A 57,671-nucleotide genomic window follows, 5' to 3' on the forward strand; every position below is an offset into this window, starting at 1 on the left:
CAGCTCCGCAACGCGCGACGCGAGCCCCGCTCGATGTCGTGGGCGTCGTCGAGGCGCTCGGCCTGCTCGGTGAGTCGTCGCAGCTGCGCCTGAGCCTGCTCGGCCCACGCCTCGTCCAGGGTGCGACCCCCGCACACTGGACAGGGCTGGCCCGGGTGGCTGTGGTGATGGCGCAGGGCATCGCTCAACAGCTTGGCGAGCGCCCGAGCTTCCTCCACCGGCGTGCCGGCCAGGTCGTCGATCTGTTGCAGCGCCCCACGGAGTCGCTCCAGCTCGCGTACCAGGGCGTCTCGTTCGGGCAGGTCGAGTACGTCGAGCTGGCGCAGCGGCACGAGGGTCGTGTCACTGGTCGGCTCGTCAGCGGTGGCCAACGCCGCAAGCTCGTCGAGGTCCGCAGCCTTGCCGCTGAGCGCCTGCTCGGCGCAACGGGCGCGCGGGTCGGGGTGGGCGGCGAGCGCGGTCCGCAGCTGTGGCAGCTGGGTGCCGGCCAGCTTGCGCAGGTCGTCCATCTCCTTACGCGCGGTCTTGAGCATGGTCTCGATCTCGACGAGGCGACCGAGGCCGAGGATGCGGTGCAGCGAGTCGTGCATCTCGCTGGGACGGCCGCTGAGCAGCCCACCGAGTTCGGCGTAGGAGAGGAACGGGCGGTACAGCTCCAACGGCTGCGCCCATCCGAGGTCGGCAACCGACTGCCGGGGCTTACCGGCGATCTGCAGGAACGTCTTGCCATCGTTGAGCCCTGCCTCGGGCTCCCAGTCGCGTTCGACGGTGGCGCCGTTGCGGTGGCCTTCGACCCCGAGTCGTACGTGGATGCGAGGGCTTTCGGTGGCGTGCAGGTTGCGCCAGCCCTCCTGCCAGACTGAGCTGCGGCCGGCCCACCGCTTGTTCTCACCGGTCATGGCGAACTCGGCGGCCTCGGCGAAGCTGGACTTACCCGAGCCGTTGCGACCGGTCACGATGGTCAGTCCCGGTCCGGGTACGAGGTTGAGCGTGGCGGTGGGTCCGATGCCGCGGAACCCGGTCACCTCGATGCTGGCGAGGTAGGTCCCGATCGGTTCCGGGGTTTCGGTGTCGGGCGACGGGGGTGCCGGTCGGCGCGGTGTCGCGCCGCCGAGCACCGAGGCGAGCTCGTCGCCGCCGAGCAGGGCGGCGATGACGAGGTCCTTGGCGGTCTCGGTCAGGTCGGAGTGGTCGAGGTGGTCGAGGATGAGCTGATCAACGGTGTCGGCTTGGGGGTCGGTGCTCATGTGGTGCCTCCTCTCATGGGAGGGGGGCGAGTGGCCGCGCCGGAAGGCGGGGCAGCTCGCTGCGTCGGCATGAGGAATCTGACCGGCCGGAAGGGCTGGGCCGGACATGAGGGTGGTGCGCCCGGGCGTCGACACCCGGACAGGAAGCATCGGCGGCAGCCGAGGCAAACCTCGACCCGCTCACTGAAAGCGACACTAACACACTCGGAACTGAAAGCGGTGTCAAACCGTTTACACGCCCCACAGGTCGTGTAGAGTGATCCACGAGCAGGACGATGCATGAAATGACAGGACACCGATGCCCAGACATGCCCAGGTGACCGCCGCCGAGATCTCCCGGCTGGCCGGGGTCACGCGCGCCACCGTCAGCAACTGGCGTCGGCGTCACCCAGACTTCCCGGCCCCAACCGGCGGCACGGACACCAGCCCTGCCTACGACCTGGCCGCAGTCCAGGGCTGGCTTGCCGCGCGAGGTCAACTCCCGGCCACTTCACCCGCCGACGACCTGCGTACCGCCATCCGCGCCACTCAGGCTGGCACCGGCGCGCCGACCAGACTGCTACCGCTGGTCCTGGCCGCAGCCCAGATGACCGACAGCGACCTGAAGCAACTCGTCGACCTTCCCGACAGCCAACTGCCCGAGCGGGCGTTGCAGGCGATCCGGCCACACGTCGCCGGGATCCCCGGGATTGCCGACCTGACGTACGACGCGGCGGACGCGGCGCTACTGCGAGCGCTGCTGCACTGCGTCGCGGACGAGGGAGCATTGCGGGCCGCGGACGTTCTCGCGGAAGGCGACCTCGACGCAACCAGCGCTGGCGGCATGTACGACACTCCCGCGCCGGTGGCCGCGCTGATGGCCGACCTACTCGCGGAGCCGGGCGAGCCGTACCCGACAGCCGTCTTCGACCCCGCCTGCGGTGCCGGTGGCCTTCTTCTCGCGGCCGCAGCCCGCGGGGCAGGGAAGCTGTACGGCCAGGACATCGTCCCCGTGCAGGCCGCGCAGGCCGCCGTACGCCTCGCCCTTCAGGCTGGGGAGACCACCGCTGAGGTGAGCGTGCGCGCTGGCGACAGCATCCGTGCCGACGCGTTCCCGGCCCTGACCGCCGATGCCGTGCTCTGCGCCCCGCCCTACGGCGACCGCGAGTGGGGTCACGATGAGTTGGCGTACGACGCACGGTGGGAGTTCGGCCTGCCGGCGAAGAGCGAGTCGGAGCTCGCCTGGCTCCAGCACTGCTTCGCACACCTGGCAGAGGGTGGACGCGCTGTTCTCCTCATGCCGCCAGCCACCGCCGAGCGCGGCTCGGGCCGCCGGATCAGAGCCGAGATCCTTCGCACCGGCGTGCTTCGGGCCGTCATCGCCCTACCGCCCGGGGTCGCGCAACCCCTACACGTCGGCCTTCACCTGTGGGTGATCGAACGCGCACAGCCGCAGGCCACGTTGCCGCTGAACATCCTCATGGTGGACACCGCCACGCCCGATGTCTCCCGGCCCGACCAGCCGCCAAGCAAACGCCAATCGTTGGACTGGCCCGCGCTGCGCGACGACGTACTCAAAGCGTGGAATGACTACGATCGGCATCCAGACAACTTCGATCCCGTTCCGGGCGTCGCTCAAGCCGTTCCCATCATCGACCTGCTCGACGAGACGGTCGACCTCACGCCCGCCCGTCACGTCCGGACCACCCCAGTGCCGGCGATGCCAGAGGAGCTCGCCGCGATCGGCCACGAACTGCGTGCCAGGCTACGGCGGGCAGCCACGGGGTTGATCACTTTGAGCGGCGGCGAGGCCTGGCCGCCCGTCGGCGCCGCTCCCCTGTCTTGGCGCACCGCCAGCATCGCCGACCTCCTACGCGGCGACGCGCTAGAGCTCCTGCGGGTGCCGGCGACGATTCGCAGCTCAACACCCGTCGCAACAGACCCGTCCGCGCCGCCCACCCTGACCGCCCGAGACGTGATGTCACACAGCCCCGCTTCCGGACCCGCCGAGGACGGCACCTCGGGCACCGAGATCGAGATCCGAGATGGTGACGTCATCCTTCCGGAACTGCTGCAGAACGGCGCTGGCATCGCCCGGGTCGCCGACGCCCGCGACGCCGGCCTCCACCTTGGTCGGCACCTTCATCTCCTGCGACCTGATCCCGCCCGTCTCGACCCGTGGTTCCTGGCCGGCTTCCTGGCCGCCGAGGAGAATTTCAGCGCCGCATCGTCCGGCAGCACCGTGATCCGCCTCGACCCGCGCCGCCTGCGAGTGCCGCTGCTGCCCCTCGCCGAGCAGCGGCGCTACGGCAAGGCATTCCGCCAACTGAACGCCCTGCGTACGGCGGCCGACATCGCCAGCCGCCTCGCCGACGAGACGGCCGGCACCCTTGCGGCGGGACTCGTCGGCGGCGCACTGCAACCACCCGGCGCCGAGCAGACGCCATCCTGAACCTGACCCGACTCCCCCGCCCACCCCAGCACCGGCTTTTCGGAAGGACCCCGTTGAACAGCAGCAAGCACACCGAACTGGCAAACCACGCCTGGTCGGTAGCCGATCTCCTCCGCGGCGACTACAAGCGGCACGACTACGGCAAGGTGATCCTGCCGTTCACCATGCTGCGCCGGCTGGAGTGCGTCTTGGAGCCGACCCGGGAGAAGGTGCTGGAGACGAATGAGAAGTTTGGCGGCCAGGATGTCGATGTGGCCCGCTTCCTGCGCCGCGCTTCCGGCCACCGCTTCTACAACACCAGCCGCTACACGCTGAAGTCGATCGCTGGCGACCCAGGCCAGGCGGAGAAGCACCTGCTCCAATACATCGGGGCGTTTTCCAACAACGCGCAGGAGGTGCTGCACCGCTTCGAGTTCCCGCAGCAGATCCGCCGACTCGATGCCGCGAACCTGCTCTACCGGGTGGTCGGCCGTTTCGCGGACCTGGACCTGCGGCCGGTCGAGCGGGACGAGCACGGCCAGGTGGTCACGGACGAGCGAGGGCAGCCCAAGGTCGTCGTCTCCAACCACCAGATGGGGTACGTCTTCGAAGAGCTGATCCGCCGCTTCGCAGAGGATTCCAACGAGACCGCAGGTGAGCACTTCACCCCGCGCGAGGTCATTGAGCTGATGGTGAACCTCTTGGTCGCCTCCGACGACGACGCCTTGAGCGTCCCGGGCGTGGTGCGGACAGTCTTGGATCCGGCGTGCGGTACCGGCGGCATGCTGAGCGCGGCCGAGGAGCACATCACCCAACTGAATCCGTCGGCGACCGTGCAGGTATTTGGGCAGGAGCTGAACGCGGAGTCCTGGGCGATCTGCCGCTCCGACATGATGATCAAGGACCAGGACCCGGAGAACATCAAGTTCGGCAACTCGTTCAGCGACGACGGCCACCGCGGCGGACACTTCGACTACCTGCTGGCCAACCCTCCGTTCGGGGTTGAGTGGAAGAAGGTCAAGGACGAGATCGAGAAGGAGCACGACGAACTCGGTGAAAGCGGCCGGTTCGGAGCCGGCCTGCCCCGGATCAACGACGGCTCGCTGCTCTTCCTCCAGCACATGATTTCGAAAATGAAATCGGTCACCGTCGATGGCAAGGGCGGCAGCCGGATCGCGATCGTCTTCAACGGCTCGCCGCTGTTCACCGGCGCGGCCGATTCTGGCGAGTCACGGATCCGCCAGTGGATCCTGGAGAACGACTGGTTGGAGGGGATCGTCGCCCTGCCGGACCAGCTCTTCTACAACACTGGCATCTCCACGTACTTCTGGATCCTGACGAACCGCAAGTCGCCCGACCATCGCGGAAAGGTGCTGCTGCTTGACGCCCGGGACTACTTCGCCAAAATGCGCAAGTCCCTTGGCGACAAGCGCAAGTACCTGACCGGCGAGCAGATCGGCGAGATTACCCGCCTCTACACCGAGGCGCTGCACGTCGCCGACGACCCCGAGCACCCGCTACACCAGAAGGTGAGGGTCTTCGCTAACGAGGACTTCGGCTACCGCCGAATCACCGTCGAACGGCCACTCAAGCTCCGCTTTAAGGTCGCCGAGGAAACCCTGACCCAGGTACGCGAGTCCAAACCGATCCAGAAGGCCCTCGACGTCGCCGCGTTCGAGACCGCGCTCAAGCCGCTGATGGGACGATCGTGGAGCACTAAGCGGTCGGCCTGGGACGCGATCCGCTCGGCAATGGCCGAGGCCGGCGTGCTTTGGCCGACCGGCGCCCCCTTTCAGAAGGCGCTGCGAGAGATCATCGCCGTCCGCGACCCGGAGGGGGAGGTGCAGATGGTTAAGGGCGAGCCCGAGGCCGACCCGGAGCTGCGCGACTACGAGAACGTGCCGCTACACGAGGACGTCGACGAGTACCTCCGCCGGGAGGTAATCCCCCACGTTCCCGACGCCTGGATCGACCACACCAAGACCAAGATCGGGTACGAAATCCCCTTCACCCGCCACTTCTACGTCTACAAGCCCCCGAGGCCCCTCGCCGAGATCGACGCCGAACTTAAGGCCCTCGAAGCCGAGATTCAGACCCTCCTCGGCGAGGTGACCGAATGACGAGAGCGAGCGGATTGGTGTGGGCCCCGCAGATCCCTAATCACTGGGACGTCGTACCACTGAACTATGTTGCAAAGATGGGCACGGGCCACACCCCCGACCGCAACAAATCGGATTACTGGCAGAATTGTTCCATCCCTTGGGTGACAACTCCCGATGTGACCAGGCGGCCGGATTCTCTCGCTCCACTTCTCGAGACCGAACAACACATTAGCGAGTTAGGGATGGCAAACAGCGCCGCCGTCCTTCACCCTGCCAATACCGTGATGCTATCCCGCACCGCTTCGATAGGATATAGCGTCCTTATCGGGCGCCCGATGGCGACGACACAAGCATTTGTCACTTGGACTGCAGGAGCAACGCTTGATGCCCGGTATCTTCTACTTGTTCTTCGAGCGATGGATCCAGAGTGGCGTAGGCTGGCATATGGCTCAACGCACCTCACGATCTACATGCCAGACCTGGAGACTATCCGCATCCCCCTCCCCCCCTTAGAAGAACAGCGACGCATCGCCGACTTCCTCGGCACCGAAACTGCCCGCATCGACCAACTTCTTGCACTCCGTTTCCAGCAGTCCGCGATTCTAAGTAGTCGTCTTTCGCAAATCATCGACGGCGCGACAGCGGCCAACGTTGATGCGTTGAATGCGATTGGGATCAGCGCGTCCGTGGAGAACTGGAGGATGAGCAAGCTGTCGCGCCTCTGCGAGATCGTCCCAGGCTACGCATTTCCTAGTTCTGGATTCCTAACCGACGGTACTGGCGTACGTCTCCTCCGAGGAATCAACGTTGCGCCCAGCGCGATCTCCTGGCGAGAAGTTGTTGGCTGGGATGTTGATTCATTCCCAGTACCGGACAGGTTCCACCTTCGCGCCGGCGACCTGGTAGTCGGCATGGATCGTCCATGGATTTCTGAAGGCGCCAGGGTTTCGCTCGTTTCCGAGATGGATCTTCCGGCGTTGCTGCTGCAGCGAGTAGCGTGTCTGCGCCCCAGGGGCCCTATTGTAATGCCGTACGCGTACTGGGCCCTCAGCTCCACACATTTTCGACTCTCCGTGGAGTCCGAAATGACGGGCGTCTCGGTGCCTCATCTCAGCGGAGAACAGATCGGCAGGTTCGCCTTCCATCTTCCGCCAAGCGGGCTGCAGCTTCGCATTTCTGATGCCCTTGCCTGCGAGGCAGAACAGACGAACCAACTGAAGGCCGCCATCTCCCGGCAAGTCGACCTCCTTGCCGAACGCCGTAGGGCGTTGATTACGGCGGCAGTGACCGGACAGATTGATGTGTCGACGGCGAGTGGGCGAGGAATTGAGGACTGAGTCGCGATGAGCCCCATCCATCACGAAACCGCGTTCGGTGACGCGATCATCGCCGATCTCCTCGTTAACGGCTGGGGGGAGGGGAATAGATCCGACTACCGCGCCGAGCTTGGCCTTGACACCAGCCAGCTCTTCACCTTCATCGGGGCGACTCAGGCGCATGACTGGGAGAACCTGGTCACCTACTACGGCGGGGACCGGGACGCGGCCCAGCGCGGGTTCGCCAAACGGCTCGACCAGGCGATCGCCACCGATGGGCTGCTCGACGTACTCCGCAAGGGGGTCAAGGACCATGGAGTGCGATTCCGGCTGGCGTACTTCAAGCCGTCCTTTGTGGAGTCGAAGGCGATCCTGGCCGACTACCGTAAGAACCGGCTCACCGTGGTCCGGGAGTTGGAGTACGCGACCAAGCAGGCTGACCGGGGCAACCGGCTCGACCTGACCCTCTTCCTCAACGGCATCCCCATCGCCACCGCCGAGCTTAAGAACCCGCTCACCGGCTCCGGGGTGGAGCACGCCAAGGAGCAGTACCGGACCGACCGCGACCCCACCGAGCTGATCTTCTCGCGCCGGGTGGTCGCGAACTTCGCAATCGACCCGGACCTGGTCTTCGTCACCACCCAACTGCGGGGGGCGCAGACCCGGTTCCTGCCATTCAACACCGGCAGCGAGGGACCAGGGCGTCCCGGCGGTAAAGGCAATCCGCCCGCCACGGAGTACGGGAAGTACGCCACCTCCTACCTGTGGGATGAGATCTGGCAGCGGGACAACTGGCTCGACCTCTTAGAGCGCTTCGTCCACCTGCATCAGGAAAAGGTCGCGGGCGGTCGTACTCGAAAGACCTTGGTTTTCCCGCGTTATCACCAGTGGCATGCGGTGAAGCGGCTGACCGCGCACGCGGCCCGGCACGGTGCCGGACACAACTACCTGCTGATGGCGTCAGCTGGCTCCGGTAAGTCGAACGCCATCGCCTGGCTCGCCCACCGGCTTTCGTCGCTGCACACCTTGAGCGACCCGGCGGCGCTCGACCCGGACGCGCTTACGGCCGGCGTCAAGCCGGGCAGCCCGGTCTTCGACAAGGTCATCATCATCACCGATCGGCGGAACCTAGACTCTCAGCTTCGGGACACCGTCGGTAGCTTCGAGCAGACCGCCGGGCTCGTCGTGAAGATTGACGAGAAGCGCGGCGCGAAGTCGGAGCAGCTTGCCAAGGCGCTCTCTCAGGAGACCGGCAAGATCGTAACGGTCACCCTGGCCACCTTCCCGGCCCTGAGGGATTACCTTCAGCGCAATCCGACCGAGATCCGCGGCAGCCGGTTTGCGATCATCGTGGACGAGGCGCACTCTTCGCAGGCGGGTGAGGCGGCCACCGACGTGCGGCGGGTGCTGCGCGACCTCGGTCTGGACGTCGAGTCCGATGACCCGGGCGCGACCAGCGCCGTCGGGCCGCGCACCACCGAGGAGAAGCTGGCGGCGAGCGTCCGTAAGCGGCAGCGCAGCTCGAACCTTTCCTACTTCGCCTTCACGGCCACGCCGAAGCACAAGACCCTGGAGCTCTTCGGCACGCTCGGCGAGGACGGCAAGTACCACCCGTTCCACGTCTATTCGATGCGGCAGGCGATCGAGGAGGGCTTCATCCTCGACCCGCTGCGCAACTACGTCACCTACGACACCTACTGGAAGCTGGTCAACGCGAACCCGGACGAGCGGGAGGTCGACTCGTCCAAGGCGAACAAGGAACTCGCCCGGTACGCGCTGACCCACGACTCCACCGTCGCCCAGCACGCGCAGATCATCGTCGAGCACTTTCGGGCGCACACCGCCGGTCGGCTCGGCGGTCGGGCCAAGGCGATGGTCGTCACCGGCTCCCGGCTGAGCGCCGTGCAGATGTCCCGGGCCATCAAGCGGTACCTGGACGATCGCGACTACCCGGACCCGGGTGTCCTGGTGGCCTTCTCCGGCACCCTCACCTACGAGGGCGCGGAGGTCACCGAGTCGAAGGAGAACGGCGGCCTGCCGGAGACCGTCCTACCGAAGGCGTTCGCCTACACCCGGGCCGACGACAAGACCGCCCGTGCCGGCACCGCCGCGGGCCAGCGCGAGTACCGCATTCTGGTGGTCGCGGAGAAGTATCAGACCGGCTTCGACCAGCCGCTGCTGACCACGATGTACGTCAACAAGAAGCTTCATGGTGTCTCCGCGGTGCAGACGCTGTCCCGGCTCAATCGCACCGCCGACCGCAAGAGCCAGGGTGACCTGGCGGTGCTGGACTTCGTCAACGACGCCGAGGAGATCAAGGAGGCGTTCCGGCCGTACTTCGAAGAGGCCGAGACCCTCCCCTCGGACCCCAACCTGCTCTACACCGCGCAGAGCCGGGTGATGTCCGCGCAGCTGCTGGTCGAGGCGGAGATGCAGGAGTTCGTGGAGGCGTACCTGGCGGCTGAGGAGCAGGCCGCCGGCAACGCGGCGAAGTGGGAGAACCTGCACGCCGAGCTCTACCGGCACCTCCAGCCCGCCGTCGACCGCTTCGACGAGCTGCTGGGCGGCCAAGACGAAGCGGACTGGGAGGCCGCTGAGACGTTCCGCGGCGACCTCACCGACTACGTCCGCAAGTACGGCTTCCTCGCCCAGATCGTCCCGTACGCCGACTCGGAGCTGGAACGGCTCTACCTCTACGGCCGGCATCTGCTCAACCGGCTGGGTCGGCGGGGCGACGGGGGCGTCGATGTCGGCGAGGTCGACCTCAGTCACCTGCGGGTGGAGAAGACCGGCGAGCACGACGTCAGCCTCGACCCGGAGGGCGCCGCTGAGATGAAGGGGTTCGGCGACGGCTCCGGCGGGGCGAAGGAGCCGGAGAAGTCCCTGCTCTCCGAGCTGGTCGATCGGTTCAACGAGCGGTTCGGCACCAGCTTCACCGACGATGACGTGGTCAAGCCGTTGAACGAGGCGATGGCCGACCCGAAGGTCCGCCAGGCCGCGGTCGCCAACGACGAGGAGAACTTCGGCCACGTCTTCGGGCCGGTCTTCGAGGAAAAGATGATGGACCACTTCGAGACCGCCGCCGACCTCGGTCGCCGCTACTTCGGTCCGGAGCCCGACTTCCGCAGCTCGCTCAACCGCAGCGCCCGCAGCGCCGCCTGGCGACTGATCCGCCGGCAGGAGGGGGTCGTCGACGACGAGGCGGCCTGACCCACTGATGCCGTCGCGGCACCAACGTGACACGCCGCGGCGGCAACCCTGGACGATGATCGGTTCGACCGCAACACTGACCATTCTGGCTGGGACAGTCGCAGGGGTGGGGGCAACGTGCGGGCAGAGCCGATCGCCGGTCGATACGAGCGGGTCGAGGAAATCGGCTCCGGCGGCATGGGGCACGTCTGGCGCGGCTACGACAGCGTCCTCGACCGTGAGGTCGCCATCAAACTCATCCGCGTCGAGGCCGTGCAAACCCCGCAGCAGGCGGAAGAGTTCGCCAAGCGTTTCCGCCGCGAGGCCCGCGTCACCGCACGCATCCAACACCACGGCGTACCCCAGGTGTACGACGCGGTCCTCGACCGCTCCTACGACCGGCTCTACCTGGTGATGGAGTTTGTTCGCGGCACCGCCCTGCGGGCCTTCATCGACCCACAGCATCCGCTGCCGGTCACCTGGGCAGCCGCTATCGCCGCGCAGATCTGCACCGTCCTCTCCCACGCCCACGCCATCCCCGTCGTGCACCGCGACCTCAAACCCGACAACGTCCTGGTCACCGCTGATGGGGCTATCAAGCTCCTCGACTTCGGCATCGCCGCCATCCTGCGCACCGACGTCACCCGCCTCACCGCAACCGGCAGCGCCCTCGGCACCCACCACTACATGCCGCCCGAGCAGATCCAGAACGCACAGATCACGCCACAGAGCGACCTATACGCCCTGGGCTGCGTCCTGCACGAACTCCTCGCCGGGCAGCGGGTCTTCGCCGGCGGCAGCGACTTCGAACTGTGGCACCAGCACGTCACCGAGCCGCCACCACCTCTACGGACGCTCCGCCATGACGTACCTGCACCGATTGAGGAGCTGGTCCTCGATCTGCTGGCCAAGGCCCCCGAGGACCGGCCGGCGGACGCCTACGACGTCTACGAGCGGCTGCTGCCCTTCCTGCCCCTACCTGGATCGGCACTGCCCGCCTCCGAGCGCGCGAGCAGCACCATGCCCGACCCGACGCTGGTGTACCGCCGACCCAACGCGCCCCGTCGCCGACCCGCGCCCGCCGCCGTGGTCCCGGCCCCCCGCAGCGAGACGTCGACCGCCGATTCGGCGGCGATCCTTCAGACCGGGCTTCGAGACGCGATCAAGGCCGCCGTCTCACAATCTGACGAGCTGCTAAACGACGAGCGGTTCGCCCAGGCCGCCGAGGTACTCGAGGGCGTGATCAGTCCCGCCAGCGCGGCGCTCGGTGCTGAGAGTCCCCGCGTGCTGGGCCTGCGATCACGGCGAGCCGCCATCCTCATCATCGGCGGGGACTTCCGGCGCGCGCTGCCGGAGTTCGACGCCCTCGCCGCCGCGTACGCCCGCACCGCTGGCCCCACCAGCGAGGACGCGTTGGAATGCGTCCGGCAGGCAGCCCACTGCCGGGCTGAACTCGGCCAGGCCACAACAGCCCTGCGCCAGTTCCGGCAGGTGCTGACGCACGTACGCGCCGCCTCCGGCGACGTCTCCCCCACGGCTCTCGACCTGCGCCGCAACATCGGCATACTGCTGATCTCCGAAGACAAGTCCGCCGAGGCCGCGGACGAGCTGCAACCGCTGCACGACGACCTCTGCGTCGTCTACGGCCCAGACCATGAGCTGACCCGGGAAGTCGCCGACCTGCTTGCCCGGCTCCGACTCGCCGCCGACTGATAGATCCGCCACCGCCCCGCCACCGCCGTCGGCTCAGGTCTTTCGCGTGTTGTCCGGGGTTGCTCTCGACATCGGTGATCTCTATGCTTCCTGGGCGTCAAGAGTGGTCAGCGTCAAGCCTCCCGGCTTGCTGACCCGGCAACCGCGCCACCCGCGCACGGTGCCTCCGGGGGAAGACCAGGCCGACCGCAAGCTGCGGTACGGCAAGAGCGGGTGCCTCGGGCACCGGAGAGCGAGTTCACCGTGCCACTCGAAGAGCTGGACCTGACTGCTTTCGCGGTCTGCCTGACCTGCGGGCACCTCCGCGACGGTGCCCGGCGCAAGCAGCGGTGCCGCTGCCAGCCCCGTACGCCGGAGTGGGAGCAGCAGTGGCAGGGCCAGGACATTCCTGGTGACCTCGACCTGTGTGTGTTGTGCGTCCGGGACACGGTGACCACCCGAACCCGGTGGTCGTGGCTGGCCTGCGAAACCTGCCGACACGTCTCGCAGCTCGTCGGCGAATGGTACGGCCACCGCGCCGCACTGCCGCTGGGCCGGCACTCGCTCATGAACGGCGACGTGGTTCAGCCGCCGACGGCCACGAACACCGAGGTCGCTGCCTCGATGGTGGCCTCCATGCGGCGTTGCGACGAGCTACGTGAGTGGCAGCAGGTGGAGTTCGCCCGGCTCGCCGAGCCACTACGCCCAGTCGGCCCAAGCGTGCCGCTGGCCGAGTGGCAGCGGCAGTCGCCGCCGTCGCTTGGAGCAAGCGTCGACGCTTTCGACCGCTATGGCGTCCTGCCCGTACCCAACGACCTCAGCAGCCTCCGGCAGGCCCAGAACGAATTCCTGTCCACCGCTCGTTGATCGCCAGTCCAGCCGGCTGCTGTTGGTGGTAGGCGAGATCGCGAACAGCAGCCGCGCTGGTCATCGCCCATCGACGGCCCGGTGATGACGGGCAGCTCGAATGCCGCGGCGTTCGATAGCATCCGGCCATGATGGACAGTGGCGGGCAGCGACGTCGGCGCCTGGTGGTCGAAGCATGACCATCATCAGTGGTTGGCCGGCGCTGACCGTGGCATTGAACAACAGAGCCTCACCAGCGAGGTTGTTCATTCAGGAGCGGTTCGGCCGCTGGCATGACCTGCAGGCACGGTATCGGGAATCCGTGGGCTCCCTTGTCGTGCCTGGGAGCCAGGCGAACCCTGGCACCGTCGGCTCAGCCTTCGACTGGATGGTGCGCTTCATGCTGCATCCCAGGCCGGACCTGAGCTTGGCACTGCTCGGCGCGCGCACTCCCCCACTACGGCACGCGGTCCACGAACTGGCGCGCACGCTGAATTACTCCGAAAGCGGCGACGGCGTGGGGACCTTCCGGTTCACCGGGCCGGCCGCAGGCAGCGAAGCCGACCATCAACTCGCTGCCCGGGCCTGCTGGGCGCTGGCTCTCCTCACCGACCTGTACCGGGTCGGTCCCACACCCGGATCCCCGTTGATGGCCGTGGCCCCAAGGTCCATCACCGCCGAGAAGCTCCTTGAGCTCGCCCCACCCGCGGCCCTCGATGAGCTCCAGGCACTGCGCGCCTTCGCCGAGCAGAGCCTCCTGCCGTCCCTGTCGGCACGGCATGGCGCTTGGGCCCTCGGACCGACCTTCGCCGGATCATCGCTGATGAACGCCGACGCCGACCTGATCGCCGCAGGCCTGTTGCTTGAACTCAAGACGAGCCTCGGCAGCAAGCGCCGCGACGGGACGCGGCGGTCATCATTGGAAGCGCCGACCATCATGCAGCTGCTCGGCTACGTACTGCTGGACTTTCCTGACGAGTTCGCCATCGAAGCCGTCGGCGTCTACAACGCCCGCTACGCACACCTGACGACGTGGCGCCTACCGGAACTCCTGGCTGAGTTGGCGGGCCGGCCCGTCGACCTGGAGGAGGAACGTTTGGCCTTCCATCAGCTGCTCGCCAGGGGCGACCACGTTAGTCCTCGCGTCGGAGACCATCTATGTAGCCCTGGATGAGGGCGGACGCGTCGCGGAAGTTGAGGTCGAAGAACTCGCGGTCCTTGCGCACTCGGTAGGGCGCCAATCGAGCGTGCAGCTCGGCCTCCACCGACGGAGCATCCGCGACCACCCACAAAGCGCGCACGCCATACGGGATAACGACGCCGGTCGCCCGATTGATCTCCCTCACCCGCTCCTCGACGGTCCGCTCGGTGTAGCCAATCTTCAGCATCCGCGGCTGCTCCCGAGTCGACAGCACGTAGATGTAGCCAGCTCCTCGCGGTTCGCGCGGCTGTTCCCCGACGAGACCGGCCAAATGAACCTGCACGTCCGCGTCAATCAGTAGCGTGAGCTGCTTCGCAGCGGTGGCATCGTCGCCGTCTTTGATGGCGGTCCGTAGGCGATAGAGCGCATTAACAGCTCGTCGGCAACGCTTACGTCCGGGGCGGCCCAGTTGTTGCCAGACCGTGAACCAGTCCCACTGGTCCTGCTCGTGACAGCGCCAGTAGAGCCCCTTGACTTCCGACAGGGCCTCCAGCAGTGACGGGCTGGACTCAATCGGGCCGCTCTGCAGGTAGCTCAGCACCGCCGCTACCGACTGACGTCGTTTCTGCTGAACCTCGGGCTTGACGGGAGCCATCCCGAAGCCCCACTTCTGCGCGACCTGCACACGGTGGTCTTGAACTGGAGATGCCACGACCGCCTTCCCCTCCCGTAGCTTCATGCGCCGTCGGATGCGGCGATCCCGGCCACCTCAGCAGCGGCCGGAATGAGCGGGAAGAGTATCGAACACGACTCGCTGGCCGCCGAGCCGGAGCCCGGACGGAAGGCCGCCCGCGTGCGAAGGAACACACGCGACTACAGGCCGAGAGACCGGAGCGGGCAAGATGACCCTCTGCGTGGTCTCCGGCCCTACCCGCGAGAAGACTCGGCGATCGCCAACGTGCTGGCCCGCGTCCGGCTCGCCGGGGCCGGGGGTAGGTGACAATGGCATCCTGTCCCACCGCCATGGATCACCATGACGGATCGCTCGCGGCGATCGCCCGAGGAGGAGTCCGTGGAGCTGGCACCAGAATCTGATGCCGTCTCTGCAGCCAGCGCCGTTCGCGCGTCAATCGGCTTCGACCAGTTGCGCGTGGTCGGGGAAGCGCTGTACTGGCTGGAGTCTCGTCCGAGCTCCGGGAGCGGCCCGGCCCTTGTGAGATGGTCGGCCAACGACGGCGTGGCCGACGTAACTCCGTCGAGGTTCGCCGTGACCAGCAGTGTGCACGCCTACGGCGGTGGTACGTACGCCCCGAGCAGCGACGAGGTGTGGTGCGCCGGCGTGAACGGCCTCTACCGGGTGGCCGGAGGCAACGTCCGCCTGGTGGCGGAGGACTCGTCGTCGTTCGGTGACCTGACGATCGGCAACGGCGAGCTACTCGCTGTAGGGGAGACCGACGACGGTGACGCCCTGGTGGCGGTTTCGTTCGTCGGCGCCCCGGTGATGCGGGTGCTTGCGGAGACGTCGGGATTCTTCGGGGCTCCGCGACCCGGGCCGGGAATGCTGGCCTGGTTGCGGTGGAGTGAGCGGGACATGCCGTGGGACTCGAGCGAGCTGTGGGTGGCGCCCTATGGTGCCGACGGGTTGCTCGGCGATCCGGTGAAGCTCGCAGGCGGGCCGACGGAGTCCGTGGTGGAGCCGCGGTGGGGGCCGGACGCCGCCCTATACTTCGCGTCGGATCGCAGCGGCTGGTGGAACCTCTATCGCTGGGATGGAGAATCGGTGGAGCCGGTGGCTCCGGTGGCGGCCGAGTGCGCGGCCGAGCCGTGGGAGCTGGGCTACGTCTCTTACGACTTCCTGGCTGATGGCCGGATTGTGATGGTGGTGCAGGAGGGACCGCGCCACCGCCTGGCCGTCGTTGATCGTGCGGGAGCGGTCGCCCCGCTAAAGCTGCCCTACACGTCGATCAAGCCGTACCTCGCGGTGGGCGGCGCGTCGGTGGCCTTGGTGGGATCGTCACCGGAGGTGGCTCCGCAGGTGGCGCTGGTGCACCTGGGCGACGAGCCGCGTGTGGAGGTGTTGGCTCGGGCCGAGCATCCGGGGCTTGACGGGCTGGCGGTGTCGACGCCGGTGGAGCTGCGCATCCTGGTTGAGGGCAGCCGGGAGGTGGTGGCGCTGGTATATCCGCCAACCGGGGCAGCGCCGGACTGGTGTGCGCCCGTCATCGTACGGGCGCACCCGGGTCCGACGGCTTCCTGCCTGGTGCGGCTGGACTGGCAGGCGCAGTTCTTCACCAGCCGCGGGTTCGCTGTCGTCGACGTCGACTACACCGGAAGTACCGGGTACGGGCGGGTATTTCGGCAGGCTCTCTACGGCCGTTGGGGCATCGACGACGTGGTGGACTGCCGTGCTGCCGCCGAATTTCTGCTGACCGAGGGCCGGGCGGTCCCGGAGGCGGTGTTCATCCGTGGAGCCAGCGCAGGCGGGTATACCGCGTTACACGCGGTTGCACAGGACGGTCCGTTCATCGCGGCAACCGCCGTGTCAGCGATCGTCGATCCCGAGCGTTGGGCGGAAACCGTGCCTCGATTCCAGCGCGCACACGCGACCCAGCTGCGCGGTGGCGCCGGGCGAGTTCGTGCAGAGGACATCCGCCGACCCGTCCTGATGATCCACGGCACCGCCGACGACGTAGCGACCGCCGACGACGTGCGGGAACTCGCCGACGAGTTGCAGAATCGGGGCGCGCCGCATGAGCTGATGCTGCTCGACGGTGTTGGGCATTACGTCGCCACCTCGGCTCATGCTGCCCGGGCGTTGGAAGCAGAGCTTGCCCACTACCGCTCGGCGATGGCCGAAATGGCGTCCGGCTGACGGCTACACCACTGCGGACGGTAGCCGGTGCCGCACGTACTCGCCGAGTTCCTGCACTTCCGGCTCGCCCCGGTAGGGATCGAGGTCGACCTGGACGTCGACGATGCGTTGCACGCAGCGGTGGGACAGGGTCGCGGCGGCGTGGTCAACCGCAGTGCGCGCTGTGGCACAGGCTTCGTCGATCCGCCCGGCCGTTGCCAATGACGAGGCGAGGAGCGCGGTGTCGATCGCGAGCCGGCGCACGTGCGACGGACGAAGCCCGGCGAGGGCTGCGCCGAGGTGCCGTTGCGCCTGCCGGGGCTGGCCGAGGTCGTGGAAGCAGTGGGCGAGTTCGTCGGCCAGGTAGGCGGCGGTGAAGTAGCGAATCCACGGCGGCTCCTCGCCCGCCCGGCTACGGGCAAGCTGCCGTTCCGCGACGCCGAGGTGGGCGGCGCAGGCCGCCTCGCGCCCGAGGCGGGCCTGGGCGCGGGCGGCCACGGCGTGCAGCGCCGCCCGCACGGCCGGGGTGGCGTGGGTCTCGCTGCCCGTCAATGCCGCGAGCGCCATCCGTAGCGCGGGCTCGGGGTGGTTGCAATGCAGGGACAAATGAGCGATGTTGACCGCGAGCAGGTATCCGCCGTACACGCGGTCACCGGCGGACTGGGCCAGCCGGAGGGCGCGTAGATAACGGCGTTGGGCCAGACCGTAGGCGCCGGTGTCGACCGCCTGGTACCCGCACAGCTCAAAGAATCCCGCCGCGAGCCCTTGCAGGTGGACACGGACGGCCTCGTTCGCGGGCGAGGCCGCCAGCAGCTGGTTGAGTTCGCCCTCGATGTAGTGCTGCACCTGGGCGTGGACTCGGCCGGCCCCGAAGGTGTGGTCCAGCTCGCGAAACATCGCCAGCGAGGTCTCCGCAGCCTGGATATCTTCTTCCGACACCCACCCCGAACGGGCCGGAGCGTCGACCCTATGCGTCAGCGAGCCGACTTCAGCGGTCAGCCATTCCAATGCGGCGCGATCGAGGACGCCGGGCTGAAAAGGCACCCGCCTGACCAGCTCGGCGCGTTCGCCAACCTTCGGGTGGTCTGCGGTGCCGCCCGCAGAAGGGCTGGCCGTTCCTGGAATCGTTCGGGTCCTGCGACGCTCTTCCTCGATTAGCGGCCACATCCGCGTGAGAGCGCCGTCAGCCGAGAGTGCCGCGTCGCACGCCTCAGCGAACTTGCGGGATGGGAACCGGTCCGCTGTTTCCACCCGGCGCACCAGGTCCGCGCTGAAGCAGATCATCGCCCCGAGCTTCGCCTGCGAGCACTGGGCCGCTTCGCGCAGGCGACGGAGCTCGGCGCCGAAGAAGTGGCGCTGCGACGCGAACGCCTCCAACGCCCGCGGCGTCTGCCCCATGGCGCATCCCTTCGAGTGCGTCGCAGCTACTGCATCCAGGTGCAGAGGCGGCAGAGGTCGACGAACGCTGATGTTACTACGATTTGTCACCGGCAAGAGACGCGGCCATTGCCTAAAGAGGCTGGTCGTGGGCGTTGAGCGAAGAATCGCGCAGGAGCCGGATGCGGGGATTACGACAACACCCACCGGTCCTCGTGGCGGGGGCAGGACCGGCCGGTAGTGCTGAGGGCCACCCCGAGCCGGACAGGCTCGCCAGCGTGCCTTGGCTGACCGTGCTCGTGCCGCTGATGCCGCAGGTCACCGCGGCTCATGTCGCGCAGGCGATTGAAGCCGAGCGTGCTCACTGCCGCTCGGCGGTGGCCGCGGTCGCGACCGGCTGAGGACTCCGCCGCGTCTGTGCCCTTGGCGATCGCTCGTTCTAGCCTCTGAGCCACGCAGTCAAAGCCCGGTGGCCGCTGGTAAGCGGCCGAGTATTGGCACTGCGCGGAACGCCTCCGCGTACGCGGCGTTGATCCGCCTGCCGTGCAGCTTCCCGAGCGCCTCGGCCATCGGCCCGAAGTGATCGAGGATCGGCTGGGAGGTGTGGGACCGAAGGGCGTCGAGCTTGGTGGGCCATTGGTCACCGACGTCGACGATGATCGGCAGGTCGATTGGGCGGCCGTGCTGGTCGAGGTTGTTGTAGCCGTCGCAGTGGTAGACCCGCGTTGGGTGCCCGGTAGTGATGACGACGTCGGGCAGGGCGCTGAGGACCGCCTCGGCGCATCGGCGGTGTTCGGGGTGGATGTCGTTCGTCGGGTGGGTGATCAGTACGTCGGGGCGGACTTCCCTCAGCACGTTGGCGACGGTCGAGACAGAGAGTTGGTCCATGAGGTAGAGATCAGCCCCGAGCAGGCGTGCGCCGACTGTGGCCTCGGCGTCGCGGACTGCATCGTGGTGGGGTACGGCGATGACGGCCGTGCCTCCGTGGCGGACCTGGCGGGCGATGGTGCCGCCTGCCCACAGTTCGGCGTCGTCCGGGTGCGCCATGAGGGTGAGCAGGACGGAGCCGGGCGTCACCACAGGCCCAGTCCCTCAACGATCTCCGCCGGTGTGGGCAGGAGTTGACTCCGCTGGCCGGTGGGGATGACGGGAACGTCCAGCTCGTGGTTGAGGCGGATCATGTCCCGCCATTTGCGGGCCAGGCCGAGCTGTTCCCGAAGAAAGCGGCCCCGTCCGGTGTCCAGGCGGCCGGAGGTTGCCAGGTCGTCGAGGCTGAGGCCGTCGGCGAGGAGGGTGGCGGCGGTCTTGGCGCCGATGCCGTGGATGCCGTGGATGTTGTCGGCGGGGTCGCCGGTGAGCGCGCGAAAGTCTGCCCATTGGGCGGGTGTGACCTGGTGGCGGGCGAAGACGTCGGCGCGGCCGATATAGCGCTTGCCGGGGTGCATCTTGGTGTTGAGCACGCGGACGCGATCAGTGACGAGCTGGTAGTAGTCGCGGTCGCGGGACATGATCACGATCTCGCGGGGTGGCGGGGTGATGCGGACGAGTGTGGCGATGACATCGTCGGCTTCGGCGTGGTCGAGTTCGGCCCAGACGATGCCGTGCCGGTCGAGGCCGCGCTTGACGTCCGGGAGGAACTGGATCGGGGCCAGTGCGGCCGGATCGGTGGGCCGTTGGGCCTTGTAGGTGGGGTCGACCTCTTTGCGGTCGCTGCCGCCGTACTGTCCGTCAAACACGACGATGACCTCGGGTTGGTCGCTGAGGTCTTCGCGGATGGCGACGCGGAGCAGGGCGAAGAACGCGAATACCCCGGTGAGAAGGCGTGTCTTGTCACGGGAGCGGATTTCGGCGGGGAAGCCGAAGGTGGCGCCCCAGAGCAGGTTGTGTCCGTCGACGAGCAGGAGCGGACAGGGTTCGGGTGCGGATGGCAGGACAGAGCCGCCCATCAGCTCACCACCTTCAAGAGTTGGTTAGCGACAAGGGCGGGCCAATAGTCCCGCGAGCGGTAGTACGCGGCCCGTGATGCTGCGGCGTAGTTTATCGGGTCGGCCAGCAGGTGCTGGGCGGCGCGCCACAGGCTGTCGGGACGGGACCGGTACGGCACGATGGCGCCACCGTCGCCGATCAGGTGGGGCAGGTTCCCGACGTCGTAGGCAACGACCGGAGTGCTGGCGGCCATGGCTTCCAGCGCGACGAGGCCGAACGTTTCGGCCCGGGACGGGACGATGACGACGCTGGCGTCGGCGAGCCAGGGCGAGACCTCGTGCCAGTCGAGGCCGCCCAGCAGGGTCACGCCGGGCGTCTCTGCGACCAGGGCGCGGCACCTGCGGCGTACCTGTTCCTGGCTGCCAGCGGCCAGCTCGAATGGTGCGTCGGCGAGCGCGACTTCGATGGGCCGATCGAGGACGTTGATCGGTTCGAGCAGTTCAGCGACGCCCTTTTCCGGTCCTAGCCGGGCAAGGACGCGAACGGGACCGCTGGCCCGGAGATGCTCGCGGTCACGGCCAGGTCGGGGCTCGGGCACGGCGAGCAGGGTGTTCGGCACCACGCGCCAGCTGCTGCTGTCGTAGCCGCGGGCTGCCGCATCGGTCACCACGGTGGCTGAGGGCGCGATGACGGCATCAGGGCGACGGGCCAGCGCTGCTTGAAGATCTACGTCGTGGCCGATGACGTGTGCGGCGAGGACGGTGCGGATGCTGGGGTGGGTCGGCATGATCCGGCCGAGTCCCCACAGGGCGTCGACGTAGACGACGGCGCGTACCTGACGTCGCCGGAACAGCCGCTCGAGCTCCTCGCCGATGGCGGGGGCGGATGCGTCGGTCGCCGCGCGCAGGGTGGCGTCGTCGCACGGGAACTGTACGTCGAGGCTGCGCAGCCGCTCGATGGGTACGTTGCGGTAGGTCGGTGGCGCCGCCGGGTCGGCGGTCACGATGACGGATTCAGCGTTGATCTGCTGGAGGCCGACGGCGTGCGCGATGACGGCGCGTTCCATCCCGGCCGGGACATCGGGCCGCCAGGAGGCGAGGACGAACGCGATGGTCATGCGGTCCGTACCCGGCTCGGGATAGGCAGGTCCTCGATCGTTATCTCGGCGGCGAGTGTTGGTTCCCAGGGGAACCAGACCCAGTCGTCGACAGTCCAGATCCACAGGTCCGGGTCGAAGACACTCCCAGTGTTGCGGCACAACGCCACGGTGCGCAGGGCTACGTCCGGGCCGAGGTATGCGGTGAGTTCGGGCAGCAGCGTGGCGAAGGTGGCACCCGTACCGCAGATGTCATCAACGACGAGAACAGTGCCCCCCAGGCTGCCCGCGGCCGGTCGGGTGGTGAGAGGGGTGAGGTCGTAGGTGACGGTGCCGGTCGCTTCGGTGTAGGTGGCGTCGGTTGAGTTGTGCTTGGCGTCGACGTGGAAGCTCGGGACATGCAGGAGTTCGCTGATGCCCCGTGCTGGGGCGAGGCCGCCGTTGGCGATGCCGATTGTGGCGGTGATAGGCCAGTTCCGCTGCCGGACGGTGTCGGCCAGCACCTCGATCGCCCGGTCGTATGCGTCAAGCTGGATGCGGAGGATCCGTTGGTGGCGGAATGTGCGCGGGCGGGCAGGTGGTTGGTGCGCCGGCGAGATGTTCATGGGGTGCCTTCCCGAGCGCTGAGGGCGAGGTCGGTGGCGCTGCGAAGGGGGTGCAGGCCGCCGATGTTGAGGGCGGTGATGTCGTTGCGCCAGACTCGGCCGTCGGCGCGGATGACGGTGAAGTTGCCGGCGACGTCGCGGGTACGCAGCCGCATGTTGAGTCGCTCGGGGACGTCCAGTGCGGTGAACAGGGTCAGGGCTTCGTCGTCGCTGAGCAGTTCGTTGGGCAGAGCGGTGCCGGCGCCGATGGGCAGCATCTGCAGGGCGCTGAAACCGCAGGCCCCGAGTCTGGCGGCGAGGTCCACCATCTCTTGCAGGTAGCCGGCGGTGCGGCGCATGAGTACGGTCTGGATCTGTACGGGGATGCGCAGATCGACCGCGGTCTGGATGCCTTCGATGGCTCTGGCGAAGCTGAGCGGTCCTCGAATGGCGTCGTGGCGGGCCACGTCGGGGCCGTCGAGGCTGACCCGGATGGCGTCGGTGTGCCCAACCAGCTCGGCGGCGCGTCGCGCCAGGTGCCAGCCGTTGGTGGTGATGGAGACGGCACTGCGGCGCCCGCCCCGGACGATGTCCAGCAGCCTGGGCAGGTCTCGCAGTAGCAGCGGTTCGCCGCCGGAGATATCGACTCCGAGGACGTCGGCATCGGCGAGGACGTGGGCAACCCGGTGCCGTTCGGTGGTGTCCGCCTCTTTCACTGAGGTGTCGTCGAGGCACTGCGGGCAGTGCAGGTTGCATCGAACGATCGGCGACCAGCAGATGCTGTCGGGGGTAGACCGCCCGAGGTCACCGGGCGCAACGGGTGGCCAGCCGGTCACCGTGGCCTGGGCGAGGGTGACTCGGCCGCTCCCGATGGGGGTGGGAGCGCGGTGTGTCATCCCTGATGCGGGATCGTGGATGAGGTCGCCGTGGGCGGCGAAAGTTCGCATCATCGCAGGGTCTCTGCCGTCCGCAGCAGATTGCCGGCGCGCTCGGCCAGGTCCGCGGCGCGGCCGGTGGGCGCCGGCTGCGCGCAGAGCTGCCGGTAGAGGGCGATTCGGGGTGCGACACCGGCGAGCTTGGCCTTCCAGGCAGCAGCGGGATCGGGTGGATCGATGTGCCAACCTCGGGCTTGCCGCAGCGGGATGACGAAGCAGCCGTGGCCGATGAGGGCCGCACCGAAGTAGGTGTCTTCGGCGCCCCAGCCCTCGGCACCGAACGCGGGGTGAAAGCCGCCGACGTCCAGCACCACCCGGCGAGGCACCGCGACGAGGGCGGTCACGGCCATGCGGGGCAGGTCCCAGTCGTAGTAGGTGCGACCGTTGCCGAGGTCGATGAAATCGCGGGTGTCCTGTAGTGGCCTGCCGACGAACGGCGTCGGGTAGACCTGGCCGGTGTAGAACATCGGCACACCGGCCGGTGGGGTCCATCGCATTCGATGGTCCGCGTCGAGGTCAGGCTCACCGGGCGGCACGACCGGGTAGCCGTTGGCGTCGGCCAGGTAGGGGATGTTGTTCCGGAAGCCGACGAGGACGGTGTGATGCCGGGCGCGGGCGGCGACGTCTGCCAGCACGTGGTCCCGTAGGACCATGTCGGCGTCGAGGAACACGATCGTGTCGCCGGTGGCGAGGTGGACTCCGACGTTGCGGGCCGCTCCCGCGCCCGAGCGGGCGTGCAGGCGGACGGCCCGGTCGACGCGCGGGTGTTCGGCGAGCAGCTCGGTGGTGGCATCGGTGGACGCGTCGTCGACCGCGATCACCTCGACGGTCGCCGCAGTGTGCTGCTCAGCGAGCGCGTCGAGAACCGGTGCCAGACTATGGGCGGTGTCGCAGGCGGGAATGACGACGCTGAGCCGGGCGCCGGCTCCGAGCTGCGGCGGAGTCGGGGCGTGCCAGTCCAGGCCGGTGCGGTGGGTGAACGTCGCGGTGATGTGGCGGTAATCGTTGGCGGTGGCGGCTAGCGCCTCGCTGAGGGTGGTGGGCACGCTCACCACCCCCACGCGTCGAGGACCTTGGCGGCCTCGGGCCAGCCGGTGGCGTGGTCAGGGATCCAGTGGATACGCGGCCGGTGGGGATCGGCGAGGAGGTCGGCGAGGAGCACCAGGTAGGGCGGTTCGGCTATGACGAGGATGTCGTCGGGGATGCGGTCTGTGAGCAGGTCGGCTTGCAGCTGAGCCCTGACGCGCGGGCGCAGCGCGACGGCGCGGGCCGGGTCGAGGGGCCGGTCGTAGGTGTGCAGGTGGGTGTCGGCGGTGACGAGGCCGTGCTCGGCAGACAGGAATCGGACCCGGCTGCGCTGGTGCGGCAGGTGACCAAGCCGGGCACGCAGGTGCGGCACACAACCACCGTCGTAGAGGTCGAGGGCAGGCAGCGGCGTGGTCGTGGGCGTCTTCTCCGCCGAGCAGCCGACGATGACCAGCTCTGCCGGATCGGCGTGGGCGGTATGGGCGAGTCGCAGGCGTGGGAGGTTCATGGGGTGCGCACCGGCCTGACGGAGATGCCGGGGCTGCGGCGTTCGACGGGGGCGGCGTTGAGGAAGGTGGTGTGTGCATACAGCGGTGGGGAGGCGTACGAGCCGCCTCTGATTATCTTTCCCAGGCCCATGGCGGTGCTGGCGGTCCATTCCCAGACGTTGCCTGCCAGGTCCAGCACGCCCTGCGGCGTGGCGCCTGATGGGTACCGGCCGACCGGCTGGGCGGCACGTGGGGACTGTCCGGTCCCCGTGAGTAGGGCGCGGTCGGGGGTCCACGGTTCGTCGCCCCACGGGTAGAGGCGGCGACTCGGTCCGGCGGCGATCCATTCCCACTCCACCGATGTGGGCAGGCGCCCGCCTGCTTCGGCGGCGAGGCCGATGGCGTCGCCGTGGCTGATGCCGGTGATCGGCAGGTCGGTTTCACCGACGCCGCATTGGGCGGCGGTCAGTGGCGTCTCCGCGACGAGGAGGTCAGGCACGGGACGGGGTTTGCGGGCGTCGCCGTAGAGGCAGGTACCGGCAGGGACGTGTATCCAGCGGACGCTACGGGGGCGTACGAGCGGTCCGGTGTGCGTGATGGTCATCGGTCGGCTCCTTCTATCCGTCGATGAGGAAGAGGTCTTCGGTGTTGGCCTGGTGCGGTGCCCGGACGCGGCTCTTGCGCGGGTGCGGCTCCATCTGCCAGTTGGCGAGGGCGGCGGTGAGGGCGTCGATCGCGGCGACCGCACCGGCGTCGTCCGTCGCGAAGATCAGGTAGTTGTCCGCGAACCGCACGACCGGCCAGCCGGTGAGCATGGCGTCGACCTGGGACAGGCGCAGGTGAAACAGCACCGGCCACAGGCCGCTGCCTGGGACGAGCGGCGTCGGCAGCGCCTCGACGACGCGGCGGAACAGCCGCAGGAACGAGCCGTCGGCCACGTGGACGGCGAGCCAGTCCACGAGCTGGTCGGTGCTGCCGCCTGCCGAGGCACCGGCCACGTCGACATCGGCGACCCACTGCCGGCCCGCCGCCAGGTGTTGCTCGGCTTGGCGCAGGGCGGTGATCCGGTTGCGGCGCGGCCGGTATGCCGATACCCAGTCCGCCAGGACGTGGTGCTCGATGATCGGCTCGACTGCGCGGCGCATCGCCCGGTGCACGATGCGGTCCTCCACCGTTGGGATCACCGCCGGGAAGACCTTGCCCGTGTAGGAGGTGATCTCCACGTGCCGTAGCGGGCCCGGCTCCCACGTCCCTGTCCGCAGCCGGTCGGACAGCTCACCGAGGCGCGGTCGTAGCCCGCTGCGGTAGCCGGCCCAGGTGACGCCGTCAGCACCCGGTGCGCCGGCACGGCGCATGCACAGCCGAGCCGCCGCCACCAGGTGCGGCAGGTCCACCAGGTACGGCATGAGGGAGTGCGCCGGGGACTGCACAGGTGGGGCGGGTTGGGCTATCGTGGGGTTCGCTTGGACGGCAGGAACGATCCCGCCGCCGACGATCGCAGGGCCGCTCCCCCACACGCGCGGCCCGTCGCGGCGGGAACGACGGCCCCGTCCAAGCCCATCTGACCTGCGTGAGTCCGGTGATTCAGCGGCCACGGGTGTCCTCCCACAGCAACACGTGCAGGCGGCTGCTCAGGTGCCAGCCTCTGGCTAGGACCGCGTCCGCGAGGTCCCGCATTCCGGCTAGGACCGCATCACTGGTGGTGCCTTCGGGCATCACCCAGACGGGGTCCAGCCCGAACTGCTCCTGAAGTCGGGCGATCTCGTCCAACTCCGCTGTGTCGGCGGCCACGAACTTGAACACGGCCCGGCCCGAGCCGACCAGTGCCGACAGCGCGTCCGGGTTGATCCGCCGCCGACCGTCCCTCGGTCCGGCGAAGCCAGAAAGCTTCGGAGACACGTTGAACGCGCCTATCGATGCGACAAGTGCCGGCAGGGGAACGACCGTGCCGTTGGTTTCGACCTCTACCCGTCGCCCCGCAGCGGTGACCGCGTCCACCACGGGCAGCAGCCGGTCCTGCTGCAACAGCGGCTCGCCGCCGGTGATGACCAGCAGCCGTGTCTGCTGTGTCAACACCCACCGAATGATCTCCTCGGCCATGCGGTGGGTCGTGTGCGCGCGGAGATCGAAGCGGGAGGTATCCCACGTGTATGGGGTGTCGCAGCGTGGGCAGGAGAGGTTGCACCGCGACAGCCGTAGGAACAATGCCTGCTGGCCGGTGCTCGGTCCTTCGCCCTGCAGGGTCGGGCCGAATGTCTCCGCGACCAGCAACGGCCGCGTCGGCACCGCAGGCGAGCCGGCTGGAAATGGCGGCACGGCGGGCATGGACGGGGCTGTCATGGCAGGCCTGGCCCGTACTCGGCGAACGTGGACGCCGTTTCCGACACCCGGACCTTCTCCACACGAGCCGGTTCCGGTAGTCCCAGATGGTGGCGGCACCACTGGTAGAAGTAGGCGGCGAGGTGCTCGCTCGTCGGTGGTGCGTCCAGCACGGTGTTGAGGTCGCGGTGGTCGAAGTGGTCGCGGACATGCGCGCTGAACGGGCCGAGTTCGGCGAAGTCCACGACGAACCCGGGTCGGGTCAGCGCGCCGTCAGAGACGAGGTGCACCTCGACGGTGTAGCTGTGGCCATGGACGCGCGCGCACTGGTGCCCTTCGGGCAGGTCGGGCAGCGAGTGCGCGGCCTCGAACCGGAATTGCTTGCCGATGCGGAACACCTAGATCACCCCTGAGGTGTTGGCGTACTCGGTCGGGTCCGTCACGCCCGCCATCGCGAACGCCTCGCGCCGCTCGACGCACGTGCCGCAGGTCCCGCAATGCCGCTCGCCGCCCTTGTAGCAGGACCAGGTGTCGGCGAACCGCACGCCGATGGTGTCCCCGAGCCGGGCGATGTCGGCCTTCGAGCAGTCGATGAACGGCGCGACGACCCGAAAGCCAGCGGGCAGGAAGCCCTCGTTCGCGAGCCGGACAGTCGACTCGTACGCGGCAAGGAAGGCTGGTCGGCAGTCAGGGTAGATCGGGTGGTCACCGGCGTGGGCACCGAACGCGACCGCGTCCGCACCAGCGGAGACCGCGCGGGCGACGGCCACATCGAGCATGATCGCGTTGCGGTTCGGTACGACCGTGGCGCGCATCGAAGCATCGGTGTAGTGCCCGTCCGGCACATCGACCTGGGCGTCGGTGAGAGCCGAGCCCGTCAGCACACCGACGATGCCGGTCAGGTCGACCACCACGTGAGGCACGTGCAAGGCCTCGGCGGTCCGTGCCGCATAGTCCAACTCGCGGCGGTGCCGCTGCCCGTAGTCGCACGACAGCAGCGTCACCGTCGACCCGGCCTGCTGCAGGGCGTACGCCAACACGGTGCTGTCCATGCCACCGGAGACGATGACGACGACGTGCGCGGGCACCGGAGTGACCAGCGGCAACACGGCAGCGGTCACGGCCGCCACCCCCGCCCCGCCAGGCTGAGGAACTCCGACCGCACCGAGAGATCGCGTTCCAGCGCGCCGCGCCACGCCGAGGTCACCGTTGAGGCGCCGCGCGCCTTAGCTCCGCGCAGCGTCATGCACAGGTGCTCCGCCTCGACAATCACCCCCATTCCGCCGTTGTCTGGGACGACCTGTTGCAGTCCGTTGGCGATCTGTTGCGTCACGTTCTCCTGGACCTGCAACCCTCGCGTGGCGTGCTCAACCAACCGCGTCAGCTTCGACAGCCCCAACAACCGCGCGCCCGGGAGATATCCCACGGTCGCCGAGCCGACGAACGGCAGCAGGTGGTGGGCGCAGATCGCGGCGAACGCCACGTCCCGCACGATCACGAAGCCCTGATGCTTCGCGTCGTTGACGAAGTCCGTCGCCTCGAACGGCGCCGGCGTCAGGACCTCGCCGTACGACAGCACCATCCGTTCCGCGGTGCGCCGGAGGTGCTCGACCTGTGTGTCGACGCCGAGCGCGGCCAGCATCCGCTCAGCGGCGGCTACCGCCGCGGCGACGTCTGCCCTCGCCACCTGAACGGGCGCAGAGGGTCGTATTTCGATCACTGTCATGCCTACTCCTTTTTGAAGGTCCGAGCGCCCCAGCGCTGCGGAGTCCAGACGGGTTCACATTCGAGGCGTGCTGCGCCGGCTCGAAGCTGACGCTCTTTGAATCGAGGCAGGGATCACGGCGTCCTGCTCGGAGTTGGCAGGCACTCCGAGCGCCGAGGCAGATCCGTCAGTCGAAGATCCGGCCCAGGAGCGTGCCCTGGCCGGATTGCAGGATGTGCCCTGCCGTCAACGGCACCCAGAAGCACTCGAACTGGGTCGGCAGTTGGGTGCCGTCGTGGTCTTCCTGGCTCGACCAGCGCCTGGGCGTGGGCTCGAAGAGCTCCAGGAGGAAGATGTGTCGGTGCTGGATCTCGAACCGCAGCGGCCTGATGTCGTACTCGGACTCACCCAGCTTGCGGACGACCTTGAGGTCCGTGAGCCCGGTCTCCTCGCGGGCTTCGCGCAGCGCGGCATCCTCCGGAGCCTCACCGGGGCGGATAGTGCCGCCCGGCACCTGGAGGCCCACCTCTTCGTAGCTGTAATTCGTGTGCCGGAAGACGAGCAGCAGCCCATTCCGCACGATGTAGCAGAGCGCCTTGTGTGACACGACCTTTTCGGGCATGACGACCTTTCGCTCGACGTCGAACCTCGATATCGGTCCGCGCCCTACAGCGCTGATGCGGGGCACCATCTGCCCGCTCGAACGACGATCGATCTGTCGTCAGCGCCTCCCGTCGACCATTAGACAGCCATCGACGTCACCATTGATGTGACCCGGATGCGGACAACAGCACTTGTCCGCATGACGGCCTCGATCGGAGTGACGATGCCAGCCGTCGTCCGGTCAGTGATCCGGAAACGCAGCGCCCGGACCGCCAGCGTCAATTCCTGGTCATGCCTTGGGCCCCGGCAGGAGGCCGTAGTGATCGGCGAAGGAGCGGACAAGGTCCTCGAGTACGGCTTTGCCCTTGGCTGCGGTGGCGTGAGACGGCAGACCGATGACGCCGCTGGTGGTGTACCCACCCATGCCCCGCGTGAGGAGGTGACGTCGGTCGTCCGCTACGTGGTCGGCATGCTGGAAGCCATCACGCACGACCTCCGGCGCGACGTGCAGGAGGAGTGAAACCTCGAGCTCGCCAGCGTGCATGTCCTGGTGGGCGGTGCTGTGCAGGCCGGCGGCCAGTCGAGCATCGTCCCAGTCGGCCCGAGCGGGGAACAGAGTCATCCGAGGTTCGGCGACGTTGGCTTCCTGAACGACGTTGGCAAGTGCGTAGTTCCCGCCGTGTCCGTTGATCACGGCGAGCTGATCGATGCCCGATTCACGCAGGGAGGTGGCGATGTCGACGACTACGGCGGCGAGGGTGGTGGCGCTGATACTGACCGTTCCACGCCACGCCGCGTGCTCGTGGGAGCAGGAGATCGTCACGGGCGGTAGCAGGAAGAGGTCGTAGCGCTCAGCGACTGCCTTCGCAATCGCGCATGCCACGATGGTGTCCGTCAGCAACGGCAGGTGGGCGCCGTGCTGTTCGAAACTCCCGACTGGGAGGATCGCGACGGACGCCGCCCGCTCGGACTCGTCGGTGCTCGTTGCCGTGGTGATGAGGTCCACGGGCTAATGGTTACACGCTTCGAGAGTCGCCTGCCGATAGGCGAGCACGAAGGCCGCCGCCTCAGGAACGGCTGGCTGCTGTCGAAGGGCCACCGCCGTGGGGTTCAACCAGCGCAGGGCCCGCCCGGAGGAGGTACCAGCGGCCAAGGTCAGGGCGTTGGTGGCCTCGGTCGCGGCGCGTTCGACGTTGCCACTGTTGACGTAGGCGGTGGACAGGGCCGATCGCCATAGGGCCTCGTCGACACGCCACTGACTTGGCCAGTCCTGAAGAAGCTGCTCGTAGAGATCGGCTGCCGCCGCCGGCTGGCCAAGCAGTAGACGGCACTGCGCTTCGTGGGCAGTCACGTACACCGGGTTGCAGTGGACGCCAACATCGATCGGCAGTTCCGAGTCCCAGTCGGCGCTGCCGGCAACCCTGTGCGCCTCGTCGATGCTGGCAACGCAGGAGTTCTGGTCGCCGCCCATCGCGAAAGCCTGAGCCTGACGAACCAGCAGCAGAGCGCGAATGCGGCCCGGTAACCGGACCTCGTCCAGAGCCTGCTGCGCCAAGGCAGCGGCTTGACGCGGGTCGAATCGTTCGAGAGCGCGTTGGCTCTGCCTCATCAGGACGTAGCTTGCCAGCGCCGGCGCGTTGGCCTCGACGGCGTGCTGCTGGGCGCGTCGCAGCCATGCGTCCGCCTCGGCGGCATCGCTCTGCTCGTCGATCCAACTGAGGAACTCGGCCCACATCGCCTGGGCGATGAGCACGTTTCGACGGTCGGTTGAGCTGCTCCGTCGCTCGATGGTGGCTGCGGCACTGATCTGCGCATGGGCGGTGGACGCCATCCCCGCATATCCGGTGCGGTTTCCGGCTGTGGCGAGACTGGCGAGCTGCTCGTGCCACGAGCGGAGCAGGTCAGTCTCCTCGGAATGATTCATGACGACCGCGAGCTGGCCGTCCGCACCGCCGGCGAGGCGGTAGCCGACGCCGGTCAATCGACGCTCACGTTCAAGGTCCGACAGGAAGGCGACCAGCTCGCCACCCGTCTGCAGCGCGGCCTCGCACGACTCGACCAGGCGGGCGGACGGCCAACGTTCAGCCTTCTCCACCTTGCCGACGAGGTCCCCGCTGACGTGCACCAGCCTGCCCAGAGCGCGCTGGGACAGCCCGCGGCACTCGCGCCACTGTCGCAGCGCGGCGCCATACCCATGCAGCACTGATCGATGCGGGGTCAGTCGTCGCGGAACCTGCGCCACCGGTACTCCTGGATGCCGTTTGCCCGCCGCTGCCGCAGTCAGACGGGCCTCACCGTACGTGCTCGAACGCTACGCGGACAGTCGCATGCGGACAACACCGCCTGTCCGCATCAACGCTATCGACTCATCTGGCTCGGTACGCAATTCTCGTCGTTGAAATACCCCCGGCATGCCAGGCAAATCATCAGCAGCGGTTCTCGGGCCAACGAGTAGTTGTCATAGCTGACGGACCAGCTGCGAACCAGGACTCAAATACCTGAGGAGTCTAATGAGTCTCCAGAATGCCCTGTCGCGATATGGATATCGTCAGGAGCTGAGCCGCCAACTGCGGTTCAGGGATCTACTTGCCTACGGGCTGGTGTACATGGTGCCGATCGCGCCGATGGCGATCTTCGGCAGCGTCTACGCCGGCTCCGGCGGGATGGTGGCGCTCGCGTACGCGGTCGGTGTGGTGGCGTTGGTGTTCACGGCGTTCTCGTACGCGCAGATGGTGCGGGCGTTCCCGATGTCGGGCAGCGTCTATAACTACGCGGGCCGGGGCATCAGCCCACCGGTTGGGTTCCTGGCCGGCTGGGTGATCCTCCTCGACTACGTCCTCGTGCCGGGGCTGCTGTATCTGGTGGCGTCGGTGGCGATGCACGCCACGGTCCCGGCGGTCCCGGTGTGGCTGTGGCTGCTCGGGTTCGTCGCGGTCAACACGGTCGTCAACTCGGTGGGGATCCGCATGACCGCAGTCGTCACGCGGGTGATGTTGATCGGCGAGCTGATCGTCTTGGCGGTGTTCCTGGCCGTCGCAGTCTGGGCCCTCGCGACCGGCAAGGGTCGGTTCAGCTGGGCGGCGTTCTACAACGCCGACACCTTCACCTGGTCTCTGGTGGCGGGTGCGGTGTCGATCGCCGTGTTGTCCTTCCTGGGCTTCGACGGCATCTCGATGTTGGCTGAGGAGACCAAGGGCAGCTCCCGGCAGATCGGCCGCGCCATGGCCGCCGTCCTTATCCTGGCCGGGGTGCTGTTCGTCGCGCAGACGTGGCTCGCCGCGATGCTCGGCCCCGACCCCGGCACCCTTCTCGCGGAGGGCGATCCCAACGGGACTGCCTTCTACGACGCCGCTGCCGTGGCCGGCGGGGGCTGGCTGGCGACGGTGTGCGCGGTGGCCACGGCGATTGCGTGGGGGTTGCCGAACTCGATGGTCGCGCAGGTCGCCACGTCTCGGCTGCTGTACGCGATGGCCCGGGACCGGCAGCTGCCGTCGTTCCTGGCGAAGGTGTCGATCCGGCGCAACGTGCCGATCAACGCGACGCTGCTCACCGGCGCGGTGTCCCTGGCGCTGGGTTTGTACATGGCGACCCGTGCGGATGGGATCACCCTGCTGTCGTCGCTGATCAACTTCGGGGCGATGGTCGCGTTCCTGGTCCTGCACGTCTCCGTGGTGGTGCACCACCTCATCCGGGAGCGCAGCGGTAACTGGTGGGCGCACCTGGTCATGCCCGCCATCGGCTTCGCCATCTTGGTGTGGGTGGTCGTCAACGCCAACATCGCCGCCCAACGCCTCGGCCTGGCCTGGCTCGCCCTCGGTGTCATCGTCCTGGCTGGCCTGTACCTGTCCGGCCGCCGGCCGGCACTGTCGGGGTTGGCGCCCGCGCAGCCGCAGGCGCGTCACGTGGAGCGGGTGTGACCGGCATGGACAGGTTCACTTACCGGCCGGTCCGAGACGAATTGGCGTACACCTTCGGCGGTCGGATGCCGGTGGCGCATGTGCGCGGCGGTGACGTGTTCACCGTCGTGACGGAGGACTGCTTCGGTGGTCTCGTGAGGGGGCCGGCGGACCTGCCGTCGCAGGTGTGCCGCATGCCGTACCTCAATCCGGTGTCCGGGCCGTTCTTCGTCGAGGACGCCGAGCCCGGCGACACCCTGGCCGTCCACCTCGCCGCCATCACCCCGGCCCGGGACTGGGGTGTGTCGTCGACGTTTCCGCACTTCGGGGCGCTGACGTCCACCTCCCACACGGCCACTCTGCAGCCTCCATTGGAGGAGCGGGTGTGGGTGTACGGCATCGACCGGCAGGCCGGGACTGTCCGGTTCGAGGCCACCCGCAGCGACCACAGCGTGGACCTGCCGCTGGATCCGATGATCGGCACGATCGGTGTCGCCCCCGGCGGGTTCGAAGCCCGATCCACACTCGTGCCCGACACCCACGGCGGGAACCTCGACACCCCGCACCTGCGCGCCGGCACCACCCTCTACCTGAGGGTGAACGTCCACGGGGCGATGCTCGCCCTCGGCGACGGGCACGCCCGCCAGGGCGAGGGCGAGGCCTGCGGCGTCGGCGTGGAGATCGCCACGACCACCACTCTCGCCATCGACGTCATCAAAGGCGTCAGCACGCGGTGGCCTCGGTTGGAGACCGACCGGGACATCCTGACCATCGGGTGCGCGAGGCCCCTGGAGGACGCCTACCGCATCGCCCAGCACGACCTCGTCGGATGGGCCAGCGCCCTGACCGGCCTGGAAACCCTGGACGCCTACCAGCTTGTGTCGCAGGCGGGGCGGGCGCCGATCGGCAACGTGTGCGACCCCAACTACACCGTCCTCGCCGCCATCGACAAAGCCCTGCTCCCCGCCCCCGGGCCCGCCTATGGCGGGGCGCACGAGCGGTTGCGGCGGCTCGCCGCCGGGCTGCGGTAGGAGCCGGCTGATGACCGCGTCGATCCCGCGCCTGCCGCTGCGCGATGAGCTGTTCCTCCTCGGCCACGACGACGACACCGGACACCCCCACGTGCACCGGCCGACCCTCGCCCTCGGGCTGGCGGGCGCGGTCCTGATCGACCTGTACCTGGCCGGGCGGGTGACCCTCGACCCGAACGACGACACCCGCCCGGCCAGCCACCAACGGGTCCACCCGCACATCGACCGCCCGGTCGGGGACCTGATCGCCGACGCCGCGACTGCCACCATCCGCCACGCCCACCCACCGCTGCGCGGGTGGTTGCGGGGGTTCTCCGAAGATCTGTACGACCGCACCCGCGCTCGCCTGGTTGCCGGCGGGATCCTGCGCCAGCACACAAAGCGACGCCTCGGCGGCCTCATGCGCACCGACGCCTATCTCGCGACCGACACCAAATGGGCCGTCATCGCCCGTTCCCGACTGCGCTATCTCGCCGCCGGCCACGAACAACCCAACAACCACACCGCCGCCCTCGCCGGCCTCGTCGCTGACCTCGGCCTCACCCACCACCTCTACCTCGACGACGACATCACCACCCTGACCAGCCGCTTGAAAGCCATCGCCGCGCAGCACTACCAGCCAGTACGCGACATCACCGCCGCCGTGGACGCCGCTGTCGGTGACCTCGCCACCGCCGCCTACCGCTAGCCCCAAGTCACCTCACCTCAAGAAAGCTGACCGTGAACAACCTGCCCCACCTGCGAACCCCGACCGACAAGCCCCACCCGGTGGGCCGGCGAGCCCTGAAGGTCACTGCCGCCGTCTGCGCGCTTGGCCTGCTCGCTACCGCCACGGCCATCCCGATCTGGACGGGCACCGCTGAGCCGACCCAATCCGCACCCTCGCCTTCCAGCGGCGCCGCGTCTCTCCCAGCCGTGGCGCCGTGTCTGTCGCCCGCTGCCCTGACTGCGGCCCAGCTCAAGGCACGCGCACAGCAGAAACCTGACCCGTCGCCGACGCGTCTGCCGGCGTCGTCCCCGGCGCGGGAGGCTCTCACAGCGGTCACGGCGGGGCCGTCCGGCTGCGATGCCATCCCGGGCCGGTTCGCCTGCGTCCACCTGCTGCAATGGGCCACGGACACCACGATCGCGGGCAACAGCACCACCACGAGGATCGTGCTGTTCGAAGAGCATCGCTGGCGTGCCGACGACGCCTCGGGACGCGTCGTTCGCAGCCGCTACCCCGGCGGCAACCAGCCCACTGACGACAGCACCTACGACCCCGGCGAGCTGGACGGACCCATCGGTCCGATCGCTGCCGACCCGGCAGCGCTCACCGCGCACATCAACGCCAACCAGCCGCGGTTCCTCGGACCCACCGCCGTCATTCGCGGCCTCGCCAGCCTGCTCGGCTGGCGCACCCCCAACCAAGCCGCCCGCACCGCGATCCTCACCTTCCTGAACGACACCCCCGGCATCACTCACCACGCATCGGTGACCGACCGGGCGGGCCGAACCGGCATCGGCGTCAGCGCCACCTCCGACGACATCCGCTTCCTGCTGATCCTCAACCCCACCACCGGCGAACTACTCGCCTACGAAAGAGCAGCACTCACACCACCACCACCAGGCAGCGACCGCACCGGCCCCCTGGTCGACGACTACCACCTGTTTCCTCGTCCACACCCGCGCCAACAGCAGCAGCACCTCCTGACCCCGCAACCAAGAGCCTTCTAAGGAACCCCATGGACACTGTCCCGCGTATCCGCGCCGCCCGCTGGGCGGACAAAGACCACGTCGCCGCACTCATCGCCGACGCCCTCCATCCCAGCCCTCTCGCAACATGGCTGATCCCCGACCCGGGCCCGCGACGTCGAATCCTCACCGACGTCCTCGCCATCTGGGTCGAGCACGCCATGTTCTACGGCGACGTCCACCTCACCGACGACGCCACCGCCGCCACCGTCGGCTTCCACCGATACCGGCCCATCCCGCCACCAGGGAACTACCCCACCCGCCTCAGCGATGCCGCAGGCCCCCACAGCGATCGCTTCGACCTACTCGATCGGCTACTCGCCAAAGACCGACCCAGTGAGCCCCACTACCACCTCGCGTTCCTCGCCGTGCGGCCCAGCGCCAGGCGGTCCGGACGTGGCACGTCCCTGCTCAGCCACCATCGCCGCCGGCTCGACCATGTGAACCTAATGTCCTGGACGAGCACCACCCCCGATGCCCAGGGCCTGCATGTCCAGCATGGCTACACCTCAGGACCGGCGATTGAATTGCCCGAAGGTCCGGTCATCTGTTCCATGCGCCGCAGCCCTCTCCACGGCGGTATCCAGCCAACCAGGACCAGCGAGACCAGGGGCCGGCCAGCCATCGAAGCGTTGCCATGACCCGTGCGGGTCACGAAGGAGGAGAGTTGATTGCCGCCCTGGTGACGGCGACATGGCGAAACGGTCCCCATCGCGTGAGCCTTGAGACGGGCGGCCAAGACCAGGTTTGTCACCGGCATCCGCTCCAGAGCGGCCATGTGCCGGGCGGCCGCACACCCGCCCCCAGCGCCGCCGACGAGCCAGGATCTACCCTCGGACAGCGACGGACCGCTCAGCCTCGTGACGGGACCAGTGCCGACCGTCGCACCGTTATCGCTGTCACCGGCGCCGCACTAACCGCCACGGCCTGGACCGCGCTGCACCACCCTGTCTCGGATTCGATCGCCGACGCTGGGAAGGGCGATCCCATCAGCCCAGCCCTAATAGCCATGATCGACACCGTCGCCGCCCAATCCCACCAGCTCGACGACCATCAGGGTGGCGCCGCTCGCGACTTCGTCCCCGACCAGTTCTGCGCCGTCGCACCGCGCTTCCTACAAGGACGCTATCGGCCGCAGCCCTCGCACAGCTCGCCCAGACCACGACCCTCATGGCTTTCGACGCCTACACGACGGCCTCGCGCAACGCTGGTACCTCACCGCGCTAGGTACCTCGCACGCGGCCTCAGATCCAGGCCTCGCCGCCAGCGTCCTTGCCCTCATGTCGAACCAAGCCGCAGACCGCGGCACGCTCTCGACGGCCTGCAACTCGCCGCAGCGGCACCTCTCATCCGCTGACTCCAGCTGGACATTCTTGTTCTCGTCGAGCCGGGCGCCAGCGTCTCCCCTTGAACCGGACTCAGCCCTGCGGCCCCCCGGAATGGGGATCCCGGTTTAGATTCGCCTCGCCACGATCCCTTCCAGGTTCCCGCCTTCAGTTTGAAGCGCCGCATGGTCCTCCGGCTCAGCTCCTCCTCCAGGTTCTCGTCCACCACGACACCTGCCGTCACATCCTTCAAGGGGACGCAGTAGTGCAGATAGTTGGACCATTCCCACAGATAATTGGCACGGGTAGTGTCCAGCATGACCTGCCCCGCAAGCATCACCCGCGCCCGCCGAAGGTGCGGGCCCCGTGCGGTCGAGCGTTACGGTTGGTCGCGGACGGCACGTCGGTTGTCACTCCTAGCCTGCTGGTCGGCCTTTGCTGATGTCAGCGCGAGGGCCGGACCAGCGCGGTGGAGGTTTGCGTGGCGAACGATGATCCTGCGCCTCCTCTGGAGTATCGCGTGACTGTCGATCACGCCCAGGGAATCCAGGTCGGTGGCCAGAATCAGCACTACAACGTCTTCGGTGAATATTCCCGGTTCGAGCCCGACCAGGGCCGCGGTGCAAGGGCCGGCGGGCCATGGCGGGTCTGTCTAAGCTATACGCTGGAACTGCGCGCCGTTCCCGCAGGCGGTTCGTTCGTCGAGGCCGCCCGGAAGGCTATCCGTCAGGTCGGTCACGAGCTAATCGACCTGACGGAGGCGCCAAACCTCCAGCCGGATCAACTCCTGCAGGGCGTTGATGTCCTCGTATCCCTCGTCGGTTTCCACTACGGACCCGAAGTCGAGCGGACCTTCAACTTGGCAGGCGAGTCCGGACTGACCCGGCTCACCTTCCTCGTCGACGAGGATCTGGACGTGCCTGCGCCCCGATCGTTCTACGTCGATGCCGACAATACGCAGCGGCAACAAGCGTTCCGGGACAGACTGAGTGGGGACGTCGCGTACGCCAGCGTACGCAGCCCAGACGACCTCCGATACCGCCTCTACCAAGCACTCGTCGAGCTGGACTCGGTCACGACAGCACCGGCGAGGCCCGGGTCCACGATTCCGGCGCTCGACGTGCAACTTCGTCAACGGAAGTCGGAGTACGGGCCGGACAGCCGGCAGACCCTGAGCACGCGAAACGACCTCGCCAACGCGCATCGGTCGGCCGGCCGCCTGTCGGAAGCCATCGCGATCTACGAGGACACTCTCGCGGACAGCGAAAGGATCCTCGGCTCCGATCACCCCGACACCCTGCGCACCCGGAACAACCTCGCGGGCGCCTACCGAGCCAACGGCGACGCGAACCGAGCCAGAGCGGTCTACGAGCGGACGCTGAATGACCGCATACGCGTCCTCGGTCCGGAGCACCCGGACACCCTTCGCACTCAGAACGACATGGCCGGCGCGCTCGAATCCCTTGGTGAGTTCGACCGTGCAATTCAGATGTACCGAACAGTGATGAACGCCCGGACCGAGGTGCTCGGACCGAACCATCCGGACACCCTGCGCACCGCGAACGACCTCGCCGGAGCCTTGGTTGAGGTGGGCTTGTATGAAGAGGCCCTTCACCTCTATCGGCGTGTTCTCGCGGAGCGGTTGGCCACGCTGGGACCAGATTCCGCTGACACGCTGCGAACCCGCAGTGACCTCGCGACTGCTTACCTGTCAGTGGGTGAGATGAGTCAGGCCGCTGATCTCTTCGAGCAGGCGCTCGCCGGCAGCGTACGCGTTCTCGGTCCTGACCATCCGGATACGCTGAGGCGGCGAAACAGCCTGGCCGGTGCCTACCATAGCGCGGGGAACCTGAGTCGGGCGATACCGCTGTACGAGGAGGCACTGAACGACTCGATCCAGGTACTCGGAGCCGATCACCCGACAACGTTGATCGCACAGAGCGACCTGGCCGGCGCGTACGCCGACGCCGGCGATCTCCACCGGGCCATCGCGCTGTACCAGCAGACGCAAGCGACGAGCGCCACGGTCCTCGGCCGGGATCACCCAAACACCCTCGTCACCGAGAACAACCTGGCCCGCGCGTACGCCAAAGCCGGTGACTACACACGCGCACGAGACCTTCTCACGGAACTGCTGGAGCGAAGTCGCCGCGTTCTCGGCCCCACCCATCCCGACGTCTTTGTCATTCTCTTCAGCCTAGTCAGCGCGCTTGCCAGCACGGGCCGGGTCATACAAGCCCGCCGGCTCGTGGACGAGGCGTTCCGTGACAGTCGTAAAGTACTCGGGCCGGAGCACCCGACGACTCGACATTTGCAGAACCTGCGCGACCAGGTGGTTAGTTTGATGGGCGGGCGCCGCTCGCGGGGCAGGGCATAGACGTGGCCACTCCGAAGCCCCGACGTGAGCAGGCGCGGCCCGATGGTGTGTTCGCCGATTTCGAGGTCGAGGATTATCTTGAGAACCGGCCTCTCATCCAGGCTCTGGCCGTTAGTGAGGAGATCGCCCGAGTTACCATCGCCCGGTTGACCCACGAGCATTCCGTCACCCGCCGCGAGTTGGAGAAGACGCAGCGGATTTTGAGCGACTTCCGGATCAGTCACGAGCAAGACACCGGCGACCAGAGAACGTCGATCGCGCGGTTGGAGGAATCACTCGCGGCGAGCCGTCACCGTCTTGAGGAGCAGGGCCGCCAAACAACCGTCGCAATCATCGTCGCCTGGGCCGGAACAGTCCTGGTGGGCTTCGGCGTCAACCTGGTGACCGGCGGCGACCAAGAGCCCTTGGGGGTAGGACTGCTGGGTCTCGGTGCCCTGGTTGAGGGCGTCGCATTTTTTATCCCTCGCCGAGCGGAACGGCAGGCAGTCGGCACTTTAACTTGAGGGCAACTTCCATGCTCCAGCCCAGCCCGAGGGGAAAGGCCTCGCGCAGGGGGCGCTGGTGCACTGGCGCAGTACGGAAATAGCTGGAGCACCTCGGCCACGTCCTTGCTCTGCAATGGCTCGTCCTTACTCTCCGGGCTGCCGCCACCATCACGGATACACGCGGTGAGGGCCATGGCAAGCGCAAGGGCAGAGACCAGTTGGCGCCTCGGCTTCGAGATGTGCCGCACCGTCACGGCACCTTCCCATGGTCGACTGCGGCGGCGTCGTAGTCGCCGATGATCGCGGCCGCCTGCGAGTTGAGCATCTGGCTGCTCGGGGTCCAGTAGTCACTGTGATCCGAGGTGTCGACACCGAAGACGTTGGCACCGAAGTCCGGATTGCGGTGCCGGCCGTGGATACCGACGGGCCCCTTCGGCGAACCACCCGCCGACGATGGGTATGCCGATCAGACAACCCGCATTCTCCTCGGAACGAGCAAAGAGCGTGTCATCGCTGGCGGCGCCAACCCAGACGTGCCGGGGATCGACGTTAAACTCACTGGCGCTGTCGACGCGCATCCCGGGGCTACCAACGGCGATCAGGTCGTCGGCGGTGAGACCGTTACCGGTGCTGGCCGAGCTTCAGCAGGCCAAGCGGGTCGTGCCGATCGGTGACCTGATAGTCGTGCCGCCGAGGCAGGCGACGCTGGTGCCCGTGCCCGGAGAGGCACAGACCACTGTGACGGAAGCGGCTGGGCGCGTCCCCACCGGCATTAAGGCGTAACTCGCCCGATAGCCCGGACAGACTCGCGTCGGCCGGCCGGGCGCGCCGGCAGCTCGACTACAGCAGATCAGCGAACTCACTCCCCCGCCCCATCGGCTACCTGTGAGTGATCGACGGGTGACGTGAATGAGATCGTCATGTTTGACTGTGTGCATGCGGGCGGGGGATACGCGGCTGTCGATCGATTGTGGTGGCGCCAGTACCGTGGCTGTTCTGGCCTGGGTTGACGGTAGGGCGTCTGCGTTGTCGTTTGACGGGCTGCCGTATCTGCCCAGCGCCGTGTACGTGGGTCCCGATGGGGAGGTGCGGACGGGACAGCGGGCGTGGCAGGCCGCCGTGGAGCAGCCGAGCAGGTTGATTCCGAGCCCGCGTCGCGCCGTCGACGGCGACGTGACGGTCGATAGCAATGCCGTGGAGGGACTCGTGTTGGCGGCGGCGCCGCTGCGCACGGTCGTGGCCGAGGCTGAGCGGGTTGCTGGTGGGCCGGTGCGGGATGTGCGGCTGGTGGTGCCGGCGGGTTGGGGACCGCGGCGGCGGACGTGGATGAGGCAGGCCGCGCATCGGGCGGGTCTTGCGCAGCCGCGTCTCGTCGAGGCTCCGGTAGCCGTCGCCGAGTATCTGTTGACGACAGGTCTGCAGCTGCCGGTCGGGGCGTTCATCGTCGTCTGTGACGTCGGCGCGGGCGCGGAGGTTACGGTGCTCCGCCGCGGCCCAGCGGGGTTCGAGGTCCTCTCGACCCTCGCAGACCCTGCCGCCGGCGGCACCACCGTCGACCTGGCCTTGACTGCCGCCCTGACTAGCGGTCGGGACGCGCCCGCTGACGGCCTGGGCGACTGGGCGACAGCGCAGAGCATCCGCGCGGCGAAGGAAACCCTGGGAGCCCACCCTGCGGTCACGGTGCCGCTCGCCGGGCAGGCACCGGTCATCGCGACTAACGCCATGCTCGTTGAGGCCACCCTGCCCGTGGTACGACGCGTCGCGGAGTTGGTTGAGGAAACCATCGCCGCTGCCGAGCTATCCGCCAGCGACCTCGCGGGAATCTATTGCGTCGGCGGCAGCGCCCACCTGCCGCACCTGGACACGGTCGTCGCCGAGCGCACGGGCATCAATCCCACGGTTGTCCCCGAACCGCAGCTCGTCGCGGCCCGGGGCGCCGCGGACGCTGGCGCCGCGCATGCGGCGGCGGCGGTGGTGGTGGTGGAGGTGCCGGTACCGCCGGTGCGACGGGCCGTGGCGATCGCCGTGCCGGGCTTCGCGTCGCTGGCCCTGATCTGGCAGGTCCTCCTGACCGCCGAGCAACACAACCTGTTGAACGTCTACCGCTCCGTGCAGTTGAACTGGGGCGAGTTCACGATGGCCGCGGTGTTCGCCCTGCTGGCCTGCCTCGCCGCGGGGACCGTCCTCGGTTCCCTGATCGCCGCGCGCAGCCCCACCCCGGGTACCCGCACCGAGGGCGGGAAGGTCAGTATCGGCATCCTCGCCGCCGTCAGCCTCGGCGCGGCGATCGCCGGTCTCTACGCGGTCGTCACCAGCCAGTACTTCGGCGAACCCGTGGGCCCGTTCCTGAAATGGGCGTTGTGGCCGATCGTTCCGATCGTGGTGATGGCCGTGGCGATGGCGGTGGTCGCCGCCCGGCAATGGCGTGCCCCGCACGGCGGCTGGTCGGCGCTGCTGGCCGCACCGACCGGGTCGATCGTCACCGCCGCGCTCGGCATGGGGTTGATCCAGTACTCGCTGACGGCCGACAGGTGGCCCGACCGGCTGTTGTTCATCGACATCGCCGGGCGCGTCGGTGGGCTGCTCCTCGGCGTCGGGCTGGTCATGGCGCTGGTGGCGCCGCTGATGTTCCGCCTCATCCTCAGCGCCCCCGTCGCGGTCATCAGCGCCGCGATCGTCAGCAGGCAGGCCGCCGGCATTCTCGGCGTCAGCTACGCCGTGGCCGTAGCGATGTGGTGGGCAGCCCGACTGTGGACCCGCATCATCCGCCCCACCCCAGCCGACCCCACCACGCCAGCACCCGCAGCGCAGGCCGGCACGTCGGGTGGAGGTACGTGACGTGCGGTGGCCCCGCCAGCTGATGTCGCTGCTGGTCGTCCTCGCGCTCCTGGCCGGCCCGCCCGCGGTGCTGCTCTTCCTGATAGGCCCGCCTGTCAGCGGGTGGCCCAGGACGGAGCAAGTACGGGCGTGGGTGCAGCAACCGCTGACCGAGGAAACCCTCACCGCAGCGTTGACGATCGGCGCGTGGCTGCTGTGGCTGCTGCTCGCCTACACCGTCACCGTCCGGGCCGTGACCCGCCTGCAAGCCACCGCGGTATGGCTACGACAGGTTCCCCTGCCCACGCCGTGGCAGGCGACAGCGAGCGGGATGGCGGGAGCCGCCGTGTTCGGCGTCACCACCCACCCCGTCACCACCGCCGCACCGCAACCACCACCATCGTCAGCAGCGGGAACACCCGAGCAGCCCGCCGACGCCACCCCGACACCCGACGACAGGGCGGTCAGCGACGACGGGGTTCTCCTCCCCGGCGGATGGCTACCCCGGGATACCGCCGAGTCGGTCGCCGCCGCCGCAGCCCTGCTCTGGCTATGCCGCCGCCGCGACTACCGACCCCGCCCTCTCATCCCGAACGCCCCCGAGGATCCAGACACCACCTGGCTACGCCCGGCCGCCGCGGCCGTGCAGGCTGCCCTCGCTGACGCTCCCGCTCCGCCAACCGCCCCCACACTCACAGACAGCTTCAGCACCCTCATCGGGGTCCTCCCGACCGGCGGCCTGGGCCTCACCGGACCGGGAACTCTGCCCATCGGCCGCGGTCTGCTCCTCACGGCACTGCTGGCCGGCCACCGTCACCCCACCCCGACGCTGATCGTCACCAGGGCAGCGCTGACCGACCTGCTCGGCACCGACGCAGAACCACTCGGCGAGCGTCTGCCGCAGCTGACAGTCGCCGAGGACCCCGGCGACGCCATCCGGATCGTCGAGGGCGCCGGCCCCCAGCGGATGGTGATCCTGGCCGGGGACAACTGCGACGCCAACGACGTGACACACCTCGCGGGCGTGACGGCCGCGAACGGCGGCAGGCTGGTCGTGCTAGGAGGCCGGCCGACCGGCCAGACCTGGCATGCCGCACCGACAGGCCACCTCCACGACCCCACCCACCCCGACAACCCAGCCCCTCGACTGTGCGTCCTCGACCAGGTCACCGCCGTCGACCTCCTCACCGTCATCGCCCACCCCGAACCGGCAACGCCCTCCCCCGCGCCACCACGCACGCCGCTGCCGCCAGCGGTGACACCCGGACCACGGCTACCGCGACAGAGCACCCGGGGAACACCACACCAGCCACCCGCGGCCTCCCACCACCGACTGCACCTGCGGGTCCTGGGCGAACCCACGCTGCTCATCGACGGCGAGCCCCTCACCATCCGACGCAGCGCCGCCGTTCAGGTCCTCGCCTTCCTCGCCGCCCACCCCACCGGCGCCGACACCCGGGAACTGACCGCGGCCATCTGGCCGGGCCTACCCCGCAGCTCCCTGACCGGCCGGCTCTACACCACCCTCAGCGACCTCCGCGGCGCCATCCGGAGCGCCAGCGGCCTCCACGTCATCGATCACACCGACGACCGCTACCGCCTCAACCCGGCACACGTGGACGTCGACCTGTGGCACCTGCACACCGCCGTCCACCAGGCCGCCATGACCGTCACGGACACCATGACAGCCTGGCGGGCGGTCCGTGACGCCTACCCCGCCGACCTCGCCGCCGGACGCACCTGGCCGTGGCTGGACCCCATCCGCGAGGTCACCCGCCGACGCGTCATCGACGCCTGCGCCGCCCTCGCCGACTCCGAAAACGATCCCCGGCGAGCCCTCGTTCTGCTGCAGGGCGGCGTTGACATCGACCCGTACAACGCCGACCTCCACGACCGCCTTGCCACCACCCTCACCGCCCTCGGCGACCACGAGGCAGCCGACCAACTGCGCAACCGCTACCTCCGCACCCTCGCGCAGGCCGGCATCGACGACGAAACCCGTGATCACCGCGCTACAAGCGGCACCATTACCAGCAGGACCTCGCCCTCCCACCCCTGAGAGCACCGTCGCGCTCCATATCCCGGCGCATCGAGACGAGCGCCATCGGGGTCGGATTCGATGACACCGTACGGCCGACCGACCTCGGCGACGGGTTGGCCCTATCTCAGCATCCAAGGGCGGTGGTGCCGGCGTGAGCCAAGGATGTCGAGGCGCCCTCATCGGCCATCATGCGGTCGCGACGGCCCGTGGACCGACGGCCCTCGCCCAGATCCGGTACCCGGCCACGGCAATCAGTGGGAGCTTGCTCGGCGGGTGACCGGATACTTGACGCCATGTTCAACGGTTTCGAGGACGAGCGGATCGACGTCGGGGAGGTGGAACTCCGGGTCCGGTATGCGGGGCACGGGCCTGCGGTCCTCCTCATTCACGGACATCCGCGGACGGGATCGACGTGGCATCGAGTCGCGCCGCAGCTGGTTGATCGCGGGTTCAGCGTCGTCTGCCCCGACATGCGCGGCTACGGGCGGTCCGGCAAGGCGACGATCCTCGCGGATCACTCCCAGCAGTCCAAACGGGTGGTCGCCGCCGACATGGTCCGACTGATGGACGAACTGGGCCACCCGGCGTTCGCGACGGTCGGGCACGACCGCGGGTCGTACGTGGCGTTACGCCTGGCGCTCGATCATCCTGATTCGGTCAGTCATCTGGTGGTCATCGACGGTGTACCCATCAGTGAGGCCCTTGCCCGGTGCGATGCGAAGTTCGCCCATGACTGGTACCACTGGTTCTTCTTCGCCCAGCCGGACAAGCCGGAGCGAGCCATCGCCGCCGACCCCGATGCCTGGTACGCCGGTAAGGCCCGGCCCGAGAGTATGGGCGCCGAGAACTACCAGGAGTTCCGGCGGGCCATCCACGACGCGGCCACCGTGCGGGCCATGCTGGAGGACTACCGGGCCGGCCTCGGCGTCGACCGGGCTCACGAGGAGGCCGACCGGCGTGACGGCCGCACTGTCCGCTGCCCCACTCTCCTGCTGTGGTCGACCCGGGACGACCTGGAAGACCTCTACGGCGATCCGTTAGCCGTCTGGCGCCCCTGGGCCGCCGACCTCCGCGGCCACTCGATCGAATCAGGCCACCACGTCGCCGAGGAGAACCCCGACGACCTGACCGCAGCGCTGCACCGCTTCCTGTCCTGAACCTCCCACCCCGCACGGCACCACCTGGTTCCTCTGCAGGACACAATCCCTGCGGTGTCGGACTGGTCGAGAAACTCGGCGGAGCGCAGGGTCGTGCAATGTAGCCACGATTTTCGATCGTGATCAGGTGCGCGCATCTACCGCTTTTCGCACCCGTTCGCATTGGCCGTCGCCGACGGGCCGAACGGCGGAAGCTTGCGTTTCGGTCAGCGTGTTAGCGTCCCTTGTGGATGACAACAACCGACTCGAGCTCAAGGTCTCCGACCAATCTCAGCTGCTCTCGCTGCACCGCACGCTGAGTCTCGTGCCGGCCGCGCGCGTGGAGCGGGTGCCCGGCGTACCGGCCGCCGGCGAGCTCGGCACCGTTGACTTTCTCGTCGCGGTCGGCGGCAGCGGCGCGCTGATCGCGGTGGTCAAGATGCTGCCGGACTTTCTGCAGGCCCGGCGTTCCGACCTGTCCGTCGAAATCGTCAAGAAAGGCCAAACGGTCCGGGTGACCGCGACGAACATCGACGACATCATGCCGGTCCTCACCGCCATGATCGATGAGTGAGCCCCTCCGGCTGCACGAGCAGGGCCGCTCCCGCGCGGTGGTGATGGGCACCTGGGACTACCGCTACCTGCGTCCGGTACCCGCGGCGCGGTTCAGCCTCGACCGCATGTTCCGGCTGCTGACCGGGCCGGCCTGCGGCTGGGTGCCGTCCGACGTCACGCCGCTCGCCAACGAGAGCGGGCCGGGCGACCTCGCCGACGTGCTGATGACCTCCTTCGAGGACGTGCCCGACGTGGCGCTCTTCTACTTCGTCGGGCATGGGCAGCTGAACACCAATGACGAACTGTGCCTCGGGCTCGGCCGGTCGCGGCCCGAACTGAACCGGCGCTCATCAACGAGCCTGGAGTACAAGGCCGTGCGGGAGGCCCTGCGCAACAGCCCGGCCCTCGTCAAGATCGTCATTTTGGACTGCTGCTACTCCGGCAAGGCGGTGGACCCGGCGAACTCGCTCGGGACCGATGTGAGCCCGGCACTGCGAGTGCTGGACGGGGCGACCGGCGCCGGAGCCTACGTGATGACGGCGAGCAGTCCATACCAGGAGGCGTGGTGTGAGGTCGGTGAGGGACAGCCGCAGACCTATTTCACGAAGTATCTGGCCGACACGGTCGAGCGTGGCGTCCCCCACCGGCCGAGCCACCTGACCCTGGGGCTGCTGTTCAACGCGGTTCGCGATCGCCTGGCCGCCGATCACCTTCCCGTCCCGGAGCGGCGTAGCGTCAACGATCCGGAAGGATATGTCTTCGCCCGCAACATGGCCCCGGCCGAGACGCAGAAGGATCCGCAGGAGACGATCCGGCAGTTGACTGCGGAACTCGCGGCGATGCGAGCCGCTACCCCTGCGCCGAGCCCGGCCGACAGCGCTGAGGCGGACGCCGTGGAACGGGCCCTGCGCGGCCGCCGCGCCGACATCACCGATCTGCGGGCCGCGACGGCACCACCACCAGCCGCCACCCCGGCCCCACCTGCGGCTGATCTACCCGCCGCTGTCACGGAGCCGACGGTCACACTGCCCGACGCCGCTTCGACCCCGCCTACCGCCGGCACACCCACCGGATCGACGGACGCTGCCGTAGTCGCTACGTCGGAGCGAGTGCAACCAGCCTCCACGGCGCGGCGGACCCAGCCTGCCGCGCCGCCGCTGCCGCTGCCGACGGTTCAAGTCGTCAGCGTTCGCGGCGGCATCACGGCGGAACTCGGTCGACTGCGCGAGTTGGCCGGTACGCCGTCGACGCTGGAGATCTCGCGGCTGGCCCGGCGCACCGGAGACGCCCTCAGCGAGGAGGCCGTCCACGAGATTCTGACCGGACGGCGAGCGCCCTCGATCGACGAGACGCTGGCCATCTCCCGCGCATGCGGCATCTACGCCGAGGAGACCGGGCGGCGCCTGCGCCCGAGCGAGTACGACCGGGAGGCCTGGCGTACCCGGCACGAGCGGCTGGTCGGCCAGGGGGACCCGGCGCACGAGTCCGGGTCGCCCGGGATACCGGAACCGCAGCTGATCATCCCCACCGAGATGCCCGACGGCCGCCAACCCACAGCGACTCTGCTCGCGCCGATCCCGGAACCCGCGCCGCCGGCCGAGGAGGTTCGTGAGGCGAGACGACTCGAGGCAGCTGGCCGGGCGGCCGAGGCGGAGCGGCTGCTGCGGCGGGAAGCCCGACGTGGCTCAATTGCCGCCATGGAGGAAAGGATTGCTCTGTACCGCCGACAAGGCCGGGCGGGCGACGCCGAGCGCGCACTACACGAGGCGGCCGAAGCCGGCTCCAGCAGCGCCGCCGAGACCCTCGACCGCCTGCGGCAGCGACTCCGCGGCGACGAGCGACGAGCGTGACAGTGCACGCTGGGTCGGCTCACGACCTCGAAGCCGTTTTCAGGCTTCCGACGGGCGCCTGCAGACGTGAGATCCGGGAAGAGCGGGGCCCGTCGGTGGCGGCCCCGGATGACCTGCTGACGGCGGATCAGGTCGCGACGATGCGGCCGCGCCCGGATGAGGTCGACCGGTTCAAGTCCGTCCAGCGGAGCGCCTGGGCGAGGTGTTGATCCCTCGGTTGGCTCGGCGGGTCAGCGCGGCGATTGCCTCCATCGGACGCGGTGGCGTCTACCTCGAGGACGGAGCCGGACTCCCAACCAGATAGACGGACGCAGGAGCCGTGGACGGTTTCTCCGATGAACGGACCACGTGCTCGGGCCCGCGGCTGCACAGGAAACGAGCCGCAGCCGGTAGCGGCGTCAGGGGTCGTGGCCGCCCCCTGTATCGGCGCGGACGTCGATGCGCAGAGCGCCGACGACCATCCGGGTCAGCTCGGGAAACTGCTCCTCGCTGAGAACGACACCCTGCACACTGTCGGGGCGGTGCCGCGAAAGCATGCAGCCGGCTGCCCCGCAGATCGGCGCCATCGAGACAGCAAACCGCTCACTCAGATCGGGCTGGCCCGATGACACGAGCCGAACCCGTCGCCGCCACCAACGTGTACGGCCTGCCGGACCGGCCGGTATCGCCCAGCCGGCATCCTGAGGTGAGCGGGCCGCCTCTGCGCTCACAGAAACGCGGGATCCGTCAATGATCGGCGTGCCCCGCAAATCTGATCATTTGAATCAATGCTCATAAACACTCGTGCCCGGTCGTTTTGCCGACAGGGCGAGGCTTGCCTACATACGGCACACTCACCGCGTGAGCAGCGATGCCATCTCTATCACCGCCGCCATCAGCGGAATCATCACCGTGATCCTGGTGGCCGCGTTCCTCTACGTGCGGAAGCACAGCGACAAATGGACGATCATGTCGTTCGCGGCGGCAGTCCTGTTCGGATTCGCCACGGTCGCCCAAGTCGCCCTCGCCGCGGCACCCGCAGAACCCGATGGCGAGAGCACCTCCTCCACACCAGGTCCGAGCATCGCACCAACCGCATCGGGTCCGACACCGCAGGATCTGCGCTATCAGCTCAGCTCGTCGCCCGGCGACTCACACACAGTCAAGGTCACGGCCGCCGCATCCGGCGAGCCGGAGCCCGGGCTGACGTACTGGTTCATCCTCGAGGTGAACTGGGGCGACGGAAATATCGACTACTACCCCCGGCGGAAGATGACCGGACGGTCGACATCCTTCGACCTGACCATTCCGGCCAACGCAGAGACCCAATACCTTCGGAACGGCCGAGTATACGGCCTGGACAGTGCCCAGAACTCCCAGGCTGAGGACCTGCTGAAGCGGCAAGGAGCCCGCGGCGTCGACGATTTCTTCGATGAGGCGACCGGCCAGCCGGTATCGGACGCGGTCAAGCTCCCCTACTAACGCTGGCAGCCCGGCGAGGACCTCTGCCGTCTGCAGAGCTGCCGCCATTCGCGGGAGACGTGTGCCTCCTGCCGGTGTCCGGCCACCAGCTGGCAAGTCCGGGGCCGGGACAGCGACGAAGCGGAATCCCCGCACCGGCGGCGGCGGCACGCTCGTGCCTGCGAGAGCCAGATGAAGATCAGCCCACCTCCGGCAACCAGGAGGAAATAAGGTCAGAAGCGCGAGGCCAGGTCGTCGCGCTCCTGGGTTGTCATGCCCTGATAGGCCTTCCAGAACGTCCGGAAGGGCCCTGTCAACTCGTCGCCGTACGTGGCTGCTGCTTGCCGGAGAGTGAGGTGTCCGTCCTGGATGGCAGCGGCCATCTCTCGAAGGAGTGAATTGTTGCTCCTGCCGAGCTGTTCGAGGGCGTCTCGTAGGGCGTCGGCGCGTCGTGGGTCTCCGTCGGCGATATCGTCCAGGTCGTCCATGGCTGCTATACCTTCGCTCCGGCGAGAGGGTGGTCGTAGCGTCCCCCGTCGGGCAGCGCAGGCAGGGCGGCGGTGTCGAGGTCGTTGAGTATCCGGACGAGGGCGGCGCGGAAGACCAGGACTGCGGCGGCGATGTGCTGGCACAGCCTGGTCGCTTCGCCCCAGAGGCGGAACATGTTGGCGACCTCGGCGGCGGCGAGACCGTAGCCCACCACGGCGCCGACACCCGTTGCACTGGTCGCGGTGCCCGCGACGGCGCCGACGCCGGCGATGATGGCCGCGTCGATGATGCCTTTCACCACGCCGCCGAGCGATTCACCTGCTGACCAGACAGCGTCTGCCAGCGCACGGTAGGCCTCGCTGATCTCGCCCAGCGGGTCACGAAGGTCGGCAACGACGTTGGCGGTGGTGGTGAAGTACCGGAAGGCCCCGTCCCCGGCGACGCCCTGCCAGAGTGGTCGCAGGGTGGTGGCGCCGGACTGCACGTTGTAGGCCAGCTCGTGCAAGGCGCGTCCGATGTTGTCAACGACCGGTGCCATCCTGGCCAGGGCCTCCCAGTCGCCGGAGACCCGGTTCTGGATCTCGCCGATCGGGTCGAAGCCGAAGACATCAGCGAGGACCTCGTTGATCCAGGACGACGGGCTGACAAAGTCCATCCACCCCAGCGCATTCGACGGGTTCTGCGCCTCCCCGGGGACGTCGAGCTGACCTCGCACGTCACGGGAGTCGACGAAGTTCGCCGGGGTGCAGGGGTTACTCGCCACCTCCATCTCGAGCGCGGTGATGCAACGGTCGAACGCGGCGGGCAGGGCGCGGTCGAGGCCATCTGCGGCAGCAAGGTCGGCACTGCGGTAGTAGTCGGCGCTGACCCGCAGTTCAGGGGCGGAATTTTCCAACAGACAAGCGAGCCGGTTGAGGGTGGCGTTGAGGACCTCGACCGCGTGCTCATGTGACGCCTTGGCGATGTGCAGCGCCTCACCTCCGGTAGCGACCTCGGCGTACCGGTGGAGGTAGCTGCGGATCCCCCACACGTCGGCAGCGGCGCGGTCGACCTGACGTGCGAAACCGACCAGCGCATCGGGTTGAACGAACAGCGTCATCTCGCCGCCTAATTCACGAGGAGGACGCCGACCAAGCCGGCGACAGTAAAAACGACGGCAACCGAGAGCACGTAGAGGCGCACACGAGGCTCCCGCACGGCGTAGGTGCACAGCCCGAGCGCCCCACCCACAATGGAGGCGGAGTACCACGGCAGCCGCGCAGCAGTGACCTCGCCGGTGACGATCATCAAAGCGATCAGGACCGCCCAGATGATCGTCCCGAAAGCGATCGACTGCCGCAGGTTCCGATAGGCCGTCGCCTGCAACCTCGCAACCGACTCGCGGTAGACCTCCGCCGCCTCGGCATGTTCCTCCTCCGGAACCCGCCGCCACACGCTTCGACTACCAGGCCTTCGCCCACGACTCATGCCGGCGAACATATCAACCACAGTCATGCTGCCGCTGCCCTGCGTAACAACCATCGACGGCGAAGCGGGCGGCCGTTCCCCGACACCGTCGGGTCCGACAGGTCCACACCGGTTCCGCAACGGGGTCACAACTGATACCCGGATGCGGACGCGGGGGGAATCGCCACCCTGCACGGCCGATGCGGCCATGACCACCGGGTCCACCGAGACAGGGAGACCCGACTGCTGCACTTCGGGATAGCCCGAGACACCTAACAGGCACGGCGTCACCAGGATTGGTGAAACGAGGCATCTCGCTCGCACCTGTCACGCCCGCGCTGCCGCCGGCTCTCTTTTGCGGGTCACGGCGCCGCGCGCCGCGGGGCGCGGGGCGCGGGACGCGGGGCGCGGGACGGCAAGCGCGGCGGCAGCACGCCGTCCCGCAGCACATCGGACAACCGGCGTGCCTGTCCGCGGATGCCGTGGCGGATCCGCTGATGTCGGCCCGGTCGACGGGTTGGGGCTTCCGGCTGCCGCGCAGTCCCAACCCGGGACTGGCTTGCCCTCGTCTCCCCCTTGGCCGCAGCACCTCAGTCCTGTGCACCTGCGAGCCGATCGGGCACCTCGACGCCACCGTCGGGAAGGCGGTAGCGGTAGTGCGTTGCCGTGAGGTCGTCGTCGTGCGGCGTCCAAGAGGTCCAACGTCGTAGCCGCCCGCCGCTGGTCTGGATCCCGCCATCGGGCCACCTTCACTGCGGGGTCGGCGATGTACCCCGAACCGCTGGAACGGGCCTTCCGCCGAGGGCTGCTGCGCGGTCGGGGTGTGGGCCGGACCAGCTGTGGCACACGGCTTCGTGGTACGGCAGCAAGCTCCGGGACGGCGTCAAGGATGGCAGCGGGAAACTTGACCAGGTACGCCTGCATGACCCGCACCGGGCGCGTCTCGTAGAACGCGAACGGGTAGTACAACGGCGCCGGATACGCCTCGTCGAGCTTCTGCTTGATCTCCCTGAGCGCCGGCTCCGCCCGCTGGAAGGCCGACTGGTCCACCGGCGCGGGCAGCGGGGTGTAGGCGGTCAGCTCGTACCGCCAGGACGGCTGCGGCAGCGGGTTGGTGGGTCGGCTCTGGCCGTACGTGCCTCGCGCCTGCCAGACCAACTCATCGTCGAAGGGGCCGTCAACGGCTCGGGAGTAGCCGACGATCGCGGGCACCTGGTGCCGCGTCTTGTGCCAGTGCAGGACGATGTCCCCTGGCCGCAGCGCCGTCACCAGGGCGTACGACCAGTTCTCCCGGCCGCTGCCGTCGCGCTGGAGAGCCTGCACGTTTGCGCCGAGGTCGTTCCGGTCGGTGATCTCCAGCCAATAGCATTCGGCCGGATCGTCCTGCCACCACTCATTGAGCCGTAGCGAGTCTGGCTCCCCCGAGCGCCGCTGGGTCGGCAGCTCGGTGGCGGACTCTGACGAGGCAGGGGCCGCGGCGGGACGGGCGATCTCGGTGGCCAGCCGCGGAGCGTCCGTCGGGCCGTATTCGGGCGCTTCGATGCGCAGTCGGAGTCGCTTGCGGTTGTTCCCCGCCTTGGGCGCGTTCGGTGCCTGTCCAATGCGGCCTTGCCGGCTCGTCAGCTGCAGCCGCAGCGCCGCCAGATCGTCGACGACGGAGAGTCTGACCGGTCGGTCGAGAACTGTGCGCTCGGACTCGGGCAGATGCCCGGTCTGACGGGAATCGACCACGCCCGAAACCAGCACGGCACCCAGCGTTCGGAGGCGGGCAAGGATCAGCTCCAGAGCCGGGATGTAGTCGGAGTTACGCGAGGGGCCGGTCGAACTCGTTCCGCCGGCACTCTCCAAGACCACAGCAAGTCCCGGTCCGTCCCGCTCGACGGCAAATTCCGCGTTCAGCACGCGCCCGTTGTCATCGGTCATCCGCACGCCGTACAGACTGCCAGCGATGTACGACAGCGGCGGGAACCGCCACGGGCTTGGCCGGCTCCAGCCCGGTGCCAGGCCGTCCCAGGCCGTTCAACACCACCCAACGATGACCAAGGTCAGCCAACAGCACCGGATGAAGGACCAGCTCAGAGCCTTGATCGCGGGTATGACCTGGTGGACGACGAACAAGGCGACCTGTACGCCGGATTCACTGACCGTGTCGCTACTTCAACCTGATGCCACGTCGTTTGGCAGTCACTGTCCGGCCATCGCCAAGGCGAACAAACGCCCTCACGTTTCGGTGTCGGACGTTGCGTTCGGTACACGTCTCAAGCACGCCCTCCGTCGGCATCCACCATGACGCTTCGGCTCCAGGCTCAAGACGGTTGGGCATCGGTGCCGACCCAGGGAACTCCGAAGCGAGACAATTGCTCCTCCCTCCGGAGTATGCAGGCCCCACGCAGTGACGGTTACAGGGGCCCTGCCAGAGTTCCGGGCGGTAACCATGGTGAAGGTGTCCCCCTCGCCGTCCAGTGACTCTTGAGCGTAGACCGGGAAGGCCTGCGAAGCGGTCACCCGCACCACCGGGCCGCTGCGCCGCCAACTGGCAACCTGCCAGGCAAGCGAGGCAACACTTAGGACGATCGCCACAGCCGACAGGACTACTTCGATCCGCATGGGCGACATCGTCGCGCAACCAGTCAAGGATGCGATGGGATGCCAGGGCGTCCGGTTTGAAGGTTCGAGGCGTCACCGAACGAATGGACGTCCAGGGAATCGAACCGGCGATCGGGCCCGGGTGCGCCCTAGAAGAATTCGCCCTCAAGGCGGACCTCGATCCACGACGCGACCACCAGCTGAACGCACATTCGATCCGCAGCTGCTTCACAACGCCGTGCTGCCACTTGCCCCTCTGCCCGATCAGCCCGGTGTGATCCACGCGCTCACGCAGCCCAGGATCTCTCTGTCACCGCCGGGAATCCGGATCCGGCGCTGTCTCCGCGCGGCGATCCGTGCGCCTCTCACCGCCGGGGCCGCCGCCTCGCCGACCTGCAGGTGTGAGGTCGTGTCAGGCGGCGTGAGGTTCTGTGAGTCACCGAGCCACTCCTTCGGCAGGTCGCCGGTCATAGCGTCGCGGCACCGGGTGACGCCACCCGCCGCCACCGGTTCCGGTCGGCACCAGACGATGAACGGAGGGCAGGTGACACGCACCCGCACCCTCGCGCTTGCCACCAGCGTGCTGGCCACTGCCACCGGGCCGGTCATTCTCGCCGCGACCGACACGTGGCAGCCGCCGTCACCAACGTCGGATGACTTCCGGCAGGTGCTCGTCTCTCCTCTGAGCCCTCACCTCGTCACCGCCCTCATCGGCGCTTCGGCAGTGGCGCTGTGGCTGTTGCTGATCACGACCGTGCTCACCCACGCCTATGCCGCGCTGGCGCGCCGGGCACGCTGGACGGTCACGATCCGCCTCCCCGGCCCGATCCGCAGCCTCACCGCAGCGCTGCTGGGTGCCAGCGCCGTCACCACGGCCAGCGGTGCCATCGCCCACGCCACACCTGTCACCGGCACCACCGACCATCCCGGCACCGAACCGTTCACTGCCGCACCCGCGCCGCCGACCACCCACCTCACCGCCACACACTCGCCGCCCGCCCCCCGGACGACACCCACTCACACTGTCCGACGGGGAGACACCTTGTCCGAGATCGCCGAAGAAGCCCTCGGCGACGACAAGCGCTGGCGCGAGATCTTCGCCCTGAACCGCGGCACCCACTTCGCCGACGTCGGTGGCACGCTGCGCAACCCGAACCTGATCTTCCCTGGCTGGGTGTTGACCCTGCCCGCCGCTGACCCGCCGCCGGACACCACACCGCCGCGCACTCCCCCCACCCAGGACCCACCGGGAGGCCCGACTGCATCACCACCGACGACTGCGACCGCCGCGCCGCATACGACTGCGCCCGCCGCCTCACCATCGGCCGGACCGACCACGTCGCCTACCGCCGGCCCCCAGCCCTCGGCAACATCGCGAGCCCCCGACGACGGGGTCGTCGAGCCACCGTCAGCGTCGGTTGCGCCGACGCCCGGCGTCACCAGCCCGGCGACGTCGACGACCGCACCGGGTCCGCCTCTTGCCGATCGGAGCAACGCTACGACGCTGCCGCCCGGTGCCGCCGACGACAGGCCCTCCCACACGCTGTGGGGATGGGTGGAGATCGCCGGTGGCGCCATCGGCGCCGGACTGGCCGCCGCGCTGGTCTCCGCCGTCACGATGGTGTGGAAGCGCCGCCGTCACCGCTACCGGCCCACACCCGTCACCAACCCGGTTCTGGCTGATGCGGACCTGGCGCCACCGCTGGCGGCGTTGACCCGGCTGCGCCACGGCGTGCGCCGCGTCGCACCGCACCTGCTGACCCGCACCCCGGCGCGCGACCGGACCGTCCGCGAGGACACCACCGCCCAGGAGACACCTCCACTGCCGTCCACCGCACCCAACGACACCGAACACACGGGCGTCGGCACGCTTGCGGCCGCCACCGGGCTCGGCCTGGACGGACCCGCCGCCCTGGACGCCGCCCGCGCCCTGCTGGTGGCCACCCTCACCCCCGACGCCGACGGCCCACACGCGCACGGCCACGTCATCATCCCTGCCGCCACGCTGACCACGCTGCTCGGCGTATCCGCGACGGACCTCCACCCGATGCCCGGACTCACCGTCGCCCCGACCTTCGCCGCCGCGCTCACCCTGATGGAAGAGGAGATCATCCGCCGCAGCCGGATCCTCGCCGACCAGGAGGCCGTCACCGTCTTCGCCCTTCCGCAGGAGCACACGGTCGGTGAGCCGCTGCCGCACCTGCTGCTCGTCGCCGACGTCCCCGAGCAGAACTGGCACCCCCGGCTATCCACCGCGATCCACCTCGGCACGAACGTCGACATCGGCACCGCCCTGATCGGCACCTGGCCCCACGGCAGCACCCTGACCGTCGCCGCCGACGGCACGACCGAGGGCGGCCATGTCGAGCGCGTCGCCGTGCTCGGTGCCACCGCGACCACCGACATCCTCCGCATGCTCGCTGAAGCGCACGGCGACACGGCACCCGCGACCACCACGCCGGACCCTGCACCTGCACCCGTCGCGCCGACGACGACCCCGGCACGACACGCCGACACCGCCCGCGCAGCATCCGAGAGGGTGAACCCTGCACCGCAGGTCTCCGTGACGGCGCAGGGCGCAGCCCCACCGGGTCCGGGAAGCGCCGCTACCGGCGGCCCGGTGCGGGCCCGTGTGCTCGGCCATCCGACGATCCTCGACGCTGACGGCAAGCCGGTGCGCGGCCTGCGCGCCAAGAGCCTGGAGCTGTTCGTGTACCTGGTCGTTCACCGCGGCGGCGCGAACCTGGACGACATCATGGAGGCGATCTGGCCGGACGTCACCGTCTCCCGCGCGTCAGAGCGCCTCTCCACCTGCGCGGCGAACCTACGCACCACCATCCGGTCCATCGCACAGACGGGCACCGGACCGAACGACGACACCCCCAAGATCGAACCGGTCATCAACACCGGCGGCCGCTACCACCTGGACCCGAATCTGCTCGACGTCGACTGGTGGACCGTCCAGGACTCCTACGCCCGGGTCGCCACCGCCGTCGACGACGCGGATCGCCTCGCCCACCTTCACGCCGCGATCGCCGCCGCCCGCGGCGGCCTCGCCGACGGCAGCGACTACGAGTGGATCGACACCGACCGCGAGCACGCCCGACGCTGCCTCGTGAAGATCTACGCCCAGGCGGCCGGGCTTCACCTCGGCACTGATCCTGCCGCCGCCCTCGCCCTCTACGACACCGCCCGCGCCCTCGATCCGCTCTCCGACGAGCTGACCCGGCGGGCGATGCGAACCGCGGCGCATCTCGGTAACGCCGTCGGTGTACGCGAACGGCTGGTCGCGCTGCGCCGCGACCTCGGTGACGCCGGCATCGACATCGACCCCGACACCGAGGACCTCGCCACCAGACTGCTCCAGGATCCCACCCACCCGTGAACGGTCAGCCACCGAAATCAACGGAGTGAGGCCGCAGGCCAGCACAGACCCTCAGGCAGGTGAGGACCGGCTAAACCGCAGCCGCCAGCCCGCCATCCCGCTGGTCGATCGTCTGCGGACGTGGACGCTGACCTTCAGCGTCTCACCCATCGTAAGCAACCCCGCGATTCCAACCACCTGTCATAGCCCCTCCCCCCAGATGGCTATAGCCACCGGCATGCCACC

The 57,671-nt window shown here is 68.5% G+C and carries 51 protein-coding genes and 1 riboswitch (2 of these 52 cut by a window edge); of the genes, 26 read left to right on the plus strand and 25 right to left on the minus strand.

The window, feature by feature from the left end; genetic code table 11:
• Window positions 1–1,247 carry the 5' portion of an AAA family ATPase gene (locus ABZ794_RS18015; protein WP_357516392.1) on the minus strand. It extends 1,219 nt beyond the left edge of the window, so only the first 1,247 of its 2,466 coding nucleotides appear in the window; it begins with the start codon at window positions 1,245–1,247; its stop codon lies beyond the left edge, outside the window.
• A gap of 298 nt (window positions 1,248–1,545) precedes the next feature.
• Between ABZ794_RS18015 and ABZ794_RS18020 the strand changes: the two genes are divergently transcribed.
• From ABZ794_RS18020 to ABZ794_RS18050, 7 genes are all read left to right on the plus strand, one after another.
• Window positions 1,546–3,678, plus strand: coding sequence for an N-6 DNA methylase (locus ABZ794_RS18020; protein ID WP_357516394.1), 2,133 nt, complete (start codon window positions 1,546–1,548; stop codon window positions 3,676–3,678).
• A gap of 53 nt (window positions 3,679–3,731) precedes the next feature.
• Window positions 3,732–5,777: a class I SAM-dependent DNA methyltransferase gene (locus ABZ794_RS18025; RefSeq protein ID WP_357516396.1), complete on the plus strand. Its 2,046-nt coding sequence runs from the start codon at window positions 3,732–3,734 to the stop codon at window positions 5,775–5,777.
• On the plus strand, window positions 5,774–7,096 hold the full coding sequence (locus ABZ794_RS18030; protein WP_357516398.1) for a restriction endonuclease subunit S: 1,323 nt from the start codon (window positions 5,774–5,776) through the stop codon (window positions 7,094–7,096). The genes ABZ794_RS18025 and ABZ794_RS18030 overlap by 4 nt, the downstream gene beginning before the upstream one ends.
• 6 nt (window positions 7,097–7,102) lie before the next feature.
• Complete coding sequence (locus tag ABZ794_RS18035) at window positions 7,103–10,285, plus strand: type I restriction endonuclease (RefSeq protein WP_357516399.1); 3,183 nt, start codon at window positions 7,103–7,105, stop codon at window positions 10,283–10,285.
• 117 nt (window positions 10,286–10,402) lie between these two features.
• Window positions 10,403–11,977 (plus strand): serine/threonine-protein kinase, encoded by a 1,575-nt coding sequence (locus ABZ794_RS18040; RefSeq protein WP_357516401.1) that lies wholly within the window; start codon window positions 10,403–10,405, stop codon window positions 11,975–11,977.
• Window positions 11,978–12,072: 95 nt separating this feature from the next.
• Window positions 12,073–12,193: riboswitch (SAM riboswitch) on the plus strand.
• 27 nt (window positions 12,194–12,220) lie between these two features.
• The gene (locus tag ABZ794_RS18045; protein WP_357516403.1) at window positions 12,221–12,823 is read left to right on the plus strand and encodes a hypothetical protein; all 603 of its coding nucleotides are present in this window, start codon (window positions 12,221–12,223) and stop codon (window positions 12,821–12,823) included.
• A gap of 175 nt (window positions 12,824–12,998) precedes the next feature.
• On the plus strand, window positions 12,999–13,976 hold the full coding sequence (locus ABZ794_RS18050; protein ID WP_357516405.1) for a hypothetical protein: 978 nt from the start codon (window positions 12,999–13,001) through the stop codon (window positions 13,974–13,976).
• Here the strand turns inward: ABZ794_RS18050 and ABZ794_RS18055 are convergent.
• Entirely contained in the window at window positions 13,936–14,628 is a 693-nt protein-coding gene (locus ABZ794_RS18055; RefSeq protein WP_357516407.1) for a GIY-YIG nuclease family protein, read from the minus strand. The genes ABZ794_RS18050 and ABZ794_RS18055 overlap by 41 nt on opposite strands.
• Window positions 14,629–15,282: 654 nt before the next feature.
• Between ABZ794_RS18055 and ABZ794_RS18060 the strand changes: the two genes are divergently transcribed.
• Window positions 15,283–16,815 (plus strand): prolyl oligopeptidase family serine peptidase, encoded by a 1,533-nt coding sequence (locus tag ABZ794_RS18060; RefSeq protein ID WP_357516409.1) that lies wholly within the window; start codon window positions 15,283–15,285, stop codon window positions 16,813–16,815.
• Between the two features lie 3 nt (window positions 16,816–16,818).
• On the opposite strand, the gene ABZ794_RS18065 is transcribed toward ABZ794_RS18060, so the two are convergent.
• Window positions 16,819–18,192: a helix-turn-helix transcriptional regulator gene (locus ABZ794_RS18065; RefSeq protein ID WP_357516411.1), complete on the minus strand. Its 1,374-nt coding sequence runs from the start codon at window positions 18,190–18,192 to the stop codon at window positions 16,819–16,821.
• A 257-nt stretch (window positions 18,193–18,449) separates the two neighbouring features.
• Here ABZ794_RS18065 and ABZ794_RS18070 point away from each other — a divergent pair, with 257 nt between their 5' ends.
• Entirely contained in the window at window positions 18,450–18,572 is a 123-nt protein-coding gene (locus ABZ794_RS18070) for a hypothetical protein (RefSeq protein ID WP_357516413.1), read from the plus strand.
• 58 nt (window positions 18,573–18,630) lie between these two features.
• Here ABZ794_RS18070 and ABZ794_RS18075 read toward each other — a convergent pair whose 3' ends face one another.
• The 16 genes from ABZ794_RS18075 to ABZ794_RS18150 form a co-directional block, all read right to left on the minus strand.
• Window positions 18,631–19,248, minus strand: a complete 618-nt coding sequence (locus ABZ794_RS18075; protein WP_357516415.1) for a PIG-L family deacetylase — start codon at window positions 19,246–19,248, stop codon at window positions 18,631–18,633.
• Window positions 19,245–20,117 (minus strand): 5'-3' exonuclease H3TH domain-containing protein, encoded by an 873-nt coding sequence (locus tag ABZ794_RS18080; RefSeq protein WP_357516416.1) that lies wholly within the window; start codon window positions 20,115–20,117, stop codon window positions 19,245–19,247. The genes ABZ794_RS18075 and ABZ794_RS18080 overlap by 4 nt, the downstream gene beginning before the upstream one ends.
• On the minus strand, window positions 20,117–21,214 hold the full coding sequence (locus tag ABZ794_RS18085) for a glycosyltransferase family 4 protein (protein ID WP_357516418.1): 1,098 nt from the start codon (window positions 21,212–21,214) through the stop codon (window positions 20,117–20,119). Before ABZ794_RS18085 ends, ABZ794_RS18080 begins: the two co-directional genes overlap by 1 nt.
• On the minus strand, window positions 21,211–21,798 hold the full coding sequence (locus ABZ794_RS18090; RefSeq protein WP_357516420.1) for a phosphoribosyltransferase family protein: 588 nt from the start codon (window positions 21,796–21,798) through the stop codon (window positions 21,211–21,213). Before ABZ794_RS18090 ends, ABZ794_RS18085 begins: the two co-directional genes overlap by 4 nt.
• Window positions 21,795–22,727, minus strand: coding sequence for a radical SAM protein (locus ABZ794_RS18095; protein ID WP_357516422.1), 933 nt, complete (start codon window positions 22,725–22,727; stop codon window positions 21,795–21,797). The genes ABZ794_RS18090 and ABZ794_RS18095 overlap by 4 nt, the downstream gene beginning before the upstream one ends.
• Entirely contained in the window at window positions 22,724–23,758 is a 1,035-nt protein-coding gene (locus ABZ794_RS18100; RefSeq protein WP_357516424.1) for a glycosyltransferase, read from the minus strand. Before ABZ794_RS18100 ends, ABZ794_RS18095 begins: the two co-directional genes overlap by 4 nt.
• Before the next feature lie 2 nt (window positions 23,759–23,760).
• The gene (locus ABZ794_RS18105; RefSeq protein ID WP_357516426.1) at window positions 23,761–24,246 is read right to left on the minus strand and encodes a DUF6884 domain-containing protein; all 486 of its coding nucleotides are present in this window, start codon (window positions 24,244–24,246) and stop codon (window positions 23,761–23,763) included.
• The gene (locus tag ABZ794_RS18110) at window positions 24,243–24,830 is read right to left on the minus strand and encodes an SUMF1/EgtB/PvdO family nonheme iron enzyme (RefSeq protein WP_357516428.1); all 588 of its coding nucleotides are present in this window, start codon (window positions 24,828–24,830) and stop codon (window positions 24,243–24,245) included. Before ABZ794_RS18110 ends, ABZ794_RS18105 begins: the two co-directional genes overlap by 4 nt.
• A gap of 13 nt (window positions 24,831–24,843) precedes the next feature.
• Window positions 24,844–25,632: a reverse transcriptase domain-containing protein gene (locus tag ABZ794_RS18115; RefSeq protein WP_357516430.1), complete on the minus strand. Its 789-nt coding sequence runs from the start codon at window positions 25,630–25,632 to the stop codon at window positions 24,844–24,846.
• Window positions 25,633–25,810: 178 nt separating this feature from the next.
• Window positions 25,811–26,551, minus strand: a complete 741-nt coding sequence (locus ABZ794_RS18120; protein ID WP_357516432.1) for a 7-carboxy-7-deazaguanine synthase QueE — start codon at window positions 26,549–26,551, stop codon at window positions 25,811–25,813.
• 11 nt (window positions 26,552–26,562) lie between these two features.
• On the minus strand, window positions 26,563–26,943 hold the full coding sequence (locus tag ABZ794_RS18125) for a 6-carboxytetrahydropterin synthase (protein WP_357516434.1): 381 nt from the start codon (window positions 26,941–26,943) through the stop codon (window positions 26,563–26,565).
• Window positions 26,944–27,666, minus strand: coding sequence for a 7-cyano-7-deazaguanine synthase QueC (gene queC, locus ABZ794_RS18130; RefSeq protein WP_357516436.1), 723 nt, complete (start codon window positions 27,664–27,666; stop codon window positions 26,944–26,946).
• Window positions 27,663–28,271 (minus strand): GTP cyclohydrolase I FolE, encoded by a 609-nt coding sequence (gene folE / locus ABZ794_RS18135; protein ID WP_357516438.1) that lies wholly within the window; start codon window positions 28,269–28,271, stop codon window positions 27,663–27,665. The genes queC and folE overlap by 4 nt, the downstream gene beginning before the upstream one ends.
• A gap of 166 nt (window positions 28,272–28,437) precedes the next feature.
• On the minus strand, window positions 28,438–28,872 hold the full coding sequence (locus ABZ794_RS18140) for an NUDIX domain-containing protein (protein ID WP_357516440.1): 435 nt from the start codon (window positions 28,870–28,872) through the stop codon (window positions 28,438–28,440).
• A 270-nt stretch (window positions 28,873–29,142) separates the two neighbouring features.
• On the minus strand, window positions 29,143–29,859 hold the full coding sequence (locus ABZ794_RS18145) for a creatininase family protein (protein WP_357516442.1): 717 nt from the start codon (window positions 29,857–29,859) through the stop codon (window positions 29,143–29,145).
• A 3-nt stretch (window positions 29,860–29,862) separates the two neighbouring features.
• Window positions 29,863–31,095 carry a helix-turn-helix transcriptional regulator gene (locus ABZ794_RS18150; RefSeq protein ID WP_357516444.1) on the minus strand — a complete coding sequence of 411 codons (1,233 nt, stop codon included), beginning with the start codon at window positions 31,093–31,095 and terminating at the stop codon, window positions 29,863–29,865.
• A gap of 268 nt (window positions 31,096–31,363) precedes the next feature.
• Between ABZ794_RS18150 and ABZ794_RS18155 the strand changes: the two genes are divergently transcribed.
• The 7 genes from ABZ794_RS18155 to ABZ794_RS18185 all read left to right on the plus strand — a co-directional run bounded on the left by ABZ794_RS18155 (window position 31,364) and on the right by ABZ794_RS18185 (window position 39,719).
• A complete protein-coding gene (locus ABZ794_RS18155) occupies window positions 31,364–32,770 on the plus strand; it encodes an APC family permease (RefSeq protein ID WP_357516446.1) in 1,407 nt (468 codons plus the stop codon).
• The gene (locus tag ABZ794_RS18160; protein ID WP_357516448.1) at window positions 32,767–33,780 is read left to right on the plus strand and encodes an acetamidase/formamidase family protein; all 1,014 of its coding nucleotides are present in this window, start codon (window positions 32,767–32,769) and stop codon (window positions 33,778–33,780) included. Before ABZ794_RS18155 ends, ABZ794_RS18160 begins: the two co-directional genes overlap by 4 nt.
• Before the next feature lie 10 nt (window positions 33,781–33,790).
• Complete coding sequence (locus ABZ794_RS18165; protein ID WP_357516450.1) at window positions 33,791–34,468, plus strand: GPP34 family phosphoprotein; 678 nt, start codon at window positions 33,791–33,793, stop codon at window positions 34,466–34,468.
• Window positions 34,469–34,935: 467 nt separating this feature from the next.
• Window positions 34,936–35,496, plus strand: coding sequence for a hypothetical protein (locus tag ABZ794_RS18170; RefSeq protein WP_357516451.1), 561 nt, complete (start codon window positions 34,936–34,938; stop codon window positions 35,494–35,496).
• Between the two features lie 8 nt (window positions 35,497–35,504).
• Entirely contained in the window at window positions 35,505–36,155 is a 651-nt protein-coding gene (locus ABZ794_RS18175; protein WP_357516453.1) for a GNAT family N-acetyltransferase, read from the plus strand.
• A 1,165-nt stretch (window positions 36,156–37,320) separates the two neighbouring features.
• Window positions 37,321–39,216: a tetratricopeptide repeat protein gene (locus tag ABZ794_RS18180; protein ID WP_357516455.1), complete on the plus strand. Its 1,896-nt coding sequence runs from the start codon at window positions 37,321–37,323 to the stop codon at window positions 39,214–39,216.
• A gap of 2 nt (window positions 39,217–39,218) precedes the next feature.
• The gene (locus ABZ794_RS18185) at window positions 39,219–39,719 is read left to right on the plus strand and encodes a hypothetical protein (protein WP_357516457.1); all 501 of its coding nucleotides are present in this window, start codon (window positions 39,219–39,221) and stop codon (window positions 39,717–39,719) included.
• Window positions 39,720–40,048: 329 nt separating this feature from the next.
• On the opposite strand, the gene ABZ794_RS18190 is transcribed toward ABZ794_RS18185, so the two are convergent.
• The gene (locus ABZ794_RS18190) at window positions 40,049–40,279 is read right to left on the minus strand and encodes a hypothetical protein (protein WP_357516459.1); all 231 of its coding nucleotides are present in this window, start codon (window positions 40,277–40,279) and stop codon (window positions 40,049–40,051) included.
• Window positions 40,280–40,313: 34 nt separating this feature from the next.
• Between ABZ794_RS18190 and ABZ794_RS18195 the strand changes: the two genes are divergently transcribed.
• The 6 genes from ABZ794_RS18195 (at window position 40,314) to ABZ794_RS18220 (ending at window position 48,100) form a co-directional block, all read left to right on the plus strand.
• A complete protein-coding gene (locus ABZ794_RS18195) occupies window positions 40,314–40,484 on the plus strand; it encodes a hypothetical protein (RefSeq protein WP_357516461.1) in 171 nt (56 codons plus the stop codon).
• A gap of 153 nt (window positions 40,485–40,637) precedes the next feature.
• The gene (locus tag ABZ794_RS18200; RefSeq protein WP_357516627.1) at window positions 40,638–42,539 is read left to right on the plus strand and encodes an Hsp70 family protein; all 1,902 of its coding nucleotides are present in this window, start codon (window positions 40,638–40,640) and stop codon (window positions 42,537–42,539) included.
• Window position 42,540: 1 nt separating this feature from the next.
• Entirely contained in the window at window positions 42,541–44,577 is a 2,037-nt protein-coding gene (locus tag ABZ794_RS18205; RefSeq protein WP_357516463.1) for a hypothetical protein, read from the plus strand.
• 275 nt (window positions 44,578–44,852) lie between these two features.
• Window positions 44,853–45,716 carry an alpha/beta hydrolase gene (locus tag ABZ794_RS18210; protein WP_357516464.1) on the plus strand — a complete coding sequence of 288 codons (864 nt, stop codon included), beginning with the start codon at window positions 44,853–44,855 and terminating at the stop codon, window positions 45,714–45,716.
• Window positions 45,717–45,942: 226 nt separating this feature from the next.
• Window positions 45,943–46,269 carry a hypothetical protein gene (locus tag ABZ794_RS18215; RefSeq protein ID WP_357516466.1) on the plus strand — a complete coding sequence of 109 codons (327 nt, stop codon included), beginning with the start codon at window positions 45,943–45,945 and terminating at the stop codon, window positions 46,267–46,269.
• A complete protein-coding gene (locus tag ABZ794_RS18220) occupies window positions 46,262–48,100 on the plus strand; it encodes a caspase family protein (protein ID WP_357516468.1) in 1,839 nt (612 codons plus the stop codon). The genes ABZ794_RS18215 and ABZ794_RS18220 overlap by 8 nt, the downstream gene beginning before the upstream one ends.
• A gap of 398 nt (window positions 48,101–48,498) precedes the next feature.
• Here the strand turns inward: ABZ794_RS18220 and ABZ794_RS18225 are convergent, their stop codons facing one another.
• The gene (locus ABZ794_RS18225; RefSeq protein WP_357516470.1) at window positions 48,499–48,636 is read right to left on the minus strand and encodes a hypothetical protein; all 138 of its coding nucleotides are present in this window, start codon (window positions 48,634–48,636) and stop codon (window positions 48,499–48,501) included.
• 304 nt (window positions 48,637–48,940) lie between these two features.
• Here ABZ794_RS18225 and ABZ794_RS18230 point away from each other — a divergent pair, with 304 nt between their 5' ends.
• On the plus strand, window positions 48,941–49,561 hold the full coding sequence (locus ABZ794_RS18230) for a hypothetical protein (protein ID WP_357516472.1): 621 nt from the start codon (window positions 48,941–48,943) through the stop codon (window positions 49,559–49,561).
• Between the two features lie 212 nt (window positions 49,562–49,773).
• Here the strand turns inward: ABZ794_RS18230 and ABZ794_RS18235 are convergent, their stop codons facing one another.
• From ABZ794_RS18235 to ABZ794_RS18250, 4 genes are all read right to left on the minus strand, one after another.
• Complete coding sequence (locus tag ABZ794_RS18235) at window positions 49,774–50,028, minus strand: hypothetical protein (RefSeq protein WP_357516473.1); 255 nt, start codon at window positions 50,026–50,028, stop codon at window positions 49,774–49,776.
• A gap of 5 nt (window positions 50,029–50,033) precedes the next feature.
• Complete coding sequence (locus ABZ794_RS18240) at window positions 50,034–51,128, minus strand: hypothetical protein (RefSeq protein ID WP_357516475.1); 1,095 nt, start codon at window positions 51,126–51,128, stop codon at window positions 50,034–50,036.
• Window positions 51,129–51,136: 8 nt separating this feature from the next.
• Window positions 51,137–51,523 carry a hypothetical protein gene (locus ABZ794_RS18245; RefSeq protein ID WP_357516477.1) on the minus strand — a complete coding sequence of 129 codons (387 nt, stop codon included), beginning with the start codon at window positions 51,521–51,523 and terminating at the stop codon, window positions 51,137–51,139.
• Window positions 51,524–51,802: 279 nt separating this feature from the next.
• Window positions 51,803–53,398, minus strand: coding sequence for a hypothetical protein (locus ABZ794_RS18250; RefSeq protein WP_357516479.1), 1,596 nt, complete (start codon window positions 53,396–53,398; stop codon window positions 51,803–51,805).
• A gap of 112 nt (window positions 53,399–53,510) precedes the next feature.
• Between ABZ794_RS18250 and ABZ794_RS18255 the strand changes: the two genes are divergently transcribed.
• The 3 genes from ABZ794_RS18255 to ABZ794_RS18265 form a co-directional block, all read left to right on the plus strand.
• Window positions 53,511–53,765 carry a hypothetical protein gene (locus ABZ794_RS18255; RefSeq protein ID WP_357516481.1) on the plus strand — a complete coding sequence of 85 codons (255 nt, stop codon included), beginning with the start codon at window positions 53,511–53,513 and terminating at the stop codon, window positions 53,763–53,765.
• 840 nt (window positions 53,766–54,605) lie between these two features.
• On the plus strand, window positions 54,606–57,446 hold the full coding sequence (locus ABZ794_RS18260) for a LysM peptidoglycan-binding domain-containing protein (RefSeq protein WP_357516483.1): 2,841 nt from the start codon (window positions 54,606–54,608) through the stop codon (window positions 57,444–57,446).
• Window positions 57,447–57,471: 25 nt separating this feature from the next.
• Window positions 57,472–57,671: the beginning of a P-loop NTPase fold protein gene (locus ABZ794_RS18265; RefSeq protein ID WP_357516485.1), read on the plus strand. The gene runs 2,032 nt beyond the window's last position; only the first 200 of its 2,232 coding nucleotides appear in the window; its start codon is at window positions 57,472–57,474; its stop codon lies beyond the right edge, outside the window.

This window comes from Micromonospora sp. NPDC047187 (assembly GCF_040643355.1).
GTDB classification, from domain to species: Bacteria; Actinomycetota; Actinomycetes; order Mycobacteriales; family Micromonosporaceae; genus Micromonospora; species Micromonospora salmantinae.

What these genes read in the sequence shown, in the direction of transcription:
- ABZ794_RS18020 (WP_357516394.1), top strand. Translation starts at nt 1,546, where the DNA reads ATGCCCAGACATGCCCAGGTGACCGCCGCCGAGATCTCCCGGCTGGCC.
- ABZ794_RS18030 (WP_357516398.1), top strand. Translation starts at nt 5,774, where the DNA reads ATGACGAGAGCGAGCGGATTGGTGTGGGCCCCGCAGATCCCTAATCAC.
- ABZ794_RS18035 (WP_357516399.1), top strand. Translation starts at nt 7,103, where the DNA reads ATGAGCCCCATCCATCACGAAACCGCGTTCGGTGACGCGATCATCGCC.
- ABZ794_RS18050 (WP_357516405.1), top strand. Translation starts at nt 12,999, where the DNA reads ATGACCATCATCAGTGGTTGGCCGGCGCTGACCGTGGCATTGAACAAC.
- ABZ794_RS18065 (WP_357516411.1), bottom strand. Translation starts at nt 18,192, where the DNA reads ATGGGGCAGACGCCGCGGGCGTTGGAGGCGTTCGCGTCGCAGCGCCAC.
- ABZ794_RS18080 (WP_357516416.1), bottom strand. Translation starts at nt 20,117, where the DNA reads ATGGGCGGCTCTGTCCTGCCATCCGCACCCGAACCCTGTCCGCTCCTG.
- ABZ794_RS18085 (WP_357516418.1), bottom strand. Translation starts at nt 21,214, where the DNA reads ATGACCATCGCGTTCGTCCTCGCCTCCTGGCGGCCCGATGTCCCGGCC.
- ABZ794_RS18090 (WP_357516420.1), bottom strand. Translation starts at nt 21,798, where the DNA reads ATGAACATCTCGCCGGCGCACCAACCACCTGCCCGCCCGCGCACATTC.
- ABZ794_RS18095 (WP_357516422.1), bottom strand. Translation starts at nt 22,727, where the DNA reads ATGATGCGAACTTTCGCCGCCCACGGCGACCTCATCCACGATCCCGCA.
- ABZ794_RS18105 (WP_357516426.1), bottom strand. Translation starts at nt 24,246, where the DNA reads ATGAACCTCCCACGCCTGCGACTCGCCCATACCGCCCACGCCGATCCG.
- ABZ794_RS18110 (WP_357516428.1), bottom strand. Translation starts at nt 24,830, where the DNA reads ATGACCATCACGCACACCGGACCGCTCGTACGCCCCCGTAGCGTCCGC.
- ABZ794_RS18115 (WP_357516430.1), bottom strand. Translation starts at nt 25,632, where the DNA reads ATGCCGTACCTGGTGGACCTGCCGCACCTGGTGGCGGCGGCTCGGCTG.
- ABZ794_RS18120 (WP_357516432.1), bottom strand. Translation starts at nt 26,551, where the DNA reads ATGCCCGCCGTGCCGCCATTTCCAGCCGGCTCGCCTGCGGTGCCGACG.
- folE (WP_357516438.1), bottom strand. Translation starts at nt 28,271, where the DNA reads ATGACAGTGATCGAAATACGACCCTCTGCGCCCGTTCAGGTGGCGAGG.
- ABZ794_RS18140 (WP_357516440.1), bottom strand. Translation starts at nt 28,872, where the DNA reads ATGCCCGAAAAGGTCGTGTCACACAAGGCGCTCTGCTACATCGTGCGG.
- ABZ794_RS18155 (WP_357516446.1), top strand. Translation starts at nt 31,364, where the DNA reads ATGAGTCTCCAGAATGCCCTGTCGCGATATGGATATCGTCAGGAGCTG.
- ABZ794_RS18165 (WP_357516450.1), top strand. Translation starts at nt 33,791, where the DNA reads ATGACCGCGTCGATCCCGCGCCTGCCGCTGCGCGATGAGCTGTTCCTC.
- ABZ794_RS18175 (WP_357516453.1), top strand. Translation starts at nt 35,505, where the DNA reads ATGGACACTGTCCCGCGTATCCGCGCCGCCCGCTGGGCGGACAAAGAC.
- ABZ794_RS18190 (WP_357516459.1), bottom strand. Translation starts at nt 40,279, where the DNA reads ATGCGCGTCGACAGCGCCAGTGAGTTTAACGTCGATCCCCGGCACGTC.
- ABZ794_RS18200 (WP_357516627.1), top strand. Translation starts at nt 40,638, where the DNA reads ATGCGGGCGGGGGATACGCGGCTGTCGATCGATTGTGGTGGCGCCAGT.
- ABZ794_RS18210 (WP_357516464.1), top strand. Translation starts at nt 44,853, where the DNA reads ATGTTCAACGGTTTCGAGGACGAGCGGATCGACGTCGGGGAGGTGGAA.
- ABZ794_RS18220 (WP_357516468.1), top strand. Translation starts at nt 46,262, where the DNA reads ATGAGTGAGCCCCTCCGGCTGCACGAGCAGGGCCGCTCCCGCGCGGTG.
- ABZ794_RS18225 (WP_357516470.1), bottom strand. Translation starts at nt 48,636, where the DNA reads ATGCTTTCGCGGCACCGCCCCGACAGTGTGCAGGGTGTCGTTCTCAGC.
- ABZ794_RS18235 (WP_357516473.1), bottom strand. Translation starts at nt 50,028, where the DNA reads ATGGACGACCTGGACGATATCGCCGACGGAGACCCACGACGCGCCGAC.
- ABZ794_RS18240 (WP_357516475.1), bottom strand. Translation starts at nt 51,128, where the DNA reads ATGACGCTGTTCGTTCAACCCGATGCGCTGGTCGGTTTCGCACGTCAG.
- ABZ794_RS18245 (WP_357516477.1), bottom strand. Translation starts at nt 51,523, where the DNA reads ATGACTGTGGTTGATATGTTCGCCGGCATGAGTCGTGGGCGAAGGCCT.
- ABZ794_RS18250 (WP_357516479.1), bottom strand. Translation starts at nt 53,398, where the DNA reads ATGACCGATGACAACGGGCGCGTGCTGAACGCGGAATTTGCCGTCGAG.
- ABZ794_RS18255 (WP_357516481.1), top strand. Translation starts at nt 53,511, where the DNA reads ATGACCAAGGTCAGCCAACAGCACCGGATGAAGGACCAGCTCAGAGCC.